The organism is Nonomuraea sp. PA05 (assembly GCF_008086045.1).
GTDB lineage: Bacteria > Actinomycetota > Actinomycetes > Streptosporangiales > Streptosporangiaceae > Nonomuraea > Nonomuraea monospora.
On record NZ_VSEY01000029.1, the window covers coordinates 56,338 to 112,756 of the forward strand.

The following is a 56,419-nucleotide window of genomic DNA, read 5'->3' on the forward strand; positions in this document are numbered from 1 at the left end:
CCGGTGTACTGCTTGACCACGATCCCGGCGAACGAGGTGTTGGCGACCGTGGAGTTCTGCACCACCACGTCGTTCAGCACGGTCGCCTGCCCCGGCGCCTGGGCGTCGGCGACCGTCGTGTCGAAGACGATGCCCCCGGTCTTCTTCGAGCCGTCCCAGCCGGTGCCGAAGTGCACGCCCGGCTCGTCGTTCTCGCTGCTGCCGCCGATCCAGTTGACCTCGCCGGTGACGTCGTGCACGGCTACGCCGTCGATGACGAAGCCGTCGAGGGTCTGGCCGTTGTCGCCGGAGACGTGGATGCCGCGCAGGTCGCGCAGGTTCTCGCCGGGGGTGCCGGTGGCGGGCGCCTCGTTGGTGACCTCCAGGTTCCTGATGGTCCAGAACTCCTGGTTGAACAGCCGGACGGCGTCGCCCGCCTGACCGGCGGCGTCGATGCGGGGCTTGGCGCCCTCGCCGTAGCTGTCGACGGTGATGGGGGCGCCGCTTTCGCCCGAGCCCTTGGGCCAGAGCTGCTCGCCGCTCCAGCGCTGCCCGGCGCGCAGGAGGATGCGGTCGCCGGGCTGGAACGTGGTCGCGCTGACCTTGGCCAGGCTCTTCCAGGGGTGCGCCGCGTCCTGGCCGGAGGCGGCGTCGTCACCGGCGGCGGCGTCCACGTAGTACGTGACGCCCGCCACGGCGGCGGCGGGCTGGGCGGGAGGCAGGAAGGCGGCCACCAGGGCGGCGGCCACCAGGAGACGGGCACGGAACATCGCTGCTCCTCGGAGTGGGGGGTGAGCTCCGGAACGCTCCGGAGCAGGGTGCGCTCCGGAGCGCTCCGGAGCAGGTGAGGGACTGGCGCGGGCGTCAGTGCGGGGTGTGCACGACCGGGTGGGCGACGTCGTGGGCCCGCAGGTGGCCGCACATGCCCCAGCGTTCCTGCGGCGGGCTCTCCATCAGCGCGGACTCCTGGAGGTGCGAGCCGTCACCGCGCTCCAGGGCGTCGAGCACCCCGGCGGTGCGGCGGGCCTGCTCGGCGACGTTCGCCTCCCAGATCTCCCGCCACCCCGCCACCTTGGGCCTGACCAGGGCGACCGCGCTGTCGTAGAAGTGCCGCAGCGCCTCGGGCCCGCCTTCGGCCAGCCGGTGGAAGCCCTCCACGGCCAGCTCCCGCCGCCGCTCGACCGCCTGCTCGACGTCGACGGCGGGTAGCGTGGCGGCCTCGCGGTAGCGTGCGGCGTCGGCGACGACCTCGGGCGGGAACGTCATGACGGCGTCCCCCGCCTCCGGCAGCCCGGCGTTCGACATCACCACGACGACCTCCAGCTCGCCCCCGTTGACGGCGCGGTGGATGGTGCCGGGCGTGAACCACACGGTCGTACCGGCGCTCAGCTCGGTCTCCCTGAGGCCGTGCACGTCGAGCGTCTGGAGCGTGCCGCGCCCGCCGATCACCACGTACGCCTCGGTGGAGGCGGTGTGCAGGTGCGGCGTGCCGCCTTCCAGGCCGTCGGCGCAGGCCCCGGTGTAGACGGTCAGCCGGCTGATCGAGGTGCCGCCCGGGAAGGTCATCTCAGTGCGTCCCTGCCGTGCTGGGCCAGCAGCGCGCAGCCGTCCTCGCCCCGGTCGCCGTCGGCGACGACGACCGCGTACCTGAAGCGGATGGTCTCACCGTCGGGCAGCGGCACCTCCTCGCTGAAGAACGGCGCGGGGTTGAGGCAGGCGAAGTTCTCGGTGCGGGCGAACCACTGCGGCGGGTGCTGCGGGTTGGCGGTGTCGTCCACCATGACGATCGTGGAGCCGTCGCCGGTCTCGTCGTGCTTGCCCCGGAAGCCGAACCACTCGGCGCGCCTGCCGCGCAGCTCGTCGCCGCCCGCGCCGTCCGGCGACTGGATGACGCCGTCGGTGAACGAGCGGGGGCCGCGCCAGAACAGGCCGCCGTAGCCGGCGTTCTCGCGGCCCTTGGTGGTCGGGGAGCCGAAGTCGATGGTGGCGCCGGAGACGTTGGCCATGGCGGTCTCGAAGACCAGCGCCCAGGTGGCGTCGTCGATGAGCGTCGCGGTCAGCGCCCGCCGCTCCTCGATGACGGGGGCGCCGTCCTGAGCGGTCCAGTCGAGCGCGTGCCCGATCACGGCCCGGCCGGCCTCCGCCGTCAGGGTGGTCATCTCGCGGTGGGTGGCGCTGCCGTTGTTGTCGAGCTGGACGTACTCGCCCGCGACGTACGTGGGCCCGCCCCAGAAGTTGTGCTCGCCCACGCACGGCAGCGACCAGGCGATGCCCTTGTGCCAGACGTGGTCGTGCGGCCTGAACAGCGACACGAGCCGGCCGCCACGGGTGCGGATCGGATGCAGGTACGGTTTCGGCGACTCCAGCACCGGCGTGTCCGGGCGGTAGACGTAGGTGAACAGCTCGACGCCGCCCGCCGTGACGGCGACCGAGTGGCCGAGCGCGTGCGTGGCCTGCAAAGTCACTGGTTCCTCCAGGGAGCGCCCGTGCCGTCCATGCGCAGGGCGAACGGGCTGTCTGCGGTGATCTGTCCGGCCCGGACGCGCTCCCCGGTGAAGGCGGAGGCGTACAGGGCGGCGATGAACTCCATCGTCTGCCGGGCGTCGGCGGTCGTGACCGGCGGCGCCTGGCCCTGGTCGAGGGCGTCGAGCACGGCGGCGAACCAGCCGCTGTGGCCGCTGGACGCGCTGCTGGGGTCGGCGCCCCACAGGGCCGTGACGTCCTCGTGGCCGGGCGCGGGGGTGACGGTCCAGTCGTCGTCGGTGTAGCCGTACAGGTGCTCGACCTCGACCGTGGCGTGCTCGTAGTCGAAGCGCAGCTCGGACGTCTGGCGCGGGGAGAGCACCGAGTTGACGACGGTGGCGGCCGCGCCGTTCTCGAACGTGACCAGCGCCATCGACACGTCCTCGGTGTCCACGGCGCGCGCCTGCCTGACGGCCACGGCCGTCACCTCGCTCCACGGGCCGAGCACCGACAGCAGCAGGTCGAACTGGTGGATGCCGTGCCCCATCGTCGGCCCGCCGCCCTCGGACTCCCAGGTGCCGCGCCACGGGACCGCGTAGTAGGCCTCGTCCCGGTACCACTGCGTGTGGCAGGTGGCCAGCAGCGGACGGCCGAGGTCGGCGGCCAGCCTGCGCAGCCGCAGCGCGCCCGCGCCGAAGCGGTGCTGCAGCACGGTCGCGACGCGGGCGGTGGAGCGGCTCTCCGCCTCGATCAGGGTGTCGAGCTCGGCGAGCGACAGCGTCGGCGGCTTCTCCACCAGCGCCGTCACCCCGGCCTCCAGGCAGGCCAGGGCGAGCGGGGTGTGCAGCGCGGGCGGGGTGCACAGGTGCGCGAAGTCGAGGTCCTGCGCGGCCAGCAGCTCCTCGGCGCTCCCGTACGCGTGCGGCACGCCGTACTTGCCGGCGAACTCGCGCGCCCGGCCTGCGTCCACGTCGGCCACGGCCACGAGCTCGGCCCGGCCGCCGGAGGCCTGCACGGCCTGGGCGTGGGCGTGGGCGATGCCGCCGGTGCCGATGATCGCGGCCCGGTATGTGCGTTGAGACAAGGTGTTCCTCTGCTCGGATGGTGCGGGGGTTCAGGCGCCGTCGATCTCGGCCTGCAGCTCCGTGATGAACGACTTGGCCGCCTGCTCGGGGGTCTGCCGGTCGAACAGCACCTCTTCTGTGTGCCGCTTGATGATCGCCTCGATGGTGCTGGCGCCGTTCGGGGTCACCCGGGGGGCGGTGCCGACCTTGACCGAGTCGAGGTACTCGGCCGCCGCCTTGTCGTACTCGCCCAGCTTGGGGGCGATGGCGGCGCGCAGCTTGGTGTTGGCGGGGATGCCGCGGTCGGTGAGCAGCACGTCGGCCGCCTCCTGGCTGTTGGCCAGGAAGTCCACGAACAGCGCGGCCTCGGCCGGGTGCTTGCTGCGCGAGGAGATCGACCAGTACATCGACGGCTTGAAGTAGGCGCCGGGCGAGGCCGCCTGCGACTCGCCGGGCAGCTTGAGCAGCTTCAGCTTCTGGCCGCTGGCCGTGGCCAGCGACGGGAGCTGGGTGTTCCACCAGGTGGCGAGGGCGGAGGCGTTGGTGGCGGTGCCCGACTGGTCGAGCGAGCCGCCGGCCCGCTCGATCGTCACCGACGGGGCGGGGGCGACGCCGGTCTTGGCCAGGTCGCGCAGGTAGGTCCAGTACCCGGCCAGCACGCTCTCCGGGACGACGACCTTGCCGGCCTCGTCGAACAGGGCCGCGCCCTGCTGACGGGCCCAGATGTTCAGGCTGCCCGCGTCGAAGCCGAACGACTGCACGCCGGTGACCTTGCCGCCGCCGGCCTTGGACACCTCGTCGCCGACCTTCTTGAAGTCGTCCCAGGTCCAGGTGGCGTCGTCGGGCACCTTGATCTTGAGCTGGTCGAACAGGTCGGTGTTGGCGACGATCGCGTACGTGGCCAGGCCCACCGGCAGCGCGTACTGCTTGCCCTTGACGAGGCCGGTGTCCAGGGCGGTCTTGTCGAAGTCGGCGGTCTTGAGGTACTTCGCGGCGGTGCCGAGGTCGAGCAGGGCGCCGCGCTCGGCGTAGGAGGACAGGTACAGCTCGTCCATCTGGATGATGTCCGGCGCGTCGTTGGCGGCCACGGTGGTGGCCAGGCTCTCCCAGTAGCCGTTCCAGTCCTTGAACTCGCCCTTGACCGTGATGTTCGGGTGCTTCTTCTGGAAGGCGTCGATGACCTGCTGGGTGCGCTTGTGCCGCTCGTCGGCGCCCCACCAGGTGAAGCGCAGCGTGACGGGGTCCTTGGACAGCTCCTGGCTCGCGTTTCCGCCGCCGCTGCCGCAGGCGCTGAGCATGAGTGCCGTCGCAACGGCGAGAGCGATTCGTCGCATGATGATTCCCTGGGGGTTCTACTTGCCGCCGGTGGTCGCGATGCCCCGGATGAGGTAGCGCTGGCCGACGAGGAAGGCGAGGAATACCGGGAGCAGGGAGACCACGCTCATCGCGAACATGGATCCCCACGAGGTGGACACCGTGGCGTCCACGAAGGAGCGCAGCGCGACCGGCACCGTGTACATCTCCGGGTCGGTCAGGTAGATGAGCTGGCCGAAGAAGTCGTTCCAGGTCCAGATGAACGTGAAGATCACCGTGGTGGCGAGGGCCGGGAGCATCAGCGGCAGGATGATCCGGACGAAGATCCGGGCGTGGCCGCAGCCGTCGATCCTGGCGGCCTCGTCCAGTTCGCGCGGCAGGCCGCGGATGAACTGCACCATGAGGAAGACGAAGAACGCGTCCGTGGCCAGGAACTTCGGCACCACCAGCGGCAGGAACGTGTTGATCCAGTCGAGCTGGGAGAACAGGATGTACTGCGGCACGATGATCACGTGGATCGGCAGCATGATCGTGCCGAGCATGATGGCGAACCACAGCTTCTTGCCGGTGAACTCCAGCCTGGCGAACGCGTAGGCCGCCATCGAGCAGGACACCAGGTTGCCGATGATGCAGGCCAGCACCAGGATCGCCGAGTTGGCCAGGTAGTGGCCGAACGGGGAGGCCAGCGCGTTCCAGCCGTCGCCGTAGTTCTGTGTCTGGAGGCTGTCGAGGATCAGGCCGGGGCGGCGGAAGATCTCGTTGTTCGGGCGCAGGGAGCTGACCACCATCCAGAGCACCGGATAGAGCATGATCAGCGCGAGCGCGATGAGGGCGGCGTGCTTGAGCGCCTTGCGCAGGAGGCTAGTCATCGTAGTTGACCCAGAACTTGGCGGCCCAGAAGTTGACGGCCGTGAAACCGGCGATGATCACGAGCAGGAGCCAGGCGAGGGCGGAGGCGTACCCCATGTCGAAGTTGCCGAAGCCGCGCTGGTACAGGTACAGCGTGTAGAACAGGGTCGAGTCCGACGGGCCGCCGCTGCCGCCGGAGACCACGAACGCCTGGGTGAACGACTGGAAGGCGTGGATGACCTGCAGCACCAGGTTGAAGAAGACGATCGGTGACAGCAGCGGGATCGTGATCTTCCTGAACTGCGTCCACTTGCCGGCGCCGTCGGTGGCGGCGGCCTCGTAGTACATGACCGGGATCTGCCGCAGGCCCGCCAGGAAGATCACCATCGGCGCGCCGAACGTCCACACGTTCAGCACGATCAGGGTGCCCAGCGCGGTGTCGGGATCGGAGATCCAGCCCTGCCCCTCGATGCCGAGCACCTGGTTGACCAGGCCGTCCGCGCCGAAGATCTGCTTCCACAACACCGCGATGGCGACGCTGGAGCCGAGCAGCGACGGCAGGTAGAACGCCGACCGGTAGAACGCCAGCCCGCGCAGCCCCCGGTCGAGCACCAGGGCGAGCGCCAGGGCCAGGGCGAGTTGCAGCGGCACGGAGACGACCACGTAGAGCAGCGTCACGCCGAGCGCGTGGTGCAGCCGGGTGTCGCTCAGCATGCGGGCCCAGTTGTCCAGGCCGTTGAAGACCGGGGGCTGGATCAGGTTGTAGTCGGTGAAGCCGAGCACGAACGAGGCCGCGATCGGGCCCGCCGTGACCAGCAGCAGGCCGACGAACCAGGGCGCGAGGAACGCCGCGGCGGCCTTGTTGTCCTTCTTGCCGCCGAGGGTGCCGCCACTGCCCCGGCGCATGCGCTGCAACTCGTGGATCGCGCTCACGCGGGTTCCCGCGACGGGAGCATGGGGGGACCTCCTGAGGCCAGAGACGGGGGGTGGCCGCCTTGCCGGGAAAACGTATTCCGCAGTTTGCATGGCTGTAACGCGAGCGTCAAGAGTGCCGCGGCGACCCGGCGGCCGGGCTACGGACGGGCCCGGGTGCTGTCCCTGACGACCAGCCGGCCCGCCAGAATCAGGCGGCGCGGAGCCTGCGCGTCGCCCAGCGCGAAACGAATCGCCTCCACCCCGGATTGCGCCAGCGGAAGCGCCACCGTGGTCAATCTCGGCGTCACGTCACCGGCGAGCGGAATGTCGTCGATCCCCGTCACGGAAATGTCCTCCGGCACGCTCAGCCCGGCCTCGCGGAAAGCCGACATGGCGCCGATCGCGACCGCGTCATTGGAGGCGAGAACCGCCTGCGCACCTGCGGTTCCCTCGGCCACCAGCGCGCGTGCCGCCTCGAATCCGCCCTGCCGGTCGACCTTGCAGCGAATGATCCGGATATCGCGCTCGGCCACACCTCCGGCGCGCAATCCCGCGACGAATCCGTCCGTGCGCTCGGCCATGTTCCGCATTTCCTGGCCGCCGGTCAGAATCACCACCCGGCGGTGCCCGCTTTCCGCGACGAAAACGCCCATCGAATGCCCGGCGCCGTGATTGTCGAGATTGATCGAGTCGTAGGTCAGGTCCGTGTGACCGACGATCACGACCCGGCCGCCCTCCCGCTCGTAGGCGGCAAGCTCCTTCGCCAGCCGCTCGTCGTCGAGGTAGCGGCTCGACGTGAGCACCAGCGCGCGCGGGCGCAGCGAGCGCAGCACGCGGACGGTCTGCGACTGCCGCTCCGAGGCCGCCATGGTGGACGACACCGTGACGAACGCCCCCGCCGTGCGGGCCTCCCGCTCCATCGCGGCCACCACCATGCCCATCGACGGCGTGGTGAGGTCGTCGGCCACCAGCGCGATCGAGTCGCTGGCCCGGCGCATCGCCCTGGCCGAGGCGTCCACCGTGTACCGCAGGGCCGCCGCCGCGGCCAGCACGCGGGCCTCGTACTCGGGCGCCACCTTCCTGGTGCTGCCGCCCAGGACCCGGGAGGCGGTGGCGACCGAGACGCCGGCCGCCGCGGCCACGTCGTGCAGCGTGACCGTGGGCCTCGCCGCGTGAGGCATCGGCACCGTCCTTCCCGAGAGCGATCCGGCCGCCGGACGAGGGCGGCAATGAAGCGTACTGTCATTCCCGGGCTTCGAGCCGCCGCGCCGGATGACACCTGTCATACGGAGGGGATGACTCGCACGACTGACCTCGCGCACCCCGTTCCGAGGATGCTTGCGGCATGAAGATGCGAGTGTCTGGAAAGAGCACCTCCTGCCGCCTGGCGGTCGCCGCTGTCACGCTCGGCGCGCTGCTCGCCGCGGCCCCCGCCACCGCGCACGCCGCGACCCCCGCACCCGCCCAAGGCGGCGCGGGGCTGGACCGGCAGGCTCTGCGGCAGGCGCTGAACGCCGTGCACGAGGCCGGCATGTACGGCATCTACTCCCAGGTCCGCAATGGCCCGCAAACCTGGCAGGGCGCCTCGGGCGTGGCGGACGTGGCCACGAACCGCCCCGTGAGACCGGACATGGTGCACCGGGTGGGCAGCATCACCAAGACGTTCACCGCGGTGGCGGTGCTCCAGCAGGTCGCCAGGGGCACGGTCGAGCTGGACGCCCCGATCGGCCGTTACCTTCCGGACGTGGTGCCCGGCGAGCGCGGCGAGCAGATCACCGTGCGGATGTTGCTCAACCACACGAGCCACATCGCCGACTACGTCGGCCCGGCGTTCCCCTCGCTGCTGGTGGGCTCGCCGCAAAGTCTGGACGACAACCGTTTCCGCGTCTTCACCCGCGCGGAGCTGGTCCGGCTGGGCCTGGACGCCGCGCCCACGGGCGAGCCGGGCGCCTTGCCCGGTGTCTACTCCAACACCAACTACCTGATCGCCGGCCTGCTCCTGGAGAAGGTGACGGGCACGGGCGCCGAGGAGTACATCACCCGTAACGTCATCCGCAAGGCCGGCCTGCGGCACACCTCGTTCCCGCGCACGCCGCACATCCCCGGCCCGCACTCCAAGGCGTACGAGTCGCTGTACGGCTGGATCGACCCGCCCCGCGACTACAGCGTCTACAGCCCGAGCTGGGCCACCACGGCGGGCTCGATCGTCTCCACGATGGACGACCTCAACCGCTTCTACCGGGCGCTGCTGCGCGGCGAGCTGATCGGGGCGGCGGAGCTGGCCGAGATGAAGAAGACGGTGCCGGTGCTCGCGGGCGGCGTGCTCGACTACGGTCTCGGCCTCTACTACTTCGACCTGCCCTGCGGCCGGTTCTGGGGGCACAGCGGCGGCGTCTTCGGCATGGCCACGGAGTCGATGACCAGCGAGGACGGCACCCGCCAGCTCTCCATGGGGGTCAACCGCACGAAGTACCAGACCCTGGACGAGAACGGCGGCGTCGTCCTGCACCCGATCGACTACGCCAGCGGCGCGTACTTCCTGCTGGCGGCCTGTGGCGAGAGCGCGGATACGCAGGTCAGGGCGGCGCGGCCGGCGTACGTCCCGTTCGCGGTGGACCGGGTGACGGTCAAGCGCTGAGATGTGTCGCCGATCACGCCCGATGTGTGGATTCCTGCACAGATGATCGCTTGTGGCCTCCGTAGTGTCCTTGCTGCCGGGACGAACCCGGCAGCACCGACAGGGGGAGGAAACCCGATCATGCGTAAGACCCTCGCGATAGCCGCTCTGGCCGGTTCGATGGCCGTCACCGGCCTGGCGCTCAGCCCGGCCGCCGCCCAGGCCTCCACGTCCTCCGCGAGCACCGTGACCGTGGTCAAGTGGGGCAAGTTCTTCTCCAGCGACCACAAGGCCTACACCTACGGCAAGACCTGGAAGTCGGGCGGCAAGGTGTTCACGAAGTGGTACGGCGTGGACCGCCCCGGCGGCAAGAAGGGCTGGGTGTGGTTCGAGTACTACCAGAACGGCTCCTGGCACAAGTTCAACAAGTCCTGGGACGGCAAGGTCGTGGGCGCCTGGAGCGGCAAGGGGATCAAGAAGGTCTACACCTTCACCTGCTGGGCAGGCAAGTTCGACAACTGCGGCAAGAAGTACCGCATCTACTGAGGGTTGCTCGCGGGGCTGAGGTCGGTGGGGGCCTCAGCCCCGCGAATAGTACGGCATCTAACTAACTTGCGCGCAAGAGAAGGGCCGCCGTCACGCGGACGGCGGCCCTCAGCGGATCATCAGTGGGAGAACGCCTGGAACTCCGCGGCCCTGACGTGTTCCCTGACCGGGCTGGCCGTGCCGCAGTCCGTCGCCGAGTTCGGGTCGTTGTCCTGCTCGCCGGCGTAACGCGGGTTGCCGGTGCACTGCGTGCTGAGCACCCGCAACATCAGGTGCGTCGCGCTCGTGGTGCGCACGTCGAACGACTTGATGAGCATGTCCGCGCCACGCGGCCGGGGCAGCGTGGCGTCGAACGCGTTCGCCTTGCTGGTGTAGACCTTCGTGAAGCTCGCCGGGTCGGCGCAGTTCGCGCTGCAGGCCAGCACCTCGAACGAGCGCAGGCTGGAGAAACGGTTCTGCGTGCCCGGGTCCGCCGGGCTGGTGCCCGGCCGCAGCATGGCGCTCACCTGCACCCTGCGGACCTTGACCGGCTCGTCGCCCGCCAGGTCCACCACGACCGACTTGCCCGCCGGCGCGCCGGTGCGCGAAGCCCAGTTCGTGGCCTCGGTGTCGTCGATCAGCAGCGGCTGGTTGACGCCGTCGCCCGTCGCGGTCGCGCCGCTCGCCGCCGAGGCGAGGTTGCGCGACAGGGGCAGCGGGAGCGGCAGCTTCACGCCGGGGACGACCGCGTACTTCAGCCGCCGGTGGCCGAAGCCCGCGCCCGCGACGACGAAGTCGTACAGGCCGGGCGTCATCTCGACCGTGTCGCCCAGCTCGGTCGCCGGGTCGGTGTCCGCGACGGGGACCACCCGGCCCTCGTAGTCGCCCACGTACAGCCGCAGCGCCGCGTCCTTCGCCTCGCCCAGCGGCTTGAGCTGCAGGGAGCCGTTCCTGCCCGCCGGGTTGACGAAGCTGGGCGTCGCGTCGGCGTCGTTCGGGCCGTTGCTGGCCGCGGCGGAGCCCAGGCCGTGCTCGGCGAAGGCGCGCCACATGATGTCCTGGTTCGCCCCGCCGAAGCGGATCGCGTCGGCCGCCAGCAGCGCGTCACGATGATCGACGTAGTCGACCGCGCCCGAGGCCATCAGCAGCAGGGCGTCGAACGAGAGCTGCGCCCAGCGCCGGTTGCCCGGACACCTGTCCACGGGCGTCCTGCCCTCCGCGCACGAGCGCTGCAGCCTGGCCGAGCCCTGGCCGTACCGCTTGACGAAGGCCGCCCGCACGTCGAACTGCGTGGCCGACCAGATCTCGCCGTCCGCGTGCACCTGCGTGCCGACGAGGTCGTAGCCGAGGTCGCTGTAGTTCAGCGGCGACTTCGACATGTCGTAGTTCCTGATGCCGCGCGTGGTGTCGCCGGTGACGTAGCCGCCCGTGACGTACGGGGTGTCGCCCGCCGGGCGGTGACCGTACTCGAAGAGCTGCTCCATCGAGAACAGGTCGGAGGTGCTCTCGTTCATGGCCCCGGCCTGCGCGCCGCTCCAGCCCGCGTTGGGCCCGCCGATCATGCGGCCGGAGATGGCGTGCGTGTACTCGTGGCCGATGACCGACATGTCGTAGTCGCCGTCCACGCAGGGCGAGTAGAACGAGCCTGCGATCGGCTGCCACAGGTACATGTTGGTGATCGGCGCGACCCCGTCGGGGCCGGTGATCTGGTTGGCGTTGTCACGTACGGACAGCACCCGCGCTCCGGCCTGGGCGTTGCCCTGCTCGGGGTCGTTGCCGAGGCCGCCGCGCCCGCCGTTGTCGCTCTGCATGTTCCAGGCGGTCTCGGTGAAGCCGAGCCGGTAGGACCAGTCGTGCATGCGGTTGTGCATGGCGTTCAGGTTCGCGATGGCCGCTTCGAGGTCGGCCTCACCCGGCTGGTCGAACACGGCCGGGTCGCACTTGGCCTCGAACCAGGTGTTCTGCCACGGGTAGACGTAGTTCCTGCTCGGCGTGAGCACGTTCGAGCGGGTGCCGACCGTGAACGGGTCGCCGCTGGCCCGGTTCTCGAACGTCCTGGCCGAGTTGCCGATGCTGGTGAACGTGGGCTCGTTCGTCGTGTGGTCGACGTCCCACGGCTTGCCGGTCGCGGCGTCGCCGCCGGTCGCCTCGTCACAGCCGGGCCCGGGCGCGTGGCACCAGGTCTCGCGGGTGTCCGCGGAGGAGTGGTCGCCCGGTGGGTTGGCGGGGAAGACCGCCCAGTGCGGGTTGTCCGGGTCCTGGTGGTGGTCGACCAGGTTCTCACGGGTGATGACGGCGCCGCTCACGGCGTCCACGTGCGTGGTGTATCCCGCCTCCGCGCCCTGCGCCCCGCCGATCAGGACCACCTGGTACGCGCTGTGCACGCCGTCGGGGGCGGGCACCGCCACCGGCGTGGCCTGCTTGGTGGCCGCCGAGGCCAGGTCGATGCCGCCGTCCCTGGCGGCGATCTCCAGGGCCTGCTGCGCGGTGATCCGCGCGGCGGGCGGCGCCTCGGTGCGGCGTGACAGGGACGACGTCACGTGCCTGACCTGGCCGCCGGACACGCCGATCGCGACGAGACCGTCCACGCCGGACGGCAGGTCGCCGAAGCGCTGCCGCAGCAGCACGGCGGCACCGGCACCGATCGGGTTGACCGCGACCGTCTCCAGCGCGTCCACGGCCTCGGCCGTCAGCCCGAAGACGGCCTCGTTGGCCTTGAGGTAGGCGCGGGCGGCCTGGACGGGGTCGGAGCCGAGCCCCTCGGCCAGCGGTTCGGCGCTGACGATGGCGGCGGGGGTGCCGAGAGCGTTCCAGCGGATCTTGCCTTGGGGGGCGGCGAGGCGCTGACTGGCCGGGGGTTCCACCCGGCCCTGGCGGTTGTCCACATCCGGTCTGCCGGAGTTCTCCGCCTGGAAGTCGTGAATCTCCGGGGCCTGCCCGCCGGGTTCTCCCCGGGCTGCCCCTGCGAGGGGAAGGACCGACGCTGTGAGTGCGGTGACGATGAGTGTGCTGCGTAACCAGGACTTGGTCGACACGGTTCCCTCCTGCGTGCCAGGGATGCGCAGGTTTCGCGCATCCCGCAAGAGGTAACACCGCTGTCCGGAGCTGACAAGATCTTGTAAAAGCGGAAATATCAGCGTATAAGCGGTTGATAAGTGGGGGACAGGGCGCCGAGATATTGACACCGATATTTCAGGAGACCGCCAGTCCATCGCATTTCCGCATTCTCCATCGGCGGCTATTTTCACCCCCCCCCTCCCACCGGCGGCGGAGTCGGCGGGGGGGGGCGGGGGGGGGGGGGGGGGGGGCGGGGGGCCGGGGGGGGGGGGGGGGGGGCGGGGGGGGGGGGGGGGGGGGGGGGGGGGGGGGGGGGGGGGTGGGGGGGGGGGGGGGGGGGGGGCGGGGGGGGGCGGGCGGGGGGGGGGGGGGGGGGGTGGGGGGGGTGCTTCTGTTTGGCGGGGGGTGGGGGGGGGGGGGGGGGGCGGGGGGGGGGAGGGGGGCGCTGGAGCCTGCTGTGCTGCTGTTGCTCGGGATCGGGGCGGCGGGGATCGGGGCGACCGTGGTGTTCGGGCATCCGGCCGAGTCGCAGCTCTACTTTCTGGAGGCGGCCCGGCCGTGTCTGTCGGTGGCCGCCGTGTGCGGGGTCGTGGCGGCCGGGCGGGTGCCGTGGGTGCGGGCCGGCTGCCTGGCCGTGGTGGGGGCTGGGGCGGCGTTGGTGGTGTCCGGGGCAGGGGGCGTGCCGGTGGAGGCCCGGAGCGAAGGCTCCGGTGGGGTGCTGGTGCGGGTGGTGTTGCCGTACCTGGTGCTGGGGATCGGGGCGCTGCTGGTGTGGCGGCGCGGGTCCGTGCTGACGGTGGTGGCGGTGCTGGCCGGGTATGCGCTGCCCAGCTCCGTTCGGGACGTGGCCGCGCACGTGACGCCCCAGGCGGAGCAGCGGGAGCGGTTGATCCCGGGCGGGGCGCTGGAGGCGGGGAGGTGGTTGCGGGCGCATTCGGAGCCGGGCGACGTGGTGGCCACGGATCTGCACTGCCGTTACGCCTGGTGGCAGGTGTGCGACAGCCGGCATTTCTGGGTGTCCGGGTTCAGTGAGCGGCGGGTGCTGGTGGAGGGCTGGGCGTACGCGGAGAGCACGTTGTCGCGGGCGAGGCCGTTCGTGCGGTCGTATCTGGCGGTGCCGTTCGCGGATCGGGCGCGGCTGGCGGCGAACGAGGTGGTGTTCGTGGCGCCGACGGCGGAGAACGTCCGCACGCTTGGCCGGGAATATGGGGTTAAGTGGCTTTTTACTGGGATTAATCCCGTGTTGGGGAAATATGCGCGATTGAGGTTCAGGAATGGGGGCTCTTCCGTTTACCAGCTTCCCGGAAGGTAAAGATCAGGCCGCTTGTTGGAAGGATGCGGGAAAAGCCGCACGCGCCCCGCTGGACTCCCCCAGCACCATTTCCGTGAACCCACGGCCACGACCAGATCAGGGGAGCCTATGGACACGCGTGCCGCCATGGAGCCGAGCCCCCGCGTCCTGGATTCCGCGGCCCGCCCGGCGAGCGTCGACATTGTCATCCCGGTGCTCAACGAGGAGCGCGCGCTGCCCGGCTGCGTCCGCACGCTGGCCAGGTTCCTCGACGCCGGCTTCCCGCTGCCGTGGCGGATCACGATCGTGGACAACGGCAGCACCGACGCCACCTGGCCGGTCGCCACGGCGCTGGCCGGGGAGTTCGCGCAGGTGCACGCCAGGCGGCTGGACATCAGGGGCCGGGGCGCGGCGCTGCGGGCGGCCTGGCTGGACAGCCCGGCCGACGTGGTGGCGTACATGGACGTCGATCTGTCCACCGATCTGGGCGCGCTGTTCCCGCTGGTCGCGTCGGTGGCCGGCGGTCACAGCGAGCTGGCCGTGGGCACCCGGCTGGCGCCTGGCGCGCGCACGCGCCGCTCGGTGCGCCGCGAGGTGGTGTCGCGCGGGTACAACGCCCTGCTCAGGCATGGTTTCGGGGTCAGGTTCAGCGACGCGCAGTGCGGGTTCAAGGCCGCCAGGACGGACGCGGTCAGGCCGCTGGTACGCAGGATCCGCGACGACTCGTGGTTCTTCGATACCGAGTTGCTGCTGCTGGCCGAGCACAACGGGCTGCGGGTGCACGAGGTCCCGGTCGACTGGATCGAGGACGGCGACTCGCGCGTCAAGGTGATCAGAACGGCCGTCGACGATCTGCGGGGCATGGTCAGGATCGCCTGGTCGATGGCGACGGGCCGGGCGCGGGTTCAGGTGCGCAGGGCGGAGCCGGCGCCCATGCATCCGGACGCGGTCCTCACGCGGCCGATATTCGATATTTCGGTATTCATCGGGCTGATTCCCGGAATTCTGCATGTGCTGGCCTATATCCCGTTACGGGAAATGTGGTCACCGGTTCTGGCGAATCTCGGCGCGCTCGTCCTGGCCAGGCTCGTCAAGGTGACGGCCGCCCGCCGGTCGGCCTTCCGCACCGTGGCCCGATTCGCCGTTCTCTCCGCCCTGACCACGGCGGCCGTGCTGTGCGTGCCCGCCGCGGACGTGGGCGCCGTCGCGGCCACGTACTGCCTGCTCGCCCTGCTCCGCTGGGTCTTCTCCCGAACGAGGAACTGATCGATGGAAACCACTGAGATCCGCCGCCTGATCGCGCTCGAGGACACCCACTGGTGGTACCGCGAGCGCCGCGCCATCCTGCGCAGGGAGCTGCGCGGCCTGGGCCGTCCCGGACGGGCCCTGGACGTAGGCGCCGCGGGCGGCGGCAACACCAAGGTGCTGATCGAGGCGGGCTGGGACGCGACCGCGACCGACCAGTGCGAGACCGCGGTGGAGACGGCCAGGAAACGAGGGCTGAAGGCGGTGCGGGCGGACGCGCGGGCGCTGCCGTTCGAGACGTCGAGCGTGAACCTGGTGACCGCGTTCGACGTCCTGGAGCACATCCGCGAGGACCACCTGGTCACCGAGGAGATCGCCCGGGTCCTGGCGCCCGGCGGGCACGTGCTGATCGCGGTGCCGTGCGACATGTCGCTGTGGTCGTCGCACGACGACGCCGTCGGCCACGTACGCCGCTACGGCCGCGACTCGCTCACGGTCGTCGTCGAGAAGGCCGGGCTGACCATCGACCGCATCTGGAGCTGGAACGTGCTCCTGCGCCCCCTCGTGGTCCGCCACCGGCGCCGCTCCACCGGCGGCAGCGACCTGCGCAGGACGCCGTTCCTGATGAACGCGGGACTGTCGGCGGTCGTCTGCGCCGAGCGTTACCTGCCGGTCAAGTCGCTCAAGGGTGTGACGCTGTTCCTGCGGGCCAGGCTCAACAGGTGAAGGTGCCCAGACCGAGACATCACCGCACGCATGGGCGGGCGGGGTTGCCTCTAGGCTTTGCTGTGTGGTGATTCATGCCCTTCTCGCGGCTTCGCTAGCCTTCACTGCCCTGCCCGCCCAGGCCGCCGCCGTTGACTGCGCCAGGGTCAAGTGCCTGGCGCTGACCTTCGACGACGGGCCGGGCAAGTACACCCCGGCCCTGCTCAAGACGCTGTCCAAGGCGGGCGCCAAGGCCACGTTCTTCCTCGTGGGCAAGCGGGTGGAGGAGCGCCCCGAGGTGGCCAGGCAGATCGTCGCGCGCGGGCACGCGATCGGCAACCACACCTACTCGCACGCCTCGCTGCCCGCCCACTCCGACAACGAGATCCTCGACGAGCTCAAGGTCACCCAGGAAGTGATCGAGGACGTCACGGGGCGCCGCCCGACGATGTTCCGCCCCCCGTACGGACACACCGACGAGCGCGTGCTCGCGCTGGCGGGGCAGACCGAGCTGGCGCAGATCCTGTGGACGCACACCACGCTCGACTGGAGCCTGCGCGACACCAAGAAGATCAAGGCGACCGTGCTCAAGCAGGCCAAGCGCGACGGCGTGATCCTCATGCACGACGTGGTCCCGCAGACCGTGCAGGTCATGCCGGAGATCCTCAAGGAGCTCAAGAAGCGCGGCTACCACCTCGTCACGGTGCCCGCGTTGCTGCGCGGCAAGGGACCGACGCCAGGAGAGAGCTACTTCTGACGAGTTCCCCCCTCAGTTCGGGAATGGAACCATGGGGAGAGACACCAGGCGCAGGCCCTGGGTCGCGCTGGCGACCTTCCTGATCGTCCAGGCCGTGCTCGGGTGCTGGTGGGCGGCCTTCTACCCCGGCCAGTTCAGCCGCGACTCCGTGCTCTACCTCAGCCACACCGTCGTCGGCCCCTGGGTGAGCGATCACTCGGTGGTCTACGACGCGCTGCTGTGGCTGAGCTTCACCAAGACGGGTGATCTGGGCGCCGTCACCTTCGCACAGACGACGGCCATGGCGGGCGCGCTGACGTACCTGGCGCAGTCACTCAAGGCGCTGGGCGCGCCGCGGCTGCTGACGACCGTGGTGGTCGTGCTGATGCCGCTGGCGCCGCCCGTGGGCGCGTTCACGGTGACGTTGTGGAAGGACGTGCCGTTCACGATCTGCGCCGTGGCCGTCGCCGGCTTGTGCGCGCGGATCGCCGCCAGGCGCGCCGTCGGCATGCCCGCGCTGCTCGGGCTGGCGCTGCTGTTCGTGGCGCTCGGCCTGTTCCGCGCCAACGGCTTCCTCATCGCGGGCGTGGCCGTGCTGGCGCTGGTGGTGATCGTCCCGGCCGTGCGGCTGCGGCTGCTGCTCACCGGCACGCTCGCCGCCGCCCTGCCGCTCGTGCTGTCGAACGTGGTGTTCCCGCAGGTCGGCATCGTGGCCCCGGCGAAGACGTACGTCTACCACACCGCGTACGGGGACATCGCGGTCGCCTACCGGCAGCGGCCCGACCTGTTCACCCCGCGCGACATCAGCCTCATGGGCGCGGTCGCGCCGATCAGGCGGTGGTGGGAAGGCGGCACCTGCGCCACGATCAACCCGCTGATCTGGCGCGACGACTTCAGCTGGCAGCAGGCCGACCTGCACGCCACCGAGTTGCTTGAGCTGTGGCGGCGGCTGCTGGTGACCGAGCCGCGGCTGGTGGTGGACGCGCGGCTGTGCCGGGGGGCGATCGCGTGGCGGCCCGTGCAGGACGAGCAGGTGACCGGGGGGATGACGTACCGGTTCTCGCGGCGGCCGAACGCCGACACGTACGTGGGGCCGTACAAGGTGGCGGACTTTCCCGGACGGTGGGTGTACTCGCTGCGGCCGCTGTCCATGGAGCTCAACCAGATCGCCGACCCGTGGCTGACCGGCGCGCTGATGCCCGAGTGGGACTGGGTGCTGTGGCGGGGGGCCTCGTGGGCGTACCTGTCGTACCTGGCGGTGGGGCTGGCGGCGTGGGCGCTGCGCAACCGGTACGTGGTGGGGGTGGCGGCGGTGGTGGCCGGGCAGCAGCTCGCCGTGCTGGCCAACATCTCGGCGCAGGACTTCCGGTACATGGCCACACCGATCTTCGTGGGGGCCCTGCTGGTGCCGCTGTTCCTGAGCAGCCTGGCGCGGTTGTCGGCCCGGGCGGGGCGGCACCTGGGGCGGGGGCTGGGCCGGCGGTCGCGCCGCCCAACGGCCGCTCCGGCGCCCGTGGACGACGAGCCGGAGCCGCTCGTCGTGTCACGAGCCGAGCCCATCGACGCCGAACCCACCGATACCGAACCCACCGACGCCGCGCCCACCGACGCCAGGCCCGTCGATGCCGCGCCCACCGACGCCAGGCCCGTCGATGCCGCGCCCACCGACGTCAGGCCCGTCGATGCCGCGCCCACCGACGTCAGGCCCATCGACGCCGGGCCGGAACGCCCCGGGGACGGGCAGGCCTAGAGGCCTTGGCCCCCGCCGTACGCCCGCCCCGGCAGCCGCACCACCGTGACGAAGAACTCGTCGATCTGCCGGATGACGGCCATGAAGCGATCGAGGTCCACGGGCTTGCTCACGTAGGCGTTCGCGAACAGCTCGTAGCTGCGCAGGATGTCCTCCTCCGCCGAGGAGGTGGTGAGCACGACGACGGGGATGGAACGCAGGTCGGGATCGCCCTTGAGGCGCTCCAGCACCTGGCGGCCGTCGTACTTCGGCAGGTTGAGGTCCAGCAGGATCAGGTCGGGGCGGGGCGCGCCGCCGTGGTCGCCGCGCCGGTAGACGAAGTCGAGCGCCTCCAGGCCGTCCCTGACGACGTGGAGGTTGTTGCGGATCTTGTTGTCCTCGAACGCCTCACGCGTGATGAGCTCGTCACCGGGATCGTCCTCCACGAGGAGGACTTCGATGGGTTGCCCGCTCGTCATGCGGTGCTTCCTTCGTGTTCGGTGCCAGAGCCGGCCGGCACGGTAGAGATGGCGGGCAGGGTGAAGCAGAGCCGGGCACCGCCGGTGTAGCCGGTGTCCAGCCAGATCCTGCCGCCGTGGTTCTCGACGATCTTCTTGCACATCGCCAGGCCGATGCCGGTGCCGCTGTACTGCTCGCGGCTGTGCAGGCGCTGGAAGATGACGAAGATCTTATCGGCGAACTCGGGCTCCACACCTATTCCGTTGTCGGCCACGGAGAACTCCCAGCCGTCCGCGTCGGGTTCGCACCCGATGCGGATCAGCGGCGGGCGCGCCGGGTCGTGGAACTTGATGGCGTTGCTGATGAGGTTCTGCCAGAGCAGGCGCAACATGGTGGAGTCGCCGACGACCGTGGGCAGCTTGTCGGGCCGCTCGAACGTGGCGCCGGTCTCCTCGATGGGGGCCGACAGGTCGTCGATCACCTTGTCGAGCGTCTCCCCCAGCTCGACGGGCTCGCGGTCGTCGTAGACCCTGCCGACGCGGGAGAACCTCAGCAGGTCGTTGATGAGGACCTGCATCCGGGTTGCGCCGTCCACGGCGAAGCGGATGTACTGCTTGCCGCGCTCGTCCAGCACCTCCCCGTACCGCTTCTCCAGGAGCTGGCAGAAGGTGGCGACCTTGCGCAGCGGCTCCTGGAGGTCGTGCGAGGCCACGTAGGCGAACTGCTCCAGCTCGGCGTTCGAGCGCCGCAGCTCGACGGCCTGCGCGTCGAGGTCGGAGGCCTGCTCGCGCAACTGCACCTGCTGCCGGTGGGAGTCGCCGAGCGCCTGGAGGATCCGTACGCGCATCAAATCCACGTCCACGGCGACCTCGCGGATGTCCGCGGGCCCCTTGGCGGGGATGGCGCGCTCGAACTCGCCGGCCGCGACCTGGCGGGAGGCCGTGCGGAGCTGGTCGAGCGGCCGGACGACCGCGTTGCGCAACAGCACCGCCATGCCCACCATGGCCAGCGGGAACAGCACGATCATGGCCAGGAACGCCCAGTTGCGCAGTTGCTCGGCCCGCGACAGCTCGGCCCGCGAGCTCACGCGGAGCTGTGCGAGGCGGTCGTTCTGCCGTTCGAGCAGCGCCCTGATCTCGTCGAACGCCTGCTTGCCCGCCTCCACCCGGGCGGCGGGGACGGTGCCGTCGTCGCGCTTCTCCGCCGTCATGGGCTCGGCGTAGTCGCGCCGCCAGGCGGCGGCCCTGTCGCTGATGGCGTTCAGCTCGCGGAGCAGGCCGGGCCTGTCGCCGATGTGCGCGGCGACCTGCGCGTGGCTGCGCTGCTCGGCGGCCAGGCCCGTGGCGTACGGCTGGAGGAACTCCTCCCGGCCGGCCAGCAGGAAACCCCTGACCCCTGTCTCCTGGTCGATCAGGGCCTTCTGCATCTGGGACGCCTCGATCGCGGCCGGCGAGATGCGCAGGGTGAGCTGGTCGGACAGGCTGCTCGTACGGTCGATCATGACGGCGCCCGTGATCCCGCAGACCGCGGTCAGCACGGTGAGGGTGCCGATCATCACCAGGAACCAGCCGTGCACGGTCAGGCGGCGCAGCCGGGACGCGTCCGTCATGCGCGGTCTCTCCAACGCAGGTACACCACGGCGAGGTCGTCGGCGGGGGCGTCGGGCGCGGTGACCTCCTCGACGTCGGCGATCAGCGCGTCCAGGAAGCCCTCGCCGTCGAGGTGGGCGTGCCGCTGCGCCAGTTCGAGCAGGCCCTCCTCGCCGAGCCAGCGCGGCGGCGCGCCGGGCAGGCGGCGCTCGAACAGGCCGTCGGTGTAGAGCGTCAGGCCGCCGCCCGTGGGCAGCTCCAGCACGTCCTCGTGCCAGTCGGCCGGCACCGGCAGGCCGAGGGCGAGGCTGTGCGCCGGCTCGGCCAGGCTCACCGTGTCGCCGTCGTGCAGCAGCATGCCGGGGTGGCCGGCCCGCCAGATCCGCACCGTGTGCTGGTCGGACTCCAGGATGAGGGTGGACATGGTGACGAAGATGTCGGACCCGGGCCGTTCGGCCTCCAATATGCGTTCGAGCCTGCGCAGCAGGGTCGCGCCGGTCAGGCCGCTGAGCACCAGCGCCCGCCAGGCGATGCGCAGGCAGACGCCGAGCGCCGCCTCGTCGGGGCCGTGCCCGCACACGTCGCCGATGACGACGTGCACGCCCTTGTCGTCGGACTCGACGACGTCGAAGAAGTCGCCGCCGAGCGTGGCGGAACCCCTGCTGGGACGGTAGCGCGAGGCCACCTCTATCGGCATGCTCTGCAGCAGCGGCGTGGGCAGCAGGCCGCGTTCCAGCCGCTCGTTCTCCTTGGCGCGCATGCGTTCGGCGTGCAGCGCCACGGCGGCCTGCTCGGCCTGCTTGCGCTGCATCGCGTACCGCAGCGTCCTGCCCAGCCACTCGGCCTCCACCCGGCCCTTGACCAGGTAGTCCTGCGCGCCCGCCGACACCGCCGCCAGGCCCGCCTGCTCCTCGGCCAGGCCGGTGAGCACCACGACGGCCGCGTCGCCCGCCTCCTCGATCACGGCCGACAGGGCCGAGAACTCATACGCGTCGGGCAGGCCGAGGTCGAGCAGCACGCACTGGGGCCGCAACCGGACCAGCGAATGCCTGGCCTCGTCCACGGAGCGCGCCCACTCGAGACGCACCGAGAGGCCGCTGTCCTCCAGCAGCTCCTCGACGATCAGCGCGTCCTGCGGATCGTCCTCGACGAGCAACACCAGCGGCTGCCTGCCGTATTCGCTCGCATGAGACATGCAGGCTTCGCCACTCCTTCCGAACCGCGGGTCACGGGCACAACCTTGCCAACCGCGGTCCGCGTTGGCCCAGGAGATGCCTCCCTTCCCATATTTATCGGAGGTATTCATATGAGTTTTCCGAGCTGGGCGCGGGCGGGGCGGGCCGGCGCCGCCCCGCCCTCGCTCAGCGAGGCTGGTAGCAGCAGCGCGCCCCGGTGCGGACGGTGGCGCGCAGCTCCTCGCCGATCGTCGGATCGACCGCCGCGACCCGGTCCACGGCCCGCCAGATGGCCTTGCCGACGGCGATCCTGGCCCGCTCCTCGGTGCCCGCGAACGGCCGCGCCCGCCCGCCGATGCCGGTGGCCGCGGCCAGCTCGGCCAGCAGCCACTCCCGTTCCATCCGCAGCGTGGCGGCGCGTTCGAGGTCGTTCATCGACTCCAGCTCGTCGATCTCGCTCTCCAGCCGCGCCAGCCGCTCCTTGTACGTCCGCCTGGCCACCTCGTCGAGCACCGGCTGCTCCGAGCTGGCCGCGCTCCTGACGGTCTCCGCCCCTGCGGCCAGGTCGATGGCGGGGATCTCCTGGCCGGGGTTGGCCATCAGCGTCGCCAGGTAGCCCATGCCCACGCTGTGGCCGACGAGGGCGCTGCGCCCGTCCAGCTCCAGCAGCCAGTGCAGGCCGCGCCGCCGGCAGCGGCAGACGCCCCCGGTCTCGTCCGGCCTGTTGGCCGCCTTCGGCAGCACCATGCCGAGCTCCGCCGCCTCGCGCGCCACGCTCGGCCCCTCGTCGCCCGAGCCGCCCTTGAGCGCGAGCGCCTGCCCGAGCCGGTGCCGGGACAGCACGGTGGCGGGCCAGTGGTGCAGCGCGAGGTTCTGCCGTTCGGCGGCGCGCAGGTGCTCGACGGCCCTGTCCACGTCGCCGAGCGTGAGCGAGGCGACGCCCAGGGGGTGGTGCGCGGAGCCCAGGCAGGTGACGCCGTGGCCGGCGATGACCGGTAACTCGGCGAACGGGGCCAGCGCGTCGTGGACGTGGGCGGCGGTCTCGGTGTCGCGCAGCAGGTGCGCGGCCTCGGCCATGAAGTACATGGACGTCATCCAGGTGCTCGACCTCGGCAGGTCGGCGCCGCGCAGCCGGGCCAGCAGCCCCTCGGCCGTGCGGCGGTCGCCCGCGTCGGCCGCCGCCGCGGCCAGGCTCGCCAGGTAGGAGTTGTCCAGGGCGCTGAGGGTGGGCGAGTGCACCATCTCCGACAGCGCGGGCACCAGCTCGGCGCCGCGCCCCTGGAGCCAGCGGATGGCGACGAGCTGCCAGCCGTACCAGCCGGTGGCGTCGACGTCGCCGGTGGCGTCGCCCAGCTCCGCGCAGACGGCTGCCAGCGTCTCGGCCTCCTCGAACTTGCCCGCGCGGATGCTCAGCATCACCTTGATCGCGCTGACCACGAACCCGATGGCCCGGTGCTCCTTGGCGGCCAGCATGCTCTGCAGCTCTTCGAGGCTCCGCTCGGCCTTCGGCGAGGCCTCCAGGAACAGATCGACGGTACGCAGGAGCAGCCCCATGAGCGCGTCGCCCCTGCGCCCGGTGAGCCCGGCCTGGCCGATCAGCTCCTGCGACAGCCCGATGCGGCGTGCCCCGTGCTCGGGCCCCAGCAGGCAGTTGTGCGCCAGGCTGAGAGTCTCCGCCAGCGCCACCGGGTCTCCGGCGTCGCGTGCCCTGTCCAGCAGCCGGAGGATGGCGTCGTGCGTCCCCGCGCGGTAGTCCTCCTCCGCGGCCTGCCTGGCCCGCAGGCGCAGGGCCAGCGGGGTGCGGGGATCCAGCAGCCGCAGGGCGTGGCGCTGGCGGGTGCGTACCCGCTCCCAGTCCGCGCAGGTCCGGTGTTCGTGCACCCACACGCCACTCAGCCCGAGGGCGGCGCGGGCCAGTTGTTCAGGATCGCCGCTCAGCTCGGCGTCCTGGTAGGCGGCGTCGAACCAGTAGCGGGCTGCCCGCAGGTCGCCGTCCACGGACAGGGCGCGTTCGCCCGCCAGGATGGCGAAAGTGATGTTGCCGCGCGGGATTCGGTGCATTTCTCGAGTCGCGCCCACGTTGTGCTGTCCCCTTCGGCTAGACCGAACGGCCCCGAGACTCAGGAGGCGGCGCACCTGCTTTTGATACAGATCACGGCGCGGGAATGTGGCCGAGGGCGCGCAACAGGGTGGTGCGCAGCGTGTTCCTGGATTCTTCGGGCGCCATAGTGGTCTCCTCGCTCGCCGCGTGCGCCAGCTTGATCGTCACGGTGACGAGCCACCCCGTGGGGGCCTCGGCGTCGAACTCCCCGGCGTCCTGGCCGCGCCTGACCACCCGCTCCAGCAGCCCCGCGACGGACGTGTGCCGGTCATGGTCGGCCTCGGGGGTCACGGGCAGCGAGGCGAGCCGCTGGAGCAGGGCGGGGTGTCGCCCGGCGGCGCGCTCCCCCGCGTCGAGCAGCCGCAGCAGCGCCTCGGCGGCCGGGCCGTCGTCGGGCCCGGCGGCCTCCATGGCGGCGACGGTCTGCTCGGTGAGGTGGTCGAGGACGGCCGCCAGCAGCCGGTCACGCGAGGGGAAGTGGGCGTAGACGGTCTGCCGGGTCACCCCCGCGGCGGTGGCGATGGCGTCGAGGCTGGCGTCGGCGTCGTCGTCGAGCAGCTCGACGGCGGCCGTCAGGATGGCGGCCCTGCTGCGGCGGGCGTCGGCGCGGCGGTTACGCATCTCTTACACCTTGTCCAAGTTAGCGCGAGATGTATATCTTACAGCGCGTAAGAGTTATGGCCGACACAGGAGCAGCATGAACACGGACCCGAAGAAGTTCATCGCCGGCTTCATCACCTCGCTGACCGAGGACCTGGTGAACACCGACGAGGACGCGGCGACGATCATCGACCGATACCACACGCCCGACATCGTGCAGATCGCCGACGGCAACCGCATCGACCGGGACAAGCTCATCGCCCACACCCGGCCGGTGCGCAAGAACCGCCCGGAGAGCCGCATGGAGGTGCACGAAGCGATGGCGGACGGCGACCGGCTCGCCGCCCGCTACACCCTGCACGTACGCCAGCGCGGCAAGGACCTCGCGATAGACGTGCACTTCTTCGGCCGGTTCGCCCCCGACGGCCGGATGCGCGAGGCCAACCTGCTCACCCGAGCCCTGCCCGCCGCCTGACGACGGGGCAAGGGCCTCACTCCCACTCGATGGTGCCCGGAGGCTTGCTGGTCACGTCGACCACCACCCGGTTGATCTCGGGCACCTCGTTGGTGATGCGCGTCGAGATGCGGGACAGCACGTCGTACGGCACCCGCGCCCAGTCGGCCGTCATCGCGTCTTCCGACGTGACCGGCCGCAGCACCACCGGATGCCCGTACGTGCGCCCGTCGCCCTGCACCCCCACCGACCTGACGTCGGCCAGCAGCACCACCGGGCACTGCCAGATCTGCCGGTCGAGACCGGCCCTGGACAGCTCCTCGCGGGCGATCGCGTCGGCCTCACGCAGGATGGCCAGCCGGTCGCGGGTGACCGCGCCGACGATGCGGATGCCCAGGCCGGGGCCCGGGAACGGCTGGCGCCACACCATCGCGGCGGGCAGGCCGAGCTCCTCGCCGGCCCGGCGCACCTCGTCCTTGAACAGCGCCCGCAGCGGCTCGACCAGGGTGAACTCCAGGTCTTCCGGCAGGCCGCCGACATTGTGGTGCGACTTGATGTTGGCGGTGCCGGTGCCGCCGCCCGACTCGACCACGTCGGGGTAGAGCGTGCCCTGGACCAGGAACTCCACCGGGCCGTCGGCCATGATGGCGCGCTGCTCGTCCTCGAAGACGCGGATGAACTCGCGACCGATGATCTTGCGCTTCTCCTCCGGGTCCGTGACGCCCTCCAGGGCCTTGAGGAACCGCTCGGAGGCGTCGACCACGCGCAGCTTGACGCCCGTGACGGCCACGAAGTCGCGCTCGACCTGCTCGGCCTCGCCCTTGCGCAGCAGCCCATGATCGACGAACACGCAGGTCAGGCGGTCGCCGATGGCGCGCTGGACGATCGCGGCGGCCACCGCGGAGTCGACGCCGCCCGACAGCGCGCAGATGGCCCGGCCGTCGCCGACCTGGCGGCGCACGGCCTCCACGGAGTCTTCGACGATGTTGAGCATGGTCCATGAGGGACGGCAGCCGGCCGCCTCCAGGAAGTGCTTGAGCACCGCCTGGCCGTGCTCGCTGTGCAGCACCTCGGGGTGGAACTGCACGCCGTACAGGCCGCGCTCGACGCTCTCGAACGCGGCGACCGGCGTCTCGCGGGTCGAGGCGGTCACCCTGAAGCCCTCGGGGGCCGCCGCCACGCTGTCGCCGTGGGACATCCAGACGGTCTGGCTGGCGGGCAGGCCGGCGAAGATGACGCCCTCGTCGAGCACCTCCATCGCGGTGCCGCCGTACTCGGCGACGCCGGTGCGGGCCACCTCGCCGCCCAGCGCCTGCGCCATGGCCTGGAAGCCGTAGCAGATGCCGAACGTGGGCACACCCGTGGAGAACAGCCCGTGCGGCACCGGCGGGGCGCCCTCGGCGTAGACCGAGGAGGGGCCGCCGGACAGGATGATCGCCTTCGGGTTCTTCGCCATCATCTCCTCGACCGGCATGGTCGAGGGCACGATCTCGGAGTAGACGTGGCACTCGCGCACCCGCCTGGCGATGAGCTGCGCGTACTGTGCGCCGAAGTCGACCACCAGCACTGTGTCGAATTCAGACACCGTGAGAACCCCCCAAAGGCGAATGCGGTGCCCCCAGTGTATCGGCCTTGGCACTTACACCTGGCCTGGCAGGGGCCAACGTGCTAACACAGAACAATGGATCTTGTCTGGCCGGCGGCGGCGTGGGCCCTCTGGGTCGCCGCGCTCGCAGCCGCCTTCAAGGTGTCCAACCGGAACGACCCCGGGCAGGGCGCCGAGCAGCCCGCGCCCGCCCCCGTGGCCGACCTCTTACGCGGCATGCGGGCTCAGGAGGTGTTCCACAGCGCGCTGGTCGAGCTGGGCCGGCACGGCTGGGCGGCGGTCGAGGGCGACCGCCTGTCGCTGAGACCCCCGCCGGAGGAGCCGCTGCCCGACTACGAGCGGTGGGTCGTGCAGCGGGTACGCGCCGGCGTCGGGAACGCGTCCGAGGTGGCGGTGATCGACCTGATGCCGCCGGCGTCCGAGCTGGACCGCGCGTTCGTCCCCCTCGTCCGCGGGCACGCCATCGAGCTGGGCCTGGCGCGGCGGCGCTGGCCGAGCATGCTGGTGCCGGTGCTGCTCGCGGCCGGGCTCGTCGTCCCCTGGTGGGTCACGGTCGCGGCGGCAGGGGTGTCCTGGCCGGGGATCATCGCCACGGCGGTGTCGTTCGTGGCGGGGATCGGGCTGCTCATGGGCGGCCGGGGGTTCCTGCTGACGGCGCGCGGCCGCGCGGTGGCCGACGCGGGCCCGGCCGGCGCCGCCCAGGAGTGGATCTTCACGGGCAGCGGCTGGCGCAGCGGCGAGATCGAGCCCGCCAGGCCGCTCCCGCAGCGCAGGGAGGTCGCCGGGCACGTCGTCAAGCGGTGGGCGGACACCGAGCACTACTACATCGCCCTGCACGACGGCAGCTCGCGCAAGGCCACGGCGTTCGAGGTGGAGCAGGGCCTGTACCAGGACGTGCTGCCGGGCGACGCCGTGAAGGTGCTGGTCAGGCCGCGCAGCGGCACGGTCGTCCGGGTGCTGGCGCACGACCGTCACTGGTAGAGGGGCAGGCTCCCGGTGAGCAGGGCCTCGGTCTGCTCACGCAGCCGGGTGGCGTACTTGGGGTCGGTCAGCAGCAGGAACCGCTCCTCGCGGATGCCGGTCACGACCAGGTCGGCCACCTCCGACGGCTCGATGCCGCGCTCGGCCGCCCTGCTGATCGTCTCCCGCGACGCCACCTCGTCGGGGGTGGGGGCGGCGGCCGGGCCCGGCGGCCTGGCCCGGTCGGACTCGCCGATGCGGGTCCTGACCGCCCCCGGGCAGAGCGCGCTGACCCGCAGCCTGGAGCCGGTGGCGGCGAGGTCCTCGGCCAGCGCCAGGGACGCGGCCAGCGAGGCGTACTTGGTCACCGAGTACCCGCCCGACCCCGGCGAGGCGAACAGGCCCGCGACGGAGACGGTGTTGACGACGTGACCCTCGGTGTCCTGCTCGATCATGCGCGGCACGAACTCGTGGATGCCGTGCAGCACGCCCCACAGGTTCACGCCGAGCAGCCAGGAGAAGTCCTCCTCGTCACGGGTCCACATGTGGCCGCCCTGGTAGACGCCCGCGTTGTTGCACAGCACGTGGACGGCGCCGAGCTCGCCGAAGCAGCGGTTGGCCAGGTGACGCACGGCCCAGGCGTCCGACACGTCGGTGATCTGCGTGAGCACCTCGGCGTCGCCGGCGAGCGCCGCCGTTCGCGCGAGCCCGCCGTGGTCGACGTCGGCGAGCATCAACCTCATCCCCTCGGCCGCGAACCGGAGGGCCAGCGCCCGCCCGATGCCGCTTGCCGCACCTGTCACCACCGCGACCTTGCCGGAGAGCTCGCGCACGGACAAACCTCCCTAGCGACTCGACGCCACAGACGTTCCCCCGATCACCCCGACCCCGATGCTACGGACGTTTCCCCCGATCACTACCCGGAACGCTCGTCAGAGCGCGGCGTCGATCAGGCCCAGGGGCGGCGCGCCAAGGGTGAGCAGCTCCTTGTGGAAGCGCTGCACCGTGAAGCCGGCGCCCCACTGGGCGCGGGCCCGCTCGCGCAGGTCCATGATGAGCAGCTTGCCCCAGGTGTAGCGGCCGTACGTCGGGTCGAACGAGGCCCGCTGCGCCTCCGACAGCGCCGCCGGGCCCGCCAGGTGCGTGTCCGACTCGAAGCGCCTGGCGCCCTCCTCGACCGTCATCTGGCCGGTGTGCACGCCGATCGCGCAGGCCAGCCGGGTGACGCGGATCAGCGCCTCCACCCAGACGCCGATCTCGAAGCGCGGGTCGCCGGCCTCGAAGCCCTCCTCGACGCACAGCTCCTCGGCATAGTGCGCCCAGCCCTCGATGAACGCCACCGACTGCAGCACCCTGCGCACGTCGGACGCCGCCCGCCGCAGCGCCCTGGCGTGCGAGAAGTGCCCGGGGGCGACCTCGTGCACGTTGATCGCGGGCAGCGTCGTGGCGCTGAACACCTCCAGCCACTCCTCCTGGTCCTGGCGCGGCCAGGAGGTGTCAGGCGGCGTGATGTGGTACCAGGACGGGCCCTCGGGCTCGCCCGGCGCGTTCCACGCCATCATGGCCATCGCCCAGCGGCGCGACTCCGGCGCCAGGCCCACCAGGCACTCGCCGTCGTGGTAGGGCACCAGGTCCTTCTCGCGGGTGAACGCGATCGCCTTCTCCGTGCCGACCCGCGCGGCCTCGATCACGCCCTCCGGGTCGGGGTGGTCCTTGACCAGCTCGCGTACGACGTCGAGCGGCGCCCGGTCCTTCTCCCCCAGCTTGGCGCAGGACTCGGCGAGCAGCGCCATCAGCCGGTCGCGCTCGGCGTCGGCCCGCTCGGCCAGCTTGCCGAGATCGACGGGCAGTCCCTCGGCGGTGCCCATCAGCTTCGCCAGCGCCTCGCCGCCGAGCGAAGCGTCCTGGTCGCCCTCGGCCGCGGCCCGCTCCAGGTGCGCGACGATCCTGGCGTGCGCCCGCAGCGCGGCCTCGTCCGTGACGCCCGCGGCCAGCCCCTTCGCGGCCCCGAGCAGGGACTTCGCGACGGGCGCAGGCACCTGGTCGAGCGCGGTCAGCGACTGCTCCACGGCCTCGGGCCAGAGCGCGAGGTGAGCCGCCTTGGCCGCGACGCGCTCCTCCTCGGGGCCGTAGTCGCGGTCGTAGGTGGCCAGTTCGAGGTTGGCGAGGTGGACCAGCGGGTTCTTCCGGTGCAGCTCCAGCTCGCCGAACTGGGTGCGCAGACTCTCCTCGAACACCTGGAGGTGCCGGGCGTCGTGCGCGTCCTCGGGTGCGGGCCCCTGGCCGAGCCGTGCCAGCCCGGCCCGTACGCCGTCGAGCGACAGGTCCTGGATCCGGCCGTCGTACTCGTGCCTGCCGCTGCCCTCGCGCGCCTCGGCCACCATCAGGTCCGTGATGGCTCGTAGCCTGGCGTCAAGTTCTGTCATGCCGCCGACGCTACTGCACTGCCTTTGGGATCTTAAGTACCAATAATCCAGACGCGGAGCGGACTTGCCGGCGGGCAAGATGTCCGCCATGGCCATCCGCATCACCACCCTCGCCGAACGCCCGGAATTTGCCGCGACGCTCTGGGACATGGAGAACACCTGGCACGAGTTCATGCTGCAGGACCCGGTCGCGGACTTGTACTACACCCTGGTCAAGACCGCCTACCCGGACCACGTGCTGGTGGCCGACGACGACGCGGAGCCGGGGCGGATGGTGGCGCGGGGCTACATGACGCCGTTCGTGTCCAACGGGGGCGAGCTGCCCGACAACGGCTGGGACGGCGTGATCCGGTCCGGCTGGCTGGCCCGCGAGCGCGGTCTGCCCACCGACGCCGTCTCCGCCCTGGAGATCACCGTCCGCCGCGACCTGCTGGGCAAGGGGCTGTCCGCGGTGATGCTGGCCGCGCTGCGCGACCAGGCCGCCCGGCTGGGCCACCGCGAGCTGGTCGCCCCCGTCCGTCCCAACCTCAAGCACCTCGAACCGCACACGCCGATGGCGGAGTACGCGTTCAGGACGCGCGCCGACGGCCTGCCCCACGACGCCTGGCTCCGCGTGCACGTGCGGGCGGGCGGGAAGATCGTCAAGGTGGCGCCGCGGTCGATGGTGGTGGCGGGCACGGCGGCGGAGTGGCGTCACTGGACCGGGCTGCCCTTCGACCGTTCCGGGCCGGTGGAGGTGCCGGGTGCGCTCGCCCCCGTGCACTGCGACCTCGCCCACGACCACGCCGTCTACGTGGAGCCCAACGTCTGGGTCAGCCACCCGGTCTGACCGGCGAAGCCGCTACTTGAGCCGGGCCCGCCGCATCACCTTCAGCGTCGTCGCCAGCAACCCCGCCCACCGCTCGTACGGCATCCCGGCCGGCGGCTCGAACCCCAGCCATCCCGCCTGCGAGGCCACCGTCTTGGCGTCGGTGTAGCGCAGCAGCCCCTCGACCCCGTGCCTGCGGCCGAGCCCGGACGCCTTCATCCCGCCCATGGGCGCGTCGTAGGACGCGTACGCCGAGGCGTACCCCTCGTTGATGTTGACCGTCCCCGCGCGGACCCCGGCGGCCAGGCGGCGGGCGCGGGGCGGGCTGGAGGTCCAGATGGAGGCGTTGAGGCCGTAGACGGTGTCGTTGGCCAGCGCGACCGCCTCGTCCTCGGTGGAGAACGGGTAGAGCGCGACCACCGGCCCGAACGTCTCGGCGCGGCACAGCTCCATGTCCTCGCCGACGCCGGTGAGCACGGTCGGCTCGTAGAACAGGGGGCCGAGGTCGGGCCTGGCCCGGCCGCCGGTCAGCACGGCGGCGCCCTTGGCGACGGCGTCGTCCACGTGCGCGCTGACGGTGTCGAGCTGGCGGCGGGAGGTGAGCGAGCCCATCTGCACCGACCAGTCGTGCCCCGCGCCGAGCTTGAGCGCCTGGACGGCGCGGACGAAGCGTTCGGCGAAGGCGTCGAAGACGGACGCGTGCACGTACAGGCGCTCGATCGACAGGCAGAGCTGCCCGGCGTTGGTGAAGCAGGCGCGGACGGCGCCCTGCACGGCCACGTCGAGGTCGGCGTCGTCGAGCACGATCATCGGGTTCTTGCCGCCGAGCTCCAGCGAGCAGCCGATGAGCCGCTTGGCCGCCTCCTCGGCGACCTTCCTGCCGCCCCTGGTGGAGCCGGTGAAGACGACGTAGTCGGCGTGGTCGAGCAGCGCGTCGCCGACGTCGGCGGGCTCGCCGAGCACGACCTGCCAGATCTCGCGCGGCATGCCGAGCTCCACCAGCAGGTCGATGGTCCACAGCGCGGACAGGGCGGTCTGGGTGTCGGGCTTGTGCACGATCGCGTTGCCGGCCAGCAGCGCGGGCACCGCGTCGGTGACGCCCAGGGCGAGCGGGTAGTTCCACGGGCTGATGAGGGCGACCACGCCCTTGGGCCGGCGCAGCTCCGTCACGCGGGTGGCGGCGGGGAAGATGCCCTTGCGGGGGCGCGGGGCGAGCAGGCGGGGGGCGCGGCGGGCGTAGTGGAGGCTGCAGCCCGCGACGTCGAGCACCTCCTCGAAGGCGTGCTTGCGGGCCTTGCCGGTCTCGTTCTGGACGATGTCGAGGATCTCGTCCCTGCGGTCGAGGATGGCGTCGTGCAGGAGGAGGAAGGGCCTGGCCCGCTCCGCGGGCGATCTGGCCGCCCATTCCGCCTGGGCCGCCCTGGCTCTCCCGTACGCGGCGCGAATGTCCTCCGCGTCGGAAATGGGCAGCTCAGCGAGGGTTTCTCCGGTGAAGGGAGCGATGACGCACTGTGTCCTACCGCTGGACGTGACCTGCATTCCCGAAGCATATTCCGGGGCGCTACCGGCGGGTAGTTTTTGCGGATGCGCGGCATAGGGCCAGAATCCCCTCATGGCATCCTTCGCTCCGCTCCGCACCGGAGACCCACAGCGGCTGGGGGGCTTCGAGCTCGTCGGCCGGCTCGGCGAGGGCGGTCAAGGCGTCGTTTACCTGGCCAAGGACCACGCGAGCCAGAGCGTGGCCGTCAAGTGGCTGCGGCCCGACCTGTCGGGCGACCAGGTGAGCGTGGAGCGATTCCTGCGCGAGGTCCAGGTGGCCCAGCAGGTCGCGCCCTTCTGCACCGCCGCCGTCCTGGGCACCGGGGTCGAGCAGGACAGGCCGTTCATCGTCAGCGAGTTCATCGAGGGCCCCTCCTTACAGCGGGTCGTGCAGGAGGAGGGGCCGCGCACGGGCTCCGTCCTGCACCGGCTGGCCATCGGCACCGCCACGGCGCTGGCCGCCATCCACCAGGCCGGCATCGTGCACCGCGACTTCAAGCCGGCCAACGTCATCATCGGCGCCGACGGGCCGCGAGTCATCGACTTCGGCATCGCCCGCGCGCTCAACGCGACCTCCACGATCAGCAGCATGGTCGTGGGCACGCCGTCCTACATGCCGCCCGAGCAGATCATGGGGCACACCGTCGGGCCGGCCGCCGACATGTTCTCGTGGGCCAGCGCCATGGTCTTCGCCGCCTCCGGGCGGGCGCCGTTCGGCAGCGACACCATGCCCGCGGTGATCAACCGCGTGCTCAACCAGCAGCCCGACCTGGGCGCGCTCGGCGAGGGGCCGCTGCGTGACGTGGTCGTGGCGTGCCTGGCCAAGGACCCGGCACAGCGGCCCACGGCCGAGCAGGTGATCATGCTGCTGCTGCAGCAGCCCGCGCCCAACCCCGGCATGCTGGCGCAGGGCGCCGCCGAGGCCGCGCCCGGACAGGGTTACCCGCCGCCCTCGGGCCACCCGTTCGCCTCCTCAGCCGGGACGCCGGCCGGCCAGTCGTTCGGCTCCCCGGCAGGCTCACCCTCCGGTCCGCCTTCCGGCCCTCCCTTCGGGCCTCCTTCTGGTCCTCCCTTCGGCTCCCCTGCCGGGCCGCCCTCCGGTCCACCCTTCGGCTCCCCTGCCGGGCCTTCCGGCCAGCCGTTCGGCTCTCCCACCGGGCCGCCGTTCGCCTCGCCCTCAGGCGCTCCTTCCGGGCCGATGTCCGGCAACGTCCCGTACGCGACCGGCGCCCAGTTCCCCCACGGCCGGCAGGCGGGGTGGCAGCAGCAGCCGACGCAGCCGCCGTACGGGCAGCAGGGCATGTACACGCACGCGCCGCCACGCAAGAGCGGCAGGGCCCCGCTGATCGCCGGCATCACGGTGGCGGTCGCGCTGCTCCTGCTCGCCGGCGTGATCGTGATCATCCAGCTCGACAAGTCCTCCTCCACCACGGTGGCGATCGGCACCGGCACGCCGGAGCCCGGGCGCTCACGCACCGGCACCGGGACGGCGGAGCCGGGCCGATCCGGCCCGTCCGAGAGCGCCGGACCGCTGCGGACGGAGCAGGCGGCCGTGCCGGCGACCGGCACCAAGCGGACACTCCCCGGCGGCAAGATCTCCCTGTACGAGAACCCCGCGGACGCCATCGTCCTGACCTCCTACGAGGTCTACGACAAGAAGAAGGACGACTGGATCGACTACGCCAGGAACTCGCTGCGCGGCACGTTCGCCAAACTCCCCGGCAACTGGGAGTCGATGGTCTCCCCCGACGGCAAGCTCCTGGCCAGCAGAGGCAGGGAGTACAGCTCCGACGACTTCGACTTCATCGTCATCCGCGACCGCGCCACCGGCCAGGACACCACGATCAAGACCGTCAAGAAGCCGCAGATCAGCAGCATCAGGTCCTGGTCGAAGGACGGCTCGAAGATCCTGCTGAACATCGAGAAGAAGAGCGGCAGCAAGTGGCTCTACCTCGGCTTCGTCATCGTGGACGTGGCAGGGAAGACGGCCGACGTGGTGAGCGTGGACGACACCTCGATCCGCGGCACCGCCTTCGGCTTCGACGGCGACGACGAGGGCGTGGTCAACGTCTACGGCAAGGAGACCGACCGCAACCTGCGCTTCTTCGACGCCGAGGGCGAGGCCACCCGCTCGCTGACCGGCATCGGCACGCTCTCCGCCGGCACGCAGGACATCTTCTCGCCGTCGGGCAAGACGTTCGTCACGAACTGCCCGAACGGCGGCGACGGCGACCACTGCGTCTGGGACACCGCGACGGGCGAGCAGGTCGAGAAGTTCACCTCCGACTGCGACAAGGTGCTCGGCTTCTATGACGAGAACCATCTGTACTGCTGGGAGCAGCAGAACGGCGTCAACGACGAGATCCAGGTGCTCGACTTCAAGGGCAAGCTGCTGCGCAAGATGCTGGAAGTGCCCGACGACCTGAACTTCAGCCCGGTCTTCACCATCAACCCATCCAAAGGCTCCTGAACCATCCCGCTCGCGCAGCCGTGATGAGGGCATGAAGACGTTGATCCGCACGGCCGTGACCGCCGCGGCACTCGCGACGGTCACAGCCGCCTGCACCTCTTCGACGGGAGGCACCTCCGCTCCGCCCCCGAAGGCGACGTCGCTCGGCGCCATCCGCCTGGTGGCCTACAGCAGTTGCGACGACGCCCTGTCCGGCCTGCGGGACAAGGCCGCCGCGAACGTCACCGCGTACGGCTTCGGCGGCGTCATGCCGCTGGCGGTCCAGGACTCCGCGGCCGAGTCGAAGGCCAGGGTGGCGGCGACGCCCGAGCACTCCGCCACGAACGTGCACGAGGCCGGCGTGGACGAGCCCGACCTGGTCAAGACCGACGGCAACCGGGTCATCACGGTCGCGGACGGCACCCTGCGGATCATCGACACGGCCACCAGGAAGGTCACCGCGTCGCTCAAGCTGACCGAGGGCGAGGGCGGCCCCGGCATCCCCGCCGACCTGCTGGTGGCGGGTGACCGCGCGCTGGTGCTGATGCGGGGCGGCGACATCATGTACAAGGCGCGGTCCATCATGCCGCCGGGCGACACCCGGTACGTCGTGGTGGACCTGGCGGGCGAGCCGAAGGTGCTGAGCACGATCAGGACGCAGGGCTCGTACGTGGACGCCAGGATGGTCGGCTCCACGGTCCGGCTCGTCACCCGCAGCCAGCCCGAGATCACCTTCCCTGAGCCGGGGCAGAACGCCGCCGAGGCCGACCTGATCAAGGCGAACCAGGAGGCGGTCCGGCGCGCGCCGGTGGACGCCTGGCTGCCGAAGATCGAGATCACGGACGCGTCCGGCACGGTCACGAAGGACTCGGTGAAGTGCGAGCGGGTCAGCCACCCCGCCGACTACACCGGCACCTCGATGCTGACCGTGCACACCGTCGACCTGGCGCAGGGCGTCACGGCGGCGGGCACCGACCCGATCAGCCTGGCGGCCGACGGCGACGTGGTGTACGGCACGGGCCAGAGCCTGTACGTGGCCAGCAACCCGCACTGGTGGTTCCCGGTGGCGCGCCCGATGCCCGCCGTGGACCAGGCCCCGGCGGACACCGTGGAGCAGGCCCCGGCGGACGCCGTCGCCCCCGCGGTCGAGCCCACCCCGGACGACCCGGCGGTGTCCTCCTCGGCGTCCGCGCCCGACGCGCCCGCGACGCCCCCGTCGGCCACGGCACCCGCCGAGCCGAGCCCGCAGCCGACGCCCACCATCCCGCCGGAGGAGACGGAGGTGCACCGGTTCGACATCACCCGCCCGGGCGCCCCCGCGTACGTGGCCTCGGGCAAGGTCGGGGGACGCCTGCTGAACCAGTACTCGATGTCGGAGTACGACGGCCACCTCCGCATCGCCACCACGGAGAGCTCCGGCGACGAGAAGACCAGCTCCAGCACCGTCCACGTGCTCAGGGCCGACACCCTGGCCCGGGTCGGCGAGGTCGGCGGCCTGGGCAAGGGCGAGCGCATCTACTCGGTCAGATTCATCGGCCCGATCGGCTACTGCGTGACGTTCCGGCAGGTGGACCCGCTCTACACGCTGGACCTGCGCGATCCGGCCGCGCCCAAGGTCACGGGCGAGCTGAAGATCACCGGCTACTCGGCGTACCTGCACCCCGGCAGCGAGGGCAGGCTGATCGGCATCGGCCAGGAGGCCAGCGAGCGGGGCAGGACGCTGGGCACGCAGGTCTCGCTGTTCGACGTCAGCGATCCGGCCGCGCCGCGCCGCCTGTCGCAGCTCTTCCAGAAGGACTCGGGCTCCGGGGCGGAGTGGAACCCGCACGCGTTCCTGTACTGGCCGAAGACCGGCCTGTCGGTGATCCCGCTGAACAAGGTGAACGAGTCGGGCGCGCTGGTGCTGCAGATCTCCGACGCGGGGGTGAAGGAGCTGGGCATGATCAAGCATCCGACCCAGCGCCAGGAGGGCGGTTACAGCTACCAGCCCGGCATCGAGCGCTCGATGGTGATCGGCGACTCGTTGTGGACGGTCTCGTACGAGGGCGTCCAGGTCAACGACCTCACCACGCTGTCCTCACAAGCCTGGATCCCGCTTCGTTAAGCAACCAGAAGGCGCCGGTTCGTAGCGAACCGGCACCTTTTTTGTGGACTTATCCCGACAAATGGTGAAAACTTTGCTTACACCCCACTGTCGGACCGGTTGGTTCGTGTCATAAACGGGCGGCCGGTCCCAGATCGGAAAGGGACCACGCTGCCATGCGACCACGCACCCCCCTGCTCGCATTGCTCGCCGGCGCGATGGCGTTACTCGCCGCCCCCCTGCCCGTCTCCGCCACGACCGCCGCACCCGACGGCACGTACATCGTCCAGCTCAACCCCACCATGCGCGCGCCGCGCGGCGCCGCCCAGAGCCAGGTGGACGATCTCGGCGGGCAGCTCATCGGCGTGTACGAGCACGCCTTCAAGGGCTACACCGCCCGCCTGAGCGCCACCGCCGCCGAACAGCTCAAGAACAACCCGAACGTCGTCAGCGTGGAGCCCGACGCCGAGGTGCACGCCTTCGTCCAGACCGTGCCCACGGGCGTCAGGCGCATCTTCGGCCCCGCCAACCCGAACCTCGACATCGACGGCACCGACGACGTGCGCATCGACGCGGACGTCGCCGTGGTCGACAGCGGTGTCGACAACACCCACCCCGACCTGAACGTGGTCGCCAGGGCCAACTGCCTGACCGGCATCTGCATCAACAACTCGGGCACCGACGACAACGGCCACGGCTCGCACGTCGCGGGCACCGTCGGCGCCCTCGACAACACCATCGGCCCGGTGGGCGTCGCGCCCGGCGCCCGCATCCACGGCGTCAAGGTGCTGAACGCGGCCGGCTCCGGGAGCCTGGCCGGCATCGCCGCCGGCATCAACTGGGTGGTGGCGCGCGCCTCCACCATCGAGGTCATCAACCTGAGCCTCGGCTGCAACGGCTGCTCAAGCAGCGCGATCAGCACGGCGATCACGAACGCGGTCAACGCCGGCATCGTGGTCGTGGTGGCCGCGGGCAACAGCCACGTGAACACCTCCTCGTTCTTCCCCGCCAACCACCCCGACGTGGTCACCGTGTCCGCGCTGACCGACAACGACGGTTTGCCCGGCGGCGCCGGGGGCAGCACGCTGTCGTGCCGCAGCGAGACCGACCAGGACGACACCTCGGCGTTCTACTCCAACTTCGGCTCGACCGTGGAGATCACGGCGCCCGGCACGTGCATCTACTCGACCTACCGCGCCGGTGGGTACGCCACGATCAGCGGCACCTCGATGGCCAGCCCGCACGTGGCGGGCGCGGCGGCGCTGCTCACCTCGGGCACCCACAAGCCGACGAACCGGACGGGCTCGCTGGCCGTCCGTAGCACGCTGATCTCGACCGGCAACCTGAACTGGACCGACGACTCGGGCGACGGCGTCAAGGAGCCGCTGCTCGACGTGCACGACGCCACGCGTTATCCGCCGGCGTAGAACCATCCTGGACGGGGCGGTCCGCGGACCCCGCAGCGCCGCGGGCCGCCCCCTCAGGCGTTCGCTCAGGTGTGTTCCGGCACCACCACGGGGACGATCTCCGGCGCGCCCAGCCTGATGGCGTCCGCCTCGTGGTCGGAGTCCTGCTCCTGCGAGCGGCGCTCGGCCTCCACCCGCTTGGTGTAGTACTCCACCTCCCGCTTGACCTGCTCGCCGTCCCAGTCGAGCGGCTCGGCCAGCAGCTCGGCGGCCTCCTGCGCCACGGCCACCCCGCGGTGGAAGGTCTCGATGGAGATGCGGGTGCGCCGGGTCAGCACGTCGTTCAGGTGCCGGGCGCCCTCGTGGGTGGCGGCGTAGACGATCTCGGCCCGCAGGTAGTCGTCGGCCCCCGCCAGCGGCCGGGCCAGCGACGGGTCGCGCTCGATCAGCTCCAGCACCTCGTCGATCAGCGAGCCGTAGCGCTGCAGCAGGTGCTCGATCCTGGCCACGTGCAGCCCTGACTCGTGGGCGAGGCGGTGCCGGGAGTTCCACAGCGCCTGGTAGCCCTCGGCGCCGACGAGCGGGATGCGGTCGGTGCAGGAGCGCGGCACCCGCTGGTCGAGCCCGTGCGCCACGGCGTCCACCGCGTCCTGGGCCATGACCCGGTACGTCGTGTACTTGCCTCCGGCGATCATCACCAGCCCCGGCACGGGATGGGCCACCACGTGCTCCCTGGACAGCTTGGACGTCTCGTCGGACTCGCCCGACAGCAGCGGCCGCAGCCCCGCGTAGACGCCCTCGACGTCGTCGCGGGTCAGCGGCACCGACAGGACCGCGTTGACGTGGTCGAGCAGGTAGTCGATGTCGGTGCGGGAGGCTGCGGGATGGCTCTTGTCGAGCGTCCACTCCGTGTCGGTGGTGCCGATGATCCAGTGGCGGCCCCACGGGATCACGAACAGCACCGACTTCTCCGTACGCAGGATGATGCCGGTCACCGAGTGGATCCGGTCGCGCGGGACGACGAGGTGGATGCCCTTGGAGGCGCGCACGTGGATCTGCCCGCGCCCGCCCACCAGCTCCTGGATGTCGTCGGTCCAGACGCCGGTGGCGTTGACCACCTGACGGGCGCGCACCTCGAAGTCCTCGTCCAGCTCCAGGTCGCGCACCCGCACGCCGGTGACCCGCTCGCCCTCCCGCAGAAAGCCCACCACCTGCGCCCTGGGCGCGATGTGCGCGCCGTACGTGGCGGCGGTGCGCAGCATCATCATCACGTACCGGGCGTCGTCGACCTGCGCGTCCCAGTACTGGACGGCGCCGGTGAAGGCGGTCTTCTTCAGCGCGGGCGCCAGCCGCAGCGCGCGTGATCTGGACAGGTGCCGGTGGCCGGGCACGCCCCTGGTCAGGCCGGTGGCGAAGCCGAGCGTGTCGTAGAGCGCGACGCCCGCGCCCACGTACGGGCGTTCCCACCCGTAGTGGGTCATCGGGAACAGGAACGGCACCGGCCGCACCAGGTGCGGCGCGATGCGCTGCAACAGCAGCGCCCGCTCCTGCAGCGCCTCGCGCACCAGCTCGAAGTTGAGCTGCTCCAGGTAGCGCAGGCCGCCGTGGATCAGCTTGGACGAGCGTGACGAGGTACCCGAGGCGTAGTCGCGCGCCTCGACGAGGGCCACGTCGAGGCCGCGGGTCGCGGCGTCGAGCGCGATGCCCGCCCCCACGACCCCGCCGCCGACCACGACCACGTCGAGCTCCTCGGACGCCATGCACTCCAGCGCCTCTGCCCGCTCGGCGGGCCCGAGCCGGGCCGCGCACCTTCCCGACGTCATATTTCCCCCTGGAACGCCTGTGGTCTGCGTTCTCTACCTACCCGCGCACGTATCGCCCTGTAACGCTCTCAAGCACGTACGACCTTCACACCCGCGTCGGTGAGCTGCCCCGCCAGCGTGTCGGAGAGCTGCGCGTCGGTGACCAGCGTGTCGATCTGGCCGATCGGGCAGATCCTGGAGAAGGCCCGCTTGCCGATCTTGGACGAGTCGGCCACCACCACGACCTGCGCCGCCCTGCTCATCAGCAGGTGGTTCACGCTGGCCTCGCCCTCGTGGTGCGCCGAGGCGCCCAGCTCGACGTCCAGCCCGTCCACCCCGAGGAAGGCCACGTCCAGCGTCACCTGCTCCAGCACCCCGCCCGCCAGGGGCCCGATCAGCTCGTACGACTGCTGCCTGGCCACCCCGCCGGTCACCACGATCTTGACGTGCTGCCGGACGGTCAGCTCGGCCGCGATGTTCAGCGCGTTGGTGACGATCGTGAAGCCGCTCTCCAGCGTCGCCTGCGTGGCGAGGGTGCGGGCGAGCTCGGAGGTGGTCGTCCCGCCGTTGAGCCCGATCACCGCGCCCGGCGTCACCAGCTCGGCCGCCGCCATGGCGATGCGGTGCTTCTCGTCGGCATGCCGGGCCGTCTTGTAGCGCAGCGGCAGGTCGTAGCTGACGCTCTGAGCCACCGCGCCGCCGCGCGTGCGCATGAGCATCTGCTGCTGGGCGAGCTGGTCGAAGTCCCGCCTGATCGTCGCGGTGGAGACGTCGAGCGCCTGGGACGCCTCCTCCACCGACAGCCTGCCCTCCTGGGCCAGCAGCTCCAGGATGGCGTTCCAGCGGTCGTAGCGGGACACGGAGGCCTCCCTAGGGCTATGGGGGAACAGGAGCAAGCGTGGCACAACCTGGAACGCCAGGGCTACCGGTGTTCATTTATGCACTTTCCTGTTATAAAAGAAGCAGAAACAATCACTCATGGGGAGGTAAGTGGTGACCACCCACACCGAGGCCGAGATCGCGTCCCAGCCGTCCTGCTGGCGCCGCGCCGTCGCGAACATCCCCGCCGACGCGCTGCCGCGCCGGGGCGAGCGGGTCGCCGTCGTCGGCTGCGGTACGTCGTGGTTCATCGCGATGGCGTACGCGGTGCTGCGCGAGCGGGCCGGGCACGGCGAGACGGACGCGTTCGCCGCCTCCGAGTTCCCGCACGGGCGCGGCTACGACCGCGTGCTGGCGCTGTCGCGCTCCGGCACCACGACCGAGGTCCTCGACCTGCTGGAGCGCACCTCCGGCGCGAGCGTGGCCATCACCGCCGACCCGCAGACGCCGATCATGACGGCCGCCGGCGACGTCGTCGTGCTCGACTACGCCGACGAGAAGTCCGTCGTGCAGACCAGGTTCGCCACCACGCAGCTCGCCATGCTGCGCGCCTCACTCGGCGAGGACCTCACCCAGGCCATCGCCGACGCCGAGGAGGCCGTGGCCGCGCCGCTGCCCGACACGCTGGTCCAGGCCGAGCAGTTCAGCTTCCTCGGCACCGGCTGGTCCGTCGGCCTCGCCCAGGAGGCCGCGCTGAAGATGCGCGAGGCGTCCCGCTCGTGGACGGAGGCCTACCCGGCGATGGAGTACCGGCACGGCCCGATCAGCATCGCCGCCCCCGGGCGGGTCACGTGGATGCTCGGCACCGCCCCCGAAGGGCTGCGCGCGCAGGTCGAGGAGACCGGCGGCGCCTTCTTCGAGACCTCGCTCGACCCCATGGCCGAGCTGATCCGCGCCCAGCGGGTCGCGGTGGCGCGGGCCTTCGCCCAGGGGCTCAACCCCGACGAGCCCATGCACCTCACGCGATCTGTGATCCTTTCTTCATGAGCCTTACTCTTGCCGACGCCAGGATCGTGACGCCCGAGGGCGTGCACGAGGGGTGGCTGACCATCGAAGACGGCCGCATCACGCACGTCGGCCACGGATCCGCCCCGGGTCCCGGCCTCAGCGTGGGCGGGCGGCACGTCGTGCCGGGCTTCGTCGACGTGCACAACCACGGCGGCGCCGGCGGCTCCTTCCCCACCGGCGACCTCGACCTGGCCCGTGACGCCGTGGCGCTGCACCGCCGCCACGGCACCACGACCACGATGGCCAGCCTGGTCACCGACACGGTCGAGGGCCTGGCCAGGGCGGCGTCGGCGCTGGCCGAGCTGTGCGAGGAGGGGTTGCTGGCCGGCATCCACTTCGAGGGCCCGTACATCGCCAGGTCGCGCTGCGGCGCGCACGACCCGACGCGGCTGCGTGAGCCGTCGCCGCAGGAGTTCGCGGGGCTCGTCAAGGCCGGGCGCGGGCACGTCCGCATGCTGACCATCGCGCCCGAGCTGCCCGGCGCGCTCGACACCATCAGGATGGCCGTCGCCGAGGGCGTGCTCGCCGCCATCGGGCACAGCGACGCCGGGTACGAGCAGACCATCGAGGGCATCGAGGCGGGCGCCACCGTGGCGACCCACCTGTACAACGCGATGCCGCCGCTCGGCCACCGCGCGCCAGGGCCCGTCGCGGCGCTGCTCGACGACGAGCGGGTGACGGTCGAGCTGGTCAACGACGGCGTGCACGTGCACCCCGCCATGCTGCGGCTGGCGTACGAGGTGGCAGGGCCCGGCCGCACGGCGCTGATCACCGACGCCATGTCGGCCACCGGCCTGGGCGACGGCGACTACGTGCTCGGCTCCATGGCCGTACGGGTGGACGACGGCGTGGCCCGGCTGGTCGAGGGCGGCTCGATCGCGGGCTCCACGCTGACCATGGACGTGGCGTTCCGGCGCGGCGTCCAGGAGCTGGGCATGTCGCTGCCCGACGCCGTCCAGGTGGCCTCGCTGACGCCCGCGCGTCTGCTCGGCCTGGCCGGCCGGATCGGCTCGATCGCCGTCGGCAAGGCCGCCGACCTGGTGGTGCTCTCCGACTCGCTGGAGGTGGACGGCGTGCTGAAGGACGGCGTCTGGATCACGGAGCCTTAATGATCATCACGGTGACGCTCAACCTCGCTCTCGACGTGACCTACCAGGTGCCCGCCGTGGACTGGGACGGGGTCAACCGGGTCAGCGCGGTGCACAGGCGCGCGGGCGGCAAGGGCGTCAACGTGGCCAGAGTGCTGGCCGCGCTCGGCCGGGACGTGCTGGTCACGGGCCTGGCCGGCGGGCCGACCGGCCGCGCGATCGAGGCCGACCTGAAGTCGGCCCGGCTGCCCACGGCCCTGTACGACATCGCCGGCGACTCCCGCACCACCCTCGCCGTCTCCGGCACCGACAACACGGCGCTGTTCAACGAGCCGGGCCCCGAAGTCGCCTCCGCCGAGCTGACCGGCTTCATCCGCCACTTCGAAGCCCTCCTGACCAGTGCCGACGCGGTCGTCCTGTCCGGCAGCCTGCCGCGCGGCGTCCCGTCCGACACCTACGCCACGCTGGCCGCCCTCGCCACCGAGCGCGGCGTGCCGTCCATCGTGGACGCCGACGGCGACCCCCTCCGCCACGCGCCCGAGGGCCGCCCCTCGATCCTCAAGCCGAACGCCGACGAGCTGGCCAGGGCCGTGCCGGGCGGCACCCCGGCCGAGGGCGCGCAGGCGCTGCGAGGCAGGGGCGCACAGGCCGTGGTGGTGTCCATGGGCGCCGACGGCCTGCTCGCCGTCACGGGTGAGGGCACGTACGCGGCGCGGATGCCGTACACCGTGCGGGGCAACCCGACCGGAGCGGGCGACTCGCTGGTGGCGGGGCTGGCGCTGGGCCTGGTCGAGCCGGATCCGTGGCCCGACAGGCTCAGGCGAGCCGCCGCGCTCGGCGCGGCGGCCGTGGCCACGCCGGTGGCCGGCGAGTTCGACCCCGACGTGTACGCCGACATCCACCCCCAGATCATCATCACGTAAGGAGCCCCCTCCATGCCTCTCGCCTCCATCGGCGACATCGTCAGCCAGTCACCCGCAGGGGTGGGCGCCTTCAACGTGATCCAGCTGGAGCACGCCAGCGCGATCGTGGCGGGCGCCGAGGCCCTCGGCCTGCCGGTCGTGCTGCAGATCAGCGAGAACTGCGTGCGCTACCACGGCGCGCTGGAGCCGATCGCGCTGGCCTCGCTCGCGGTGGCCAGGAGGGCGGAGGTGCCGGTCGCGGTGCACCTCGACCACGCCACCGACAGGGCGCTCGTCGAGGAGGCGGTGACGCTGGGCCTCGGCTCGGTGATGTACGACGCCTCTGCCCTGCCCGACGAGGCGAACGTCGCCTCGACGGCCGAGGTGGCGGCCTGGTGCCATGCGCGCGGCGTGTGGGTGGAGGCCGAGCTGGGCGAGGTCGGCGGCAAGGACGGGGTGCACGCGCCCGGCGCCCGCACCAAGCCGCACGAGGCGGTCGACTACGTGGCCAGGACGGGCGTGGACGCGCTGGCCGTGGCCGTGGGCACCTCGCACGCCATGACGACCAAGGACGCGGTGCTGGACCTGGAGCTGATCGCCGAGCTGCGCGCGGCCGTGCCGGTGCCGCTGGTGCTGCACGGCTCGTCGGGGGTGCCGGACGAGGTGCTGCGCGAGGCCGTGCGGCAGGGCATGAAGAAGATCAACATCGCGACCCACCTGAACAAGGCGTTCACCGGCGCCGTCCGCGACTACCTGGCCCACGACGAGCGGGTCGTCGACTCGCGCAAGTACCTCAAGGCCGGCCGCGACGCGGTGGCCCGCGAGGTCTCCCACCTGCTGGGCGTCCTCACAGGCTGAGCTCCTTGCGCATGAGAACGGCCGAGCGGCCCTCGATGCCCTGGCGGCCGGTCTCGCGGTAGCCGAGCGACTCGTACAGGGCGATGTTGGCGGTCATCTTGACGTTGGTGTAGAGGCGCAGCGCGGGCAGGCCCAGCCTGCGCGCCTCCTGCTCGGCGTGGGCCATCAGCGCCCGCCCGATGCCCCTGCCGTGCAGCTCGGGGCGTACGGCCACGTTGTCGACCAGCAGCACGCCCTCTTCCGGCACCAGCACGATGAGCCCTTCAAGCCCGTCGGTGACGTGCACCCGGCCGCCGGCGATGAGCGCCGCGTAGTCGGCCTCCAGGGGCAGCGGCCGCATGCCGATGACCTCGATCCACGGCGTGTAGGCGTCGTGGACGAGCCGTTCCACGGCGTCCCTGTCGCCGTCCCGCGCGAGCCTCATGCGCCCAGCGTAGTCAGCACCCGCTCGACCTGCCGCTGGAAGGTCCCCGGCGGGTTGCGCGGGTGCTCGTGCGACAGCAGGAAGAACCAGACGAGCGCGTGCGCCTTGCGGCACTCCCGCGTGCGCCGCTCCTCCTGCGGGCTCAGCTCGAACCTGCGGGCGATCTCCACCTCGCCGTCCACCCACATCGACACGTGCTCGGCCAGCTCGGCCACCTCGAACGCCACGTCGCTGCGCCCGGAGTCCTCGAAGTCCACGATGCGTACGCGGGAGCCGTCCCACAGGAAGTTGGCCAGGTTCCCGTCACCCGCCCCGAACGCCTCCCTCCTCCCCTGCCCGCCGGGCGACCAGCTCTCCAGCCAGCGCTGCCCCTCCTTGACCGCCCGGTCGGCCAGCGGCTCCCTGGACTGCCAGGCAGCGCACCGCTTCTTGATCCAGTCGGCGATCGCCTCCTGCTGCCACGGACGCACCGGGATGCTCCGCAGCACGGCGGGCGGCACGGCGGCGTGCAGCTCGGCCAGCGCCTCGGCCATCGCCGCCACGTGCCTGGCCCGCGCGAACAGCCCGCGCAGCGGCACGCCGGGGATCCTCGACATCGTCACCGCGCCGCCCTCGAACGCGATCGGCTCGGGCGCCAGCCCCGGCGCGTGCTCGGCGAGCAGGGTCAGCGCCCGCCACTCGCGCTCGGCCGCGCCCGGCTTGCTCTCCTGGTACCGCTTGACGACCCGGTCGCCCTCGTACGTCAGCTCGTGCGTGTGCCGAAGATCAGCCATCTCCGCATGTTAGGACAACAGCCCTGCTCACCAGGGCACCGGCCGCCCGTCGCGGTAGAACCCTCCGGTCGGCCCGCCGTCGCCCAGCTCCACCGCCCACAGCACACTCGCGGCCCCCTCGGACACGGGACGCCCGCCCGGCCCGCCCATGTCCGTCGCCACCCACCCCGGGCAGACCGCGTTGACCAGGATGCCGTCCCGCCGCAGCTCGGCCGCGAGCATCTTGGTCAGCGCGTTCAGGCCGGCCTTCGACACCGCGTACGCCGGCGTTCCCGACCCCATCGAGGCCAGGGAGCCCGCCTCGCTGGAGACGTTCACGACCCGGCCGTGCGCGGAGGCCCGCAGCAGCGGGAGCAGCGCCTGCGTCACCTCCCAGGCGCCCAGCAGGTTCGTCTCCAGCGCCTCGCGGACCACGGTGAGGTCGGCGTCCACCGCGCGCTGCCAGGTGTCGTAGTGGATGGCCGCGTTGTTGACGAGCACGTCCACCCGCCCGTGTGCCTGCCCCACCTCGCGGGCGAACCGCTGGACGGACGCGGCATCCGACACGTCGAGCTGCCGCGCCTCCACCGTGCCCGCATGCAGCTCTCCGGCCGCCCGCTCCGCCTTGCGCAGGTCCCTGGCGGTCAGCACCACCAGATCCCCGCCCAGCGCGAGCTGCCTGGCCACCTCCCGCCCGATCCCCCGGTTCGCCCCGGTGACCACGCAGACCCGGCCGCCCATCACATCCTCCCCCGCAGGAACTCCCGCTCCACCTCGTTGCCCGACCGCGCGATCGCCGCCTCGTACGCCGCCCCGGCCTTGTCCTGACGCCCCAGCCGCCTCAGCAACTCGGCCCGCACGGCATGGAACAGGTGATAGTCCCCGGCCTCGATCCCCTCGACCACCCGCAACGCCGCCTCGGGCCCCTCCACCTCGGCCACGGCCACCGCCCGGTTGAGCGCCACCACGGGCGTCGGGCTGAGCCTCAACAGCAGATCGTAGAGCTTGAGTATCTGCTCCCAGTCCGTCTCCGCCGCGCTCGCCGCGTCCGCGTGCACGGCGTTGACGGCCGCCTGCACCTGGTACGGCCCCGGCTCGTCGCGGCGCAGGCACCGCCGTACCAGCTCCTGCCCCTCCCCGGCGAGCTCGCGGTTCCAGAGGCCGCGGTCCTGCTCGCCCAGCGGCACCAGCTCGCCGCCCGCCCCGGTACGGGCCGCCCGCCGCGACTCGATCAGCAGCATGAGCGCGAGCAGCCCCGTGACCTCGGGCTCGTCCGGCATCAGCGCGGCCAGCAACCGCCCGAGCCTGATGGCCTCGGCGCACAGCTCCTCGCGCACGAGCCGCTCGCCGGAGCTGGCCGCGTACCCCTCGTTGAAGATCAGATACACCACCGCCAGCACCGCGCGCAGCCGCCCCGGCAGCTCGGCCGGCTCGGGGATCCGGTACGGGACGCGCGCGTCCCGGATCTTGGCCTTGGCCCTGACCAGCCGCTGGGCCATGGTCGGCTCGGGCACCAGGAACGCGCGGGCGATCTCGGCCGTGCTGAGCCCGCCCAGCAGCCGCAGCGTGAGCGCGACCCGGGCGTGCGCGGCCAGCGCCGGATGGCAGCGGGTGAAGATCAGCCGGAGCCTGTCGTCGTGGACGGGCCCCTCCTCCGGGGGCTCGGCGGGCGCGTGCAGCAGCACCGCCTGGGCGTGCTTGTCGCGCCGCGCCGACTCCCTGCGCAGGCGGTCGATAGCCCGGTTGCGCGCGGTGGTGATGATCCACCCGGCGGGGCTGGGCGGCGTCCCGTCCTGCGGCCAGCGGTGCGCCGCCACGGTGAACGCCTCCTGCACCGCCTCCTCGGCCACGTCGATGTCGCCGAAGACGCGCACGAGCACGGCGACCGCCCTGCCGTACTCCTCACGAAAGACCCGCTCGACCTCGGACACCGCCTAGGACCCGGACCCGGACCGGCGCCGCGTGTTCTCCGCGGCGTCCCTGAGCGAGACCCCGTCGCGGTGGATCACGATCGTCCTGCCGTTCCTCAGCGCCATGACCCGACCCTAGTCGGCCGCCGCCACGAGGGGCGGCGGCCGCGATCGAGGGCTCAGCGCTGGGTCGGCGCCACCACGACCTCGACCCGCTGGAACTCCTTGATGTCGGAGTAGCCGGTGGAGGCCATGGTCCGCTTCAGCGCGCCCATCAGGTTCATCGACCCGTCGGCCACGCTGGAGGGCCCGTGCAGGATCTGCTCCAGCGTCCCGACCGTGCCGAACTCGACCCGCCGCCCGCGCGGCAGGTCGGGGTGGTGCGCCTCGGAGCCCCAGTGGAACCCGTGCCCGGGCGCCTCGGCCGCGCGCGCCAGCGGCGAGCCCACCATGACGGCGTCCGCGCCGCAGGCGATGGCCTTGGCGATGTCGCCGGAGGTGCCCATGCCGCCGTCGGCGATCACGTGCACGTAGCGGCCGCCGGACTCGTCGAGGTAGTCGCGCCGCGCCGCCGCCACGTCGGAGATGGCGGTGGCCATCGGCACGGCCACGCCCAGCACGTTGCGGGTGGTGTGCGAGGCGCCGCCGCCGAAGCCGACCAGCACGCCGGCCGCGCCGGTGCGCATCAGGTGCAACGCGGCGGTGTAGGTGGCGCAGCCGCCCACGATGACCGGCACGTCCAGCTCGTAGATGAACTGCTTGAGGTTGAGCGGCTCGGCCCGGCCCGACACGTGCTCGGCCGAGACCGTGGTGCCGCGGATGACGAAGATGTCCACGCCCGCGTCGATCACGGTCTTGTGGTACTGGACCGTGCGCTGCGGCGACAGCCGGACGGCGGTGGTCACGCCGGAGGCGCGGATCTCCTCGATCCTGCGGCCGATCAGCTCTTCCTTGATCGGCGCGGCGTAGATCTCCTGCAGCCGCCTGGTGGCCGCCTCCTGGTCGAGGGCGGCGCACTCCTCCAGCAGCGGCAGCGGGTCCTCGTAGCGCGTCCACAGCCCTTCGAGGTCTAGCGGCGCCAGGCCGCCGAGCCGTCCGATCTCGATGGCGGTGGCCGGCGAGACCACGCTGTCCATGGGAGCCACGACCACGGGCAACTCGAACCGGTAGGCGTCGATCTGCCAGGCGATCGAGACCTCCTCCGGGTCACGGGTGCGCCGCGAGGGCACCAGGCCGATCTCGTCAAGCGAGTACGCCCGCCGCCCGGTCTTACCCCGGCCGATCTCCACCTGCTGAGTCATGCTCTTACCTTCTGTGATAGTTCGGAGCTTCCACGGTCATCTGGATGTCGTGGGGATGGCTCTCCTTGAGGCCCGCCGCCGTGATCGGCATGAGCTCGCAGTCGGTGTGCATCTGCTCGATCGTGCGGCAGCCCGCGTACCACATGCCCTGGCGCAGCCCGCCGACGAGCTGGTGGGCGACGGCCGCGACCGGGCCGCGGTAGGGGACCTGACCCTCGATGCCCTCGGGGATGTACTTGTCCTCGCCGCCGACGTCGGCCTGGGCGTAGCGGTCCTTGCTGAAGGAGGTGCCGCCGCGCTCGCGGTTGCGTACGGCGCCGAGCGAGCCCATGCCCCGGTAGGACTTGAACTGCTTGCCGTTGATGAAGATCAGCTCACCGGGCGACTCCTCGCACCCGGCAAGCAGCGAGCCCAGCATGACCGTGTCGGCTCCGGCGGCGATGGCCTTGACGATGTCGCCGGAGTACTGCAGGCCGCCGTCGCCGATCACCGGCACCCCGGCGGGCGCGCAGGCCTTCGAGGCCTCATGGATGGCCGTGACCTGCGGCGCGCCCACCCCGGCCACCACGCGGGTGGTGCAGATGGAGCCGGGGCCCACGCCGACCTTGACCGCGTCGGCGCCCGCGTCGACCAGCATCTGCGCGCCGGCCCTGGTCGCGATGTTGCCGCCGATGACCTCGACCTTGCTGTTGGCCTTGAGCTTGGCGATCATTTCGGCCAGCCCCTTGGAGTGGCCGTGCGCCACGTCCACCACCACGACGTCCACGCCGGCCTCGATGAGGGCCTTCGCGCGCAGCTCGGCGTCGCCGCCGACGCCCACGGCCGCTCCGACGACCAGCCGGCCGTCGGCGTCCTTGGTGGACAGCGGGTACTGCTCGCTCTTGGTGAAGTCCTTGACCGTGATCAGGCCGCGCAGCCTGCCGTCGGAGTCGACCAGCGGCAGTTTCTCGATCTTGTTCTGCCTGAGCAGCACGAACGCGTCGTCGCGCGAGACCCCGACTGGCGCCGTGACGAGCGGCATCTTCGTCATGACCTCGCGGACCGGCCGCGTCTGGTCGGTCTCGAAGCGCATGTCGCGGTTAGTCACGATGCCGACCAGCGTGCCCGACACGTCGGTCACGGGCACCCCCGAGATCCGGTACGTGGCGCACAGCCGCTCGACGTCGGCCAGCGTGTCGTCGGGGCTGCAGGTCACCGGGTTGGTGACCATGCCGGCCTCGGACCGCTTGACCAGATCGACCTGCTGGGCCTGCTCCTCGACCGAAAGGTTGCGGTGCAGAATGCCGATGCCGCCCTGGCGGGCCATGGCGACCGCCATGCGGGCCTCGGTGACGGTGTCCATGGCCGCGGAGACCAGCGGGATGGACAGCGTGATGCCCTTGGACAGGCGAGATCGGGTGTCGGCCTCCCCTGGCTGAAGGTCCGAATACCCCGGCACCAGCAGCACGTCATCGAAGGTCAAACCCATCTCGGTGAACTTGGACATGCCGCGGCCCCCTCCTGCCTAGCTTTGATGTGCACCAAGTCTAGGCCCTGTGTCCAAAACGCACTGAAGCCGGGAGCACGAAGACCCCCACGAGGGTCGCGTCAGGCGACCCCTCCTGGGCGGCGGTTTCCCGCGCCCATGGTCCGTCGTGCTCCCGGCCTCAACAAAAGTGCCGGGGGATGGGACGGTCGGTGATCCGTCCCATCCCCCGGCCACCGGCATCCGGGCAACGGCGGCGCCTCACGCCACCGAACCCCCCTCCGCGTCCTGATGGCCGACGCTACCGCGCCCTTGGCTGGATGCCGACGCTAGGTAAAGCCTGCGTTACTCAACGGAACATCGCAATGTGAAAACGTGCAATTGCACGAAGTTGCACGCCCCGGAGAAGCAGTCCCGCAATCACGCGGACACGGAGAGAATACGGCGTTATCCTCGCGGCACGCCCGTGTCCCCCCGACGGAGCCGCCCATAATGCGTAACGAGCCGCGAATCCTGCCAGATCCGCTCCAGACGTTGGGCCTCGACCCGGCCCAGACCGCGCTCTACTCAGCGGTGCTGCGCCTGCACAAAGCCACCCGTTCGGACCTTGCGCAGGCCATGGACGACCCGATCGAGAAGGTGGGCCGGCAGCTCGACGACCTGGTCAAGCTGGGCGTGATCGACGAACAGTCGGGACAGTACCTGGCCAGACATCCCGCCGCGGCGCTCGGCCGGCTGATCGCCGAGCGGCTCGACCGGCTGGCGGAGGAAAGCCGCAGGATCGACTCGGCACTGGGCTCGATCCGCGGGCTGATCCGCGACTACGACGCGGGGCGCGACTATCGCAGCGGGCCTTTCACGGTGGAGATGGCGAGCGGGGCCGACATCCTCTACGAGAGCGTGGTGGGCATCGCCGTACAATGTCAAACGTCACCAATGCCTTTACTCACCGCCGTTCCGGACGAGCGCACCATGACAGATTTTGCCCGGAAATTTGCGGATCCTTGGATTGATGCGCAAAAACGGAATTTGCTGACGGTTCAGGCGATCATTCCCGTTTCCACCCTTGTGCTGCCCGGCGTCCGCGACCAGCTCACCCGCCTCCTCGACGCGGGCGGCGAGGTGCGCACGCTCGACCGCGTGCCGAGCTGGTTCATGGCCGCCGGCCCCGACATGGCCGGCCTGCCCGCCCACTGGGGCGGCAACCTGCCCGACCACGCCTACAACTTCTACCTCGTCCGCACCTCCGTCGTGGTGGGCATGCTCACCTCGCTCTTCCAGGAGCTGTGGGCCCGTGCCATGCCCCTGCCCTGGGGGCACAGGAGCGACGGGGTGGTCCAGGTGCTGCGCCTGGCCGCGCAGGGCATGTGCGACGACTCCATCGCCCGCCAGCTCGGCGTCTCGGTGCGCACGGTGCGCGCGAGATTCGCCGACGCCATGACCGAGTTGGGTGCTCAATCCCGCTTTCACGCAGGCGTGGAAGCCGCCCGGCGCGGATGGCTGAGGTAAACCCCACCGCGCGGGCCGCTTCGGTCATATGGTGGGAAGGTGCTGGAAGACGTCCCCCGCGATCCGTTCGCGGACGACCCGAACGATCCGTCCTCGGCGATGGGCGCGCTCGACGACGCCGAGCCCCTCACCGCGGCCGAGCGCGACGAGGCCATCACCGACCTCGCCGACGTCGAGGTCTTCCGCTCCCTGCTCGAACCGCAGGGGGTGCTGGGGCTCGTGCTCGACTGCCCGGAATGCGGCGAGCAGCACTTCTTCGACTGGGAGCTGCTGCGCGGCAACCTCAAACAGATGATCGAGAAGGGCCAGCCGCAGGTGCACGAGCCGGCCTTCCACCCCGACCCCGCCGACTACGTGAGCTGGGACTACGCCCGCGGCTACGTGGACGGCGTCATCGACACGGAGGAACGCCGCTGATCGACCTCGGACGGCGGGACCGGCGCGGAGGAACGCCGCTGATCGACCTCGAACGGCGCGAAGGAGCGCCGCTGGCCGGCCTCGGACGGCATCGTCATCGGCTCGAAGGATCGCCGCCGGTCGACGTCATCGAGCAGCGCGGCGAGCAAGCGCGCCGCCGGATCGCCTGAGTCGGGCATCTCTCCACGACCGAGCGCGTCGAGCAGCGCGTCGGTCTCCTCCTCAGCCGTCAAGCCGACTCCAGCTCGGCCATCTGCCTCAATCTCGCCAGCGCCCGATGCTGGGCGACGCGGACCGCACCCGGTGACATACCGAGTACATTACCGGTCTCCTCGGCCGACAACCCCGACACCACCCGCAACAGCAGCAACTCACGCTGATTGTCGGGCAGCCGGGCAAGCAGCCGGCGGGCGTGCTCCACCTCGATGTAGCGGACCACCGTCTCCTCGGGCCCCGGGCCGTCGTCGGGCCCGTCGGGCAGATCCTGGGTCGGCACGGCGGAGCGCACCGAGCTCCGCAGCGCGTCGGCCACCTTGTGCGAGGCGATCCCGAACACGAAGGACGCGAAAGGCCGCCCCATGTCCCGGTACCGCGGCAGCGCGGACAACACCGCGATGCACACCTCCTGGGCTACGTCATCGGCAATGTGATATTGCCCTGAAACCCTGCCCAGCCTGGCGCGGCAATACCGCACCACCATCGGACGCAACTCACCGAGCAGGGATTCGATCGCACTGCGATCTCCCTGCACGGCGAGGCTCGTCAGTTCCCTAAGGTCGGAGTCATCCGTCCGTGCCGGAAGTCTCGACGCGAGCCTTACCCCAATTTTGGCGTCGGCGACGCTTCCCTCGCTCACGATAGGCATGATGCCCGCACTGATCCGGCCTGTCGTCATAGCGAACGGCTACGGATTGGTCACATTGAAGCGACGATAACGAGCAGTAATCAACCGACCACACTAAGCCTTTATACTGACATAATGTTTCAGACGATAAGCCAGAATGCACGACATTTGTCAGACCCCAGACGCTTAACGCACACTCCGGGTTTACTCCAATAATCCACCTTTTCCCCCACTTCCCCCCATCCCGCCCACCACCGGACATGCCGTCGGCACCCCTCAGATCACCCGACGCTTCATTCGTCCCGCAAGTCGAGCAGTTCCAGATACCCCCGCACGGCCTCCCAGAGATGGTGCTCCGGATACCGCCGCAGCCCCCGGTGCTCCCGCCGCCACTGCCGATCCCAGTACGCCCCGTGCACCGCCCTCAGATGCTCCAGGGCCGCCTCCAGCTCCTCCGCCACCGGAGCCACCGGCCCCGGCCCTCCCGGGGCCCCAGCGTCGCGCAGCGCCCCGAATCGGCGCTCCCTCAGCGCCTCCAGCACGCCCTTGTCGATCCCGTCCAGCGACCAGAACCGGACCGGCTCCCTGATGCGGTGGTTGGCCACCGGCTCCCCGGATGAGCGCCACCAGTAGGCGATGCCGCCCTCGTCCAACCGCAGGAAGTCCACCAGCCAGGCCGTGCCGGGCGGATGCGTGCCCCACGCCGCCTCCTGCGGCGGCAGGTTCAGCACGAAGGCGACCTCGATCTCGCCGATCGGATCGGCCCCCTCGGTCAGGGCGCCGAACACGTGCGCCTCGCGCAGGAACGGCTCCTCCGCCGGCAGCCGCCTGGTCTGCTCGCACGCCTCGGCCAGCATCCTCAGCCGCTCCACCGCCCGCGCGTACCGCATGCGTCACCGCCTCCCGAGCCCCAGCGTAGGCCGCCCCCACCACGCCCCCACGCTCCCCCCACCCGCCCTCGGCACAGCCGCCCGCCACCGCACGAGCAAGCGGCACGGCGGGCACCACCGCACGCGCTCGCACCCCGCACCTCGCACGCGCTCGCACCCCGCACCTCGCACGCGCTCGCACCTCGCACGCGCTCGCACCCCGCGCGGGTCGCCGCCGCGCGGGCCGGTGGTCCTGGCTCGCCCGCACGCGCCAGAGCCCCGCACCGCCCCCCGGAAAGCCGTACGGCCCGCACCCCAAGAAGGGTGCGGGCCGTGAACGGAGCGGAAGACGCGCGATCAGTGGCCGTGGCCGTGACCGTGACCCTGGCCGGCGGCCGGGGCCTCCTCCTCGGGCTTGTCCACCACGAGCGCCTCGGTCGTGAGCAGCATGCCCGCGATCGAAGCCGCGTTCTGCACGGCCGAGCGCGTGACCTTGACCGGGTCGATGACGCCCTGGTCGAGCAGGTTCACGTACTCGCCGGTGGCGGCGTTGAGACCGTGACCGGCCTCCAGCTCGGCCACCTTGTGCGTCACCACGTAGCCCTCAAGGCCGGCGTTCTCGGCGATCCAGCGGGCCGGCTCGACCAGCGCGCGGCGGACGATGCCGACACCGGTGGCCTCGTCACCCGTGAGGTCGAGGTCGTCGAGGTCCTTGCCGATGTGGATCAGCGCGGAGCCACCGCCGGAGACGATGCCCTCCTCGATGGCGGCGCGCGTCGCGGAGATCGCGTCCTCGAGGCGGTGCTTCTTCTCCTTCAGCTCCACCTCGGTGGCGGCGCCGACGCGCAGCACGCACACACCGCCGGCGAGCTTGGCCAGGCGCTCCTGCAGCTTCTCGCGGTCCCAGTCGGAGTCGGACTGCTCGATGGCAATCTTGATCTCCTTGACGCGGTCCTCGATGGCCTGCGCGTCACCGGCGCCGTCGACGATGGTCGTGGCGTCCTTGGTGACGACGACGCGGCGGGCCGTGCCGAGCACCTCGAGACCGACGTGCTCCAGCTTGAGGCCGACCTCCTCGCTGACGACCTGGCCGCCGGTGAGGATGGCCATGTCCTGCAGCATCGCCTTGCGGCGGTCGCCGAAGCCCGGGGCCTTGACGGCCACGGAGGTGAAGGTGCCGCGGATCTTGTTGGTGACCAGGACGGCCAGGGCCTCGCCCTCGACGTCCTCGGCGACCACGAGGAGCGGCTTCTTCGTCTGGGCGATCTTCTCCAGCAGCGGCAGGAAGTCCGCGATGGAGGCGATCTTGCCCTGGGTGAGCAGGATGTAGGCGTCCTCGAGGACGGACTCCATCCGCTCGGGGTCGGTCACCATGTAGGCCGACAGGTAACCCTTGTCGAACTGCATGCCCTCGGTGAACTCGAGCTCCATGCCCATGGCGTTGGACTCTTCGACGGTGAGGACACCGTCCTTGCCCACCTTGTCGAACGCCTCGGCGATCAGGCCGCCGATCTGGGCGTCCTGCGCGGAGATCGTCGCGACGTTGGCGATCTCCTTCTTGTCGCCGACCTCGCGGGCGCTGGCCAGCAGCTTGTCGCTGACGGCCTTGGCGGCCTTGTCGATGCCGCGCTTGAGCGACAGCGGCGAGGCGCCGGCGGCCACGTTGCGCAGGCCCTCGCGGACCATGGCCTGGGCCAGGACGGTCGCGGTGGTGGTGCCGTCACCCGCGATGTCGTTGGTCTTGGTGGCAACTTCCTTGGCGAGCTGGGCGCCGAGGTTCTCGTAGCGCTCCTCCAGCTCGATCTCACGAGCGATGGTCACACCGTCGTTCGTGATCGTCGGAGCACCGAACTTCTTGTCGATGACGACGTTGCGGCCACGCGGGCCGAGGGTAACCTTCACGGCGTCCGCGAGGGCGTTCACGCCACGCTCGAGCGCGCGGCGGGCGTCCTCGTCGAACTCCAGGATCTTCGCCATTGCTGAAAGTCCTCTCCTGGCGTCGAAAGCCCCGGGTGCCCTCAAGAGCGCCCGGGGCTCGACACAACCGGCTTACTTCTCGATGATCGCGAGAACGTCGCGGGCGGAGAGCACGAGGTACTCCTCGCCGCCGTACTTGACCTCGGTGCCGCCGTACTTGCTGTAGAGGACGATGTCGCCCTCGGAGACGTCGAGCGGAATCCGCTTGTCGCCGTCCTCATCCCAGTTGCCCGGGCCCACCGCGAGGACCTTGCCCTCCTGCGGCTTCTC

The 56,419-nt window shown here is 71.3% G+C and carries 51 protein-coding genes and 1 pseudogene (2 of these 52 running past the window's edge); 20 read left to right on the forward strand and 32 right to left on the reverse strand.

All coding sequences use genetic code 11. From position 1 onward, the window contains the following. The 8 genes from FXF51_RS38035 to FXF51_RS38070 all read right to left on the reverse strand — a co-directional run. A protein-coding gene (locus tag FXF51_RS38035; protein WP_148439601.1) for a carboxypeptidase regulatory-like domain-containing protein crosses the window boundary here: on the reverse strand, window positions 1-749 show its start. Its footprint begins 3,169 nt before the window's first position; only the first 749 of its 3,918 coding nucleotides appear in the window; it begins with the start codon at window positions 747-749; the stop codon falls past the left edge of the window. Between the two features lie 94 nt (window positions 750-843). Next, window positions 844-1,545, reverse strand: coding sequence for a cupin domain-containing protein (locus FXF51_RS38040; protein ID WP_148439603.1), 702 nt, complete (start codon window positions 1,543-1,545; stop codon window positions 844-846). Continuing rightward, on the reverse strand, window positions 1,542-2,444 hold the full coding sequence (locus FXF51_RS38045) for a PmoA family protein (protein ID WP_148439605.1): 903 nt from the start codon (window positions 2,442-2,444) through the stop codon (window positions 1,542-1,544). The genes FXF51_RS38040 and FXF51_RS38045 overlap by 4 nt, the downstream gene beginning before the upstream one ends. Continuing rightward, entirely contained in the window at window positions 2,441-3,526 is a 1,086-nt protein-coding gene (locus FXF51_RS38050; RefSeq protein ID WP_148439606.1) for a Gfo/Idh/MocA family protein, read from the reverse strand. Before FXF51_RS38050 ends, FXF51_RS38045 begins: the two co-directional genes overlap by 4 nt. A 30-nt stretch (window positions 3,527-3,556) precedes the next feature. Beyond that, window positions 3,557-4,840 (reverse strand): ABC transporter substrate-binding protein, encoded by a 1,284-nt coding sequence (locus tag FXF51_RS38055; protein WP_187414791.1) that lies wholly within the window; start codon window positions 4,838-4,840, stop codon window positions 3,557-3,559. An 18-nt stretch (window positions 4,841-4,858) separates the two neighbouring features. After that, window positions 4,859-5,689, reverse strand: a complete 831-nt coding sequence (locus FXF51_RS38060; protein ID WP_148439608.1) for a carbohydrate ABC transporter permease — start codon at window positions 5,687-5,689, stop codon at window positions 4,859-4,861. Next, window positions 5,682-6,575: a carbohydrate ABC transporter permease gene (locus tag FXF51_RS38065; protein ID WP_148439709.1), complete on the reverse strand. Its 894-nt coding sequence runs from the start codon at window positions 6,573-6,575 to the stop codon at window positions 5,682-5,684. Before FXF51_RS38065 ends, FXF51_RS38060 begins: the two co-directional genes overlap by 8 nt. 167 nt (window positions 6,576-6,742) lie before the next feature. After that, on the reverse strand, window positions 6,743-7,552 hold the full coding sequence (locus FXF51_RS38070) for a LacI family DNA-binding transcriptional regulator (protein ID WP_187414792.1): 810 nt from the start codon (window positions 7,550-7,552) through the stop codon (window positions 6,743-6,745). Here FXF51_RS38070 and FXF51_RS63010 point away from each other — a divergent pair. Next, window positions 7,533-7,760, forward strand: a complete 228-nt coding sequence (locus tag FXF51_RS63010) for a hypothetical protein (RefSeq protein ID WP_187414793.1) — start codon at window positions 7,533-7,535, stop codon at window positions 7,758-7,760. The genes FXF51_RS38070 and FXF51_RS63010 overlap by 20 nt on opposite strands. On the opposite strand, the pseudogene FXF51_RS63900 reads toward FXF51_RS63010, so the two are convergent. After that, window positions 7,664-7,870, reverse strand: a pseudogene (locus FXF51_RS63900) (LacI family DNA-binding transcriptional regulator); the annotation flags it as partial. The gene FXF51_RS63010 and the pseudogene FXF51_RS63900 overlap by 97 nt on opposite strands. 59 nt (window positions 7,871-7,929) lie before the next feature. Between FXF51_RS63900 and FXF51_RS38075 the strand changes: the two are divergent. Next, window positions 7,930-9,222, forward strand: coding sequence for a serine hydrolase domain-containing protein (locus FXF51_RS38075; protein ID WP_262380095.1), 1,293 nt, complete (start codon window positions 7,930-7,932; stop codon window positions 9,220-9,222). Window positions 9,223-9,342: 120 nt separating this feature from the next. Beyond that, window positions 9,343-9,747, forward strand: a complete 405-nt coding sequence (locus tag FXF51_RS38080) for a hypothetical protein (protein WP_148439612.1) — start codon at window positions 9,343-9,345, stop codon at window positions 9,745-9,747. Between the two features lie 119 nt (window positions 9,748-9,866). Here FXF51_RS38080 and FXF51_RS38085 read toward each other — a convergent pair whose 3' ends face one another. Then, window positions 9,867-12,761, reverse strand: coding sequence for a M36 family metallopeptidase (locus FXF51_RS38085; RefSeq protein WP_262380096.1), 2,895 nt, complete (start codon window positions 12,759-12,761; stop codon window positions 9,867-9,869). A 479-nt stretch (window positions 12,762-13,240) separates the two neighbouring features. On the opposite strand from FXF51_RS38085, the gene FXF51_RS38095 reads away from it, so the two are divergent. The 5 genes from FXF51_RS38095 to FXF51_RS38115 all read left to right on the forward strand — a co-directional run bounded on the left by FXF51_RS38095 (window position 13,241) and on the right by FXF51_RS38115 (window position 18,510). Then, window positions 13,241-14,095, forward strand: a complete 855-nt coding sequence (locus FXF51_RS38095) for a hypothetical protein (protein WP_148439614.1) — start codon at window positions 13,241-13,243, stop codon at window positions 14,093-14,095. Between the two features lie 108 nt (window positions 14,096-14,203). Continuing rightward, complete coding sequence (locus tag FXF51_RS38100) at window positions 14,204-15,340, forward strand: glycosyltransferase (protein WP_148439616.1); 1,137 nt, start codon at window positions 14,204-14,206, stop codon at window positions 15,338-15,340. A 3-nt stretch (window positions 15,341-15,343) separates the two neighbouring features. Beyond that, window positions 15,344-16,045: a class I SAM-dependent methyltransferase gene (locus tag FXF51_RS38105; protein WP_148439618.1), complete on the forward strand. Its 702-nt coding sequence runs from the start codon at window positions 15,344-15,346 to the stop codon at window positions 16,043-16,045. A gap of 64 nt (window positions 16,046-16,109) precedes the next feature. Beyond that, entirely contained in the window at window positions 16,110-16,781 is a 672-nt protein-coding gene (locus FXF51_RS38110; protein WP_148439620.1) for a polysaccharide deacetylase family protein, read from the forward strand. Between the two features lie 31 nt (window positions 16,782-16,812). Next, on the forward strand, window positions 16,813-18,510 hold the full coding sequence (locus FXF51_RS38115) for a hypothetical protein (protein ID WP_148439622.1): 1,698 nt from the start codon (window positions 16,813-16,815) through the stop codon (window positions 18,508-18,510). Here the strand turns inward: FXF51_RS38115 and FXF51_RS38120 are convergent. From FXF51_RS38120 to FXF51_RS38140, 5 genes are all read right to left on the reverse strand, one after another. After that, complete coding sequence (locus FXF51_RS38120) at window positions 18,507-18,968, reverse strand: response regulator (RefSeq protein WP_148439624.1); 462 nt, start codon at window positions 18,966-18,968, stop codon at window positions 18,507-18,509. The two genes, FXF51_RS38115 and FXF51_RS38120, sit on opposite strands and share 4 nt — an antisense overlap. Continuing rightward, a complete protein-coding gene (locus FXF51_RS38125; RefSeq protein WP_148439625.1) occupies window positions 18,965-20,557 on the reverse strand; it encodes a sensor histidine kinase in 1,593 nt (530 codons plus the stop codon). The genes FXF51_RS38120 and FXF51_RS38125 overlap by 4 nt, the downstream gene beginning before the upstream one ends. Continuing rightward, window positions 20,554-21,732 (reverse strand): PP2C family protein-serine/threonine phosphatase, encoded by a 1,179-nt coding sequence (locus FXF51_RS38130; protein WP_148439627.1) that lies wholly within the window; start codon window positions 21,730-21,732, stop codon window positions 20,554-20,556. Before FXF51_RS38130 ends, FXF51_RS38125 begins: the two co-directional genes overlap by 4 nt. 166 nt (window positions 21,733-21,898) lie before the next feature. Next, entirely contained in the window at window positions 21,899-23,773 is a 1,875-nt protein-coding gene (locus FXF51_RS38135; protein WP_148439629.1) for a hypothetical protein, read from the reverse strand. Window positions 23,774-23,864: 91 nt separating this feature from the next. Further along, a complete protein-coding gene (locus tag FXF51_RS38140) occupies window positions 23,865-24,434 on the reverse strand; it encodes a TetR/AcrR family transcriptional regulator (RefSeq protein WP_148439631.1) in 570 nt (189 codons plus the stop codon). Between the two features lie 76 nt (window positions 24,435-24,510). Between FXF51_RS38140 and FXF51_RS38145 the strand changes: the two genes are divergently transcribed. Then, window positions 24,511-24,888 carry a nuclear transport factor 2 family protein gene (locus FXF51_RS38145; protein WP_148439633.1) on the forward strand — a complete coding sequence of 126 codons (378 nt, stop codon included), beginning with the start codon at window positions 24,511-24,513 and terminating at the stop codon, window positions 24,886-24,888. Between the two features lie 16 nt (window positions 24,889-24,904). On the opposite strand, the gene guaA is transcribed toward FXF51_RS38145, so the two are convergent. Then, window positions 24,905-26,452, reverse strand: a complete 1,548-nt coding sequence (gene guaA / locus FXF51_RS38150) for a glutamine-hydrolyzing GMP synthase (protein WP_148439635.1) — start codon at window positions 26,450-26,452, stop codon at window positions 24,905-24,907. A gap of 96 nt (window positions 26,453-26,548) precedes the next feature. Here guaA and FXF51_RS38155 point away from each other — a divergent pair, with 96 nt between their 5' ends. Continuing rightward, window positions 26,549-27,454 (forward strand): hypothetical protein, encoded by a 906-nt coding sequence (locus FXF51_RS38155; protein ID WP_148439637.1) that lies wholly within the window; start codon window positions 26,549-26,551, stop codon window positions 27,452-27,454. Here the strand turns inward: FXF51_RS38155 and FXF51_RS38160 are convergent. Together FXF51_RS38160 and FXF51_RS38165 are read right to left on the reverse strand one after the other, a co-directional pair. Beyond that, a complete protein-coding gene (locus tag FXF51_RS38160) occupies window positions 27,445-28,266 on the reverse strand; it encodes an SDR family NAD(P)-dependent oxidoreductase (RefSeq protein ID WP_187414794.1) in 822 nt (273 codons plus the stop codon). The genes FXF51_RS38155 and FXF51_RS38160 overlap by 10 nt on opposite strands. Window positions 28,267-28,365: 99 nt before the next feature. Further along, window positions 28,366-29,859 carry a DUF885 family protein gene (locus FXF51_RS38165; protein WP_148439641.1) on the reverse strand — a complete coding sequence of 498 codons (1,494 nt, stop codon included), beginning with the start codon at window positions 29,857-29,859 and terminating at the stop codon, window positions 28,366-28,368. An 88-nt stretch (window positions 29,860-29,947) separates the two neighbouring features. Here FXF51_RS38165 and FXF51_RS38170 point away from each other — a divergent pair, with 88 nt between their 5' ends. Next, complete coding sequence (locus FXF51_RS38170) at window positions 29,948-30,688, forward strand: N-acetyltransferase (RefSeq protein WP_262380097.1); 741 nt, start codon at window positions 29,948-29,950, stop codon at window positions 30,686-30,688. 12 nt (window positions 30,689-30,700) lie between these two features. Here the strand turns inward: FXF51_RS38170 and FXF51_RS38175 are convergent, their stop codons facing one another. Beyond that, on the reverse strand, window positions 30,701-32,206 hold the full coding sequence (locus FXF51_RS38175; RefSeq protein ID WP_148439643.1) for a succinic semialdehyde dehydrogenase: 1,506 nt from the start codon (window positions 32,204-32,206) through the stop codon (window positions 30,701-30,703). Window positions 32,207-32,279: 73 nt separating this feature from the next. Here FXF51_RS38175 and FXF51_RS38180 point away from each other — a divergent pair, with 73 nt between their 5' ends. The 3 genes from FXF51_RS38180 (at window position 32,280) to FXF51_RS38190 (ending at window position 38,165) form a co-directional block, all read left to right on the forward strand. Further along, window positions 32,280-34,676, forward strand: coding sequence for a protein kinase domain-containing protein (locus tag FXF51_RS38180; protein WP_148439645.1), 2,397 nt, complete (start codon window positions 32,280-32,282; stop codon window positions 34,674-34,676). Between the two features lie 31 nt (window positions 34,677-34,707). Next, on the forward strand, window positions 34,708-36,759 hold the full coding sequence (locus FXF51_RS38185; RefSeq protein WP_187414795.1) for a beta-propeller domain-containing protein: 2,052 nt from the start codon (window positions 34,708-34,710) through the stop codon (window positions 36,757-36,759). 155 nt (window positions 36,760-36,914) lie between these two features. Continuing rightward, window positions 36,915-38,165 carry a S8 family peptidase gene (locus FXF51_RS38190; protein ID WP_148439646.1) on the forward strand — a complete coding sequence of 417 codons (1,251 nt, stop codon included), beginning with the start codon at window positions 36,915-36,917 and terminating at the stop codon, window positions 38,163-38,165. Window positions 38,166-38,230: 65 nt separating this feature from the next. Here the strand turns inward: FXF51_RS38190 and FXF51_RS38195 are convergent, their stop codons facing one another. Together FXF51_RS38195 and FXF51_RS38200 are read right to left on the reverse strand one after the other, a co-directional pair. Beyond that, window positions 38,231-39,967 carry a glycerol-3-phosphate dehydrogenase/oxidase gene (locus FXF51_RS38195; RefSeq protein ID WP_148439648.1) on the reverse strand — a complete coding sequence of 579 codons (1,737 nt, stop codon included), beginning with the start codon at window positions 39,965-39,967 and terminating at the stop codon, window positions 38,231-38,233. A gap of 68 nt (window positions 39,968-40,035) precedes the next feature. Further along, window positions 40,036-40,806 (reverse strand): DeoR/GlpR family DNA-binding transcription regulator, encoded by a 771-nt coding sequence (locus tag FXF51_RS38200; protein ID WP_148439649.1) that lies wholly within the window; start codon window positions 40,804-40,806, stop codon window positions 40,036-40,038. Between the two features lie 133 nt (window positions 40,807-40,939). Here FXF51_RS38200 and FXF51_RS38205 point away from each other — a divergent pair, with 133 nt between their 5' ends. The 4 genes from FXF51_RS38205 to FXF51_RS38220 are packed head-to-tail and all read left to right on the forward strand — an operon-like array spanning window position 40,940 to window position 44,681. Further along, entirely contained in the window at window positions 40,940-41,812 is an 873-nt protein-coding gene (locus tag FXF51_RS38205) for an SIS domain-containing protein (RefSeq protein WP_148439650.1), read from the forward strand. Continuing rightward, window positions 41,809-42,942 carry an N-acetylglucosamine-6-phosphate deacetylase gene (nagA, locus tag FXF51_RS38210; protein ID WP_148439651.1) on the forward strand — a complete coding sequence of 378 codons (1,134 nt, stop codon included), beginning with the start codon at window positions 41,809-41,811 and terminating at the stop codon, window positions 42,940-42,942. The genes FXF51_RS38205 and nagA overlap by 4 nt, the downstream gene beginning before the upstream one ends. After that, window positions 42,942-43,844: a 1-phosphofructokinase family hexose kinase gene (locus FXF51_RS38215; protein ID WP_148439652.1), complete on the forward strand. Its 903-nt coding sequence runs from the start codon at window positions 42,942-42,944 to the stop codon at window positions 43,842-43,844. The genes nagA and FXF51_RS38215 overlap by 1 nt, the downstream gene beginning before the upstream one ends. 12 nt (window positions 43,845-43,856) lie before the next feature. Continuing rightward, window positions 43,857-44,681, forward strand: coding sequence for a ketose-bisphosphate aldolase (locus FXF51_RS38220; RefSeq protein WP_148439653.1), 825 nt, complete (start codon window positions 43,857-43,859; stop codon window positions 44,679-44,681). Here FXF51_RS38220 and FXF51_RS38225 read toward each other — a convergent pair. The 6 genes from FXF51_RS38225 to guaB form a co-directional block, all read right to left on the reverse strand. Then, a complete protein-coding gene (locus FXF51_RS38225; RefSeq protein ID WP_148439654.1) occupies window positions 44,671-45,105 on the reverse strand; it encodes a GNAT family N-acetyltransferase in 435 nt (144 codons plus the stop codon). The genes FXF51_RS38220 and FXF51_RS38225 overlap by 11 nt on opposite strands. After that, complete coding sequence (locus tag FXF51_RS38230) at window positions 45,102-45,878, reverse strand: phosphotransferase (RefSeq protein WP_148439655.1); 777 nt, start codon at window positions 45,876-45,878, stop codon at window positions 45,102-45,104. Before FXF51_RS38230 ends, FXF51_RS38225 begins: the two co-directional genes overlap by 4 nt. A gap of 27 nt (window positions 45,879-45,905) precedes the next feature. Continuing rightward, complete coding sequence (locus FXF51_RS38235; protein ID WP_148439656.1) at window positions 45,906-46,598, reverse strand: SDR family oxidoreductase; 693 nt, start codon at window positions 46,596-46,598, stop codon at window positions 45,906-45,908. After that, window positions 46,598-47,788: an RNA polymerase sigma factor gene (locus FXF51_RS38240; RefSeq protein WP_148439657.1), complete on the reverse strand. Its 1,191-nt coding sequence runs from the start codon at window positions 47,786-47,788 to the stop codon at window positions 46,598-46,600. Before FXF51_RS38240 ends, FXF51_RS38235 begins: the two co-directional genes overlap by 1 nt. A 158-nt stretch (window positions 47,789-47,946) precedes the next feature. Beyond that, window positions 47,947-49,068, reverse strand: a complete 1,122-nt coding sequence (locus FXF51_RS38245) for a GuaB3 family IMP dehydrogenase-related protein (RefSeq protein WP_187414796.1) — start codon at window positions 49,066-49,068, stop codon at window positions 47,947-47,949. 4 nt (window positions 49,069-49,072) lie between these two features. Further along, on the reverse strand, window positions 49,073-50,554 hold the full coding sequence (gene guaB, locus FXF51_RS38250; protein ID WP_148439658.1) for an IMP dehydrogenase: 1,482 nt from the start codon (window positions 50,552-50,554) through the stop codon (window positions 49,073-49,075). Window positions 50,555-51,025: 471 nt separating this feature from the next. Here guaB and FXF51_RS38255 point away from each other — a divergent pair, with 471 nt between their 5' ends. Continuing rightward, on the forward strand, window positions 51,026-52,042 hold the full coding sequence (locus FXF51_RS38255; protein ID WP_148439659.1) for a helix-turn-helix transcriptional regulator: 1,017 nt from the start codon (window positions 51,026-51,028) through the stop codon (window positions 52,040-52,042). 39 nt (window positions 52,043-52,081) lie between these two features. Continuing rightward, window positions 52,082-52,459, forward strand: coding sequence for a DUF5319 domain-containing protein (locus tag FXF51_RS38260; RefSeq protein WP_080043188.1), 378 nt, complete (start codon window positions 52,082-52,084; stop codon window positions 52,457-52,459). On the opposite strand, the gene FXF51_RS38265 is transcribed toward FXF51_RS38260, so the two are convergent. The 5 genes from FXF51_RS38265 to groES form a co-directional block, all read right to left on the reverse strand. Next, window positions 52,420-52,692 (reverse strand): hypothetical protein, encoded by a 273-nt coding sequence (locus FXF51_RS38265; protein ID WP_148439660.1) that lies wholly within the window; start codon window positions 52,690-52,692, stop codon window positions 52,420-52,422. The genes FXF51_RS38260 and FXF51_RS38265 overlap by 40 nt on opposite strands. Then, entirely contained in the window at window positions 52,689-53,324 is a 636-nt protein-coding gene (locus tag FXF51_RS38270; RefSeq protein ID WP_090930520.1) for a sigma-70 family RNA polymerase sigma factor, read from the reverse strand. Before FXF51_RS38270 ends, FXF51_RS38265 begins: the two co-directional genes overlap by 4 nt. Before the next feature lie 272 nt (window positions 53,325-53,596). After that, entirely contained in the window at window positions 53,597-54,193 is a 597-nt protein-coding gene (locus FXF51_RS38275) for a hypothetical protein (protein ID WP_148439661.1), read from the reverse strand. Window positions 54,194-54,529: 336 nt separating this feature from the next. Next, a complete protein-coding gene (groL, locus tag FXF51_RS38280; RefSeq protein WP_148439662.1) occupies window positions 54,530-56,149 on the reverse strand; it encodes a chaperonin GroEL in 1,620 nt (539 codons plus the stop codon). 72 nt (window positions 56,150-56,221) lie between these two features. Next, on the reverse strand, window positions 56,222-56,419 hold the 3' portion of the coding sequence (gene groES / locus FXF51_RS38285; protein ID WP_197093639.1) for a co-chaperone GroES. It continues 117 nt past the right edge of the window; only the last 198 of its 315 coding nucleotides appear in the window; the start codon falls outside the window, past its right edge; its stop codon occupies window positions 56,222-56,224.

Bases quoted from the DNA above. Each gene is read 5' to 3' on its own strand.
- groL (WP_148439662.1), bottom strand. From the start codon at position 56,149: ATGGCGAAGATCCTGGAGTTCGACGAGGACGCCCGCCGCGCGCTCGAG.
- FXF51_RS38130 (WP_148439627.1), bottom strand. From the start codon at position 21,732: ATGTCTCATGCGAGCGAATACGGCAGGCAGCCGCTGGTGTTGCTCGTC.
- FXF51_RS38165 (WP_148439641.1), bottom strand. From the start codon at position 29,859: ATGACAGAACTTGACGCCAGGCTACGAGCCATCACGGACCTGATGGTG.
- FXF51_RS38145 (WP_148439633.1), top strand. From the start codon at position 24,511: ATGAACACGGACCCGAAGAAGTTCATCGCCGGCTTCATCACCTCGCTG.
- FXF51_RS38125 (WP_148439625.1), bottom strand. From the start codon at position 20,557: ATGACGGACGCGTCCCGGCTGCGCCGCCTGACCGTGCACGGCTGGTTC.
- FXF51_RS38140 (WP_148439631.1), bottom strand. From the start codon at position 24,434: ATGCGTAACCGCCGCGCCGACGCCCGCCGCAGCAGGGCCGCCATCCTG.
- FXF51_RS38040 (WP_148439603.1), bottom strand. From the start codon at position 1,545: ATGACCTTCCCGGGCGGCACCTCGATCAGCCGGCTGACCGTCTACACC.
- FXF51_RS38235 (WP_148439656.1), bottom strand. From the start codon at position 46,598: ATGGGCGGCCGGGTCTGCGTGGTCACCGGGGCGAACCGGGGGATCGGG.
- nagA (WP_148439651.1), top strand. From the start codon at position 41,809: ATGAGCCTTACTCTTGCCGACGCCAGGATCGTGACGCCCGAGGGCGTG.
- FXF51_RS38155 (WP_148439637.1), top strand. From the start codon at position 26,549: ATGGATCTTGTCTGGCCGGCGGCGGCGTGGGCCCTCTGGGTCGCCGCG.
- FXF51_RS38115 (WP_148439622.1), top strand. From the start codon at position 16,813: ATGGGGAGAGACACCAGGCGCAGGCCCTGGGTCGCGCTGGCGACCTTC.
- FXF51_RS38065 (WP_148439709.1), bottom strand. From the start codon at position 6,575: ATGCGCCGGGGCAGTGGCGGCACCCTCGGCGGCAAGAAGGACAACAAG.
- FXF51_RS38055 (WP_187414791.1), bottom strand. From the start codon at position 4,840: ATGCGACGAATCGCTCTCGCCGTTGCGACGGCACTCATGCTCAGCGCC.
- FXF51_RS38060 (WP_148439608.1), bottom strand. From the start codon at position 5,689: ATGACTAGCCTCCTGCGCAAGGCGCTCAAGCACGCCGCCCTCATCGCG.
- FXF51_RS38100 (WP_148439616.1), top strand. From the start codon at position 14,204: ATGGACACGCGTGCCGCCATGGAGCCGAGCCCCCGCGTCCTGGATTCC.
- FXF51_RS38195 (WP_148439648.1), bottom strand. From the start codon at position 39,967: ATGACGTCGGGAAGGTGCGCGGCCCGGCTCGGGCCCGCCGAGCGGGCA.
- FXF51_RS38170 (WP_262380097.1), top strand. From the start codon at position 29,948: ATGGCCATCCGCATCACCACCCTCGCCGAACGCCCGGAATTTGCCGCG.
- FXF51_RS38220 (WP_148439653.1), top strand. From the start codon at position 43,857: ATGCCTCTCGCCTCCATCGGCGACATCGTCAGCCAGTCACCCGCAGGG.
- FXF51_RS38175 (WP_148439643.1), bottom strand. From the start codon at position 32,206: ATGCAGGTCACGTCCAGCGGTAGGACACAGTGCGTCATCGCTCCCTTC.
- FXF51_RS38080 (WP_148439612.1), top strand. From the start codon at position 9,343: ATGCGTAAGACCCTCGCGATAGCCGCTCTGGCCGGTTCGATGGCCGTC.
- FXF51_RS38075 (WP_262380095.1), top strand. From the start codon at position 7,930: ATGAAGATGCGAGTGTCTGGAAAGAGCACCTCCTGCCGCCTGGCGGTC.
- guaB (WP_148439658.1), bottom strand. From the start codon at position 50,554: ATGTCCAAGTTCACCGAGATGGGTTTGACCTTCGATGACGTGCTGCTG.
- FXF51_RS38120 (WP_148439624.1), bottom strand. From the start codon at position 18,968: ATGACGAGCGGGCAACCCATCGAAGTCCTCCTCGTGGAGGACGATCCC.
- FXF51_RS38190 (WP_148439646.1), top strand. From the start codon at position 36,915: ATGCGACCACGCACCCCCCTGCTCGCATTGCTCGCCGGCGCGATGGCG.
- FXF51_RS38275 (WP_148439661.1), bottom strand. From the start codon at position 54,193: ATGCGGTACGCGCGGGCGGTGGAGCGGCTGAGGATGCTGGCCGAGGCG.
- FXF51_RS38225 (WP_148439654.1), bottom strand. From the start codon at position 45,105: ATGAGGCTCGCGCGGGACGGCGACAGGGACGCCGTGGAACGGCTCGTC.
- FXF51_RS38105 (WP_148439618.1), top strand. From the start codon at position 15,344: ATGGAAACCACTGAGATCCGCCGCCTGATCGCGCTCGAGGACACCCAC.
- FXF51_RS38185 (WP_187414795.1), top strand. From the start codon at position 34,708: ATGAAGACGTTGATCCGCACGGCCGTGACCGCCGCGGCACTCGCGACG.
- FXF51_RS38255 (WP_148439659.1), top strand. From the start codon at position 51,026: ATGCGTAACGAGCCGCGAATCCTGCCAGATCCGCTCCAGACGTTGGGC.
- FXF51_RS38230 (WP_148439655.1), bottom strand. From the start codon at position 45,878: ATGGCTGATCTTCGGCACACGCACGAGCTGACGTACGAGGGCGACCGG.
- FXF51_RS38245 (WP_187414796.1), bottom strand. From the start codon at position 49,068: ATGACTCAGCAGGTGGAGATCGGCCGGGGTAAGACCGGGCGGCGGGCG.
- FXF51_RS38135 (WP_148439629.1), bottom strand. From the start codon at position 23,773: ATGCACCGAATCCCGCGCGGCAACATCACTTTCGCCATCCTGGCGGGC.
- FXF51_RS38215 (WP_148439652.1), top strand. From the start codon at position 42,942: ATGATCATCACGGTGACGCTCAACCTCGCTCTCGACGTGACCTACCAG.
- FXF51_RS38180 (WP_148439645.1), top strand. From the start codon at position 32,280: ATGGCATCCTTCGCTCCGCTCCGCACCGGAGACCCACAGCGGCTGGGG.
- FXF51_RS38270 (WP_090930520.1), bottom strand. From the start codon at position 53,324: ATGCCTATCGTGAGCGAGGGAAGCGTCGCCGACGCCAAAATTGGGGTA.